Genomic DNA, 56,935 nt, shown 5'->3' on the forward strand with positions numbered 1-56,935 from the left:
TCGCGGCGCTGTTTTTCGGGGTGAAGGCGGCGGTGCTTGCCATCGTCATCGAGGCGGTGATCCGGATCGGACGGCGCGCCCTCAAGAACCGGGTCATGGTGTCGATCGCGGTCGCGGCGTTCATCGCCATCTATGCGTTGAATGTGCCGTTTCCACTCATCGTCTTGTTCGCCGGCCTGACGGGATGGCTGGGGGATCGCATTGCTCCCGGCCTGTTTTCCGGCTCGGCCCATGGCAAGGACGATGTTGCCGACTTCAAGGGAGCGGTCGACCTGATGTTCGAACGCGGCGAACTCGCCCATGTCAAACCGACCAAATGGCATGCGCCGCGCACCGTCGCCATCTGGCTGCCGCTCTGGCTCGGGCCTGTTCTTTTGATCTGGTGGTTCACCGGCTCTGCAAGCGTCTGGACCGAGATAGGCCAGTTCTTCAGTCTCATGGCTGTCGTCACCTTCGGTGGCGCCTATGCGGTGCTTGCCTATGTCGCGCAGGCAGCCGTCCAGTCCTTCGGCTGGCTGGCCCCTGGTGAAATGGTTGATGGCCTTGGGCTTGCCGAAACGACGCCGGGGCCGCTCATCCTGGTGCTGCAGTTCGTCGGCTTCATCGCCGCGTTCCGCCACTCCGGCTCGCTGGACCCGTTGCTTGCCGGATCGCTGGGGGCGTTGCTCACCCTGTGGGTGACGTTCACGCCCTGCTTTTTCTGGATATTCCTCGGGGCGCCCTACATCGAGGCGTTGCGCGGCAACAAGGCACTGTCGGCCGCACTGGGCGCGATCACCGCCGCAATTGTCGGGGTGATTATGAATCTGGCCCTATGGTTTGGCTTGCACGTCATCTTCCGTGAGGTGCATGCGACGGGTCTTGGCATGAATGTGCCGGTGCTTTCGTCGATCGACTGGCGTGCGGCCTTGCTTTCGGGTGCCGCCATGATCGCCATCCTGAAGCTGAAGATCGGCATGCTGCCGACACTCGCGCTATCCGCCCTTGCAGGGGTCTTGCTGGCGGCGGCTGGTTAGATAGCACCGCCTTTGTAATTCGCTTGCCCACCACCTAAGTGGGCTGGAACGGAAGGAAACATCATGGCCGGACGGCGCTCTTCCCTCGGCTTCCTCGGAATGTTCGGCCGCTCGGGCGACTTGAGGCAGCTCGACGATGCATTGCGCGGCGCGGATCTGCATCCAGCCCTTGTGCCGGAGGGCGTGAAGCTTACCCTGGTCAATCTCATGAAGGATCGCTGGCCCGACGAGCCGCCACGGGGTACCTATGCGTCGGTGGCACAATTATGCAGCTATTGCATCGCGGGTTCCGAAACCTTCGAGCAAGCCAATGGCCATCAGCGGACGCTGGAAGCCGAGCGCCGCATCGAGGCGGCGCTTGAAACCGGCGACAGCCTCGACGCGCAGATCGTGCTGATGACACTGCATGCCAAGCTCATCAACCCCGAAGTCGTCGACCGATACGGGCTCAGCGCGGAATGACGCGAAAGGCAGGATCTGCCTGATTCTCCCAAGGCAGCCGAGCCGTTCAGGCCCGGCTGATCTCCTCGAGATACCAGCCGATGTAGCGCAGTTCGTTGTATTCCATGGGCGCGATAGGTCCGGGCACGAAATAGTGCGAGCGCACGCCGCGCGCGGTGTGCTCGATGATCTTCTTGTCCTCTTCTGTGGTGATCTTCCACAGCCAGGTCAGCTTCTCCAGATCGTAGTCCTGTCCCTCGACCGCGTCGCCGCGCACCAGCCAGATCAGTTCCATCTCGCATGTACCAGCCGTTTTCGGGATGAATCGGTAGATCATGCCGTGATCGGGATAGCAGACGAGAAAGGTCGTGCCGCCGAGATGGATGGAAGTGACGCCACCGTCATAGTCGGTGAAGCGGCCCATCAGCGGGGCCACCGGAGAGCCGTCCTGGCTGCCGCTCGAAACGCCGTCATAGAGCGCGTAGCGGAAGGTGTCGATTGCTTCCTGACCGGCCGCCGAGTTCTGCCAGCGGTTGGCGCTGCCGATCTCGATGCCGAGCGCGCAGGTGCGCTGCTCCATCGCCGCATTGAGCTGCTCGATCATCTCGGCCGGTTTTTCCAGCGCATGCGTCTGCGAATATTCCGGATGCGCCGGTCCGCAATGGTAACATTCTACATAGTTCTCGACGGCCAGCTTCCAGTTCGCGTCGAGCGGATAGGACTGACGATACGCCACCTTGGCGTCGCCCCAACCATATTGGCCGCAGCTCGTGCGCAGCGACTGTTCGATCGGATCGAAATCGAGCGGCGTCTCGGCGAAGGAAATGAAGACAAGCCCGGAGGCGACGCGGACATGAAGCTTCTTCAGCCCGTGCGCCGTGCGGTCGAAATCCTTCGGCATCAGGCGGGCAGCGCGCAATGAGCCGTCATTGGAATAGCTCCAGGCGTGGTAGGGGCACACGAACATCTTCGCGTTGCCCTTTTCCTTGGTGCAGACCTCGGCGCCGCGGTGGCGGCAGACATTGAGCATGGCATGCACGGTGCCATCCATGCCGCGTGTCAGGATGACCGCCTCGTCGCCCAGTTTGAACAGCTCGAAATCGCCCGGGTTCGCGATGACGCTGGCATGGGCCAGGCAGTGCCAGTGGCGGCGAAAGACACGTTCCATGTCGCGCTCGAAGATTGCCTGGTCATGATAGAAGGCACGCACCAGGCCGTGACCTGGCCGATGAGATGCCACCAGCCGATCGATCGCGTCGCCGTCTGTGTGGGCTTGCTGGATAGGATGCACACTCATTTGTCGTTCTGCCCGATGGTTGTCCCCAGAGCAATTTCAGGAAAGGTGTGAAGCGGTTTTCCGTCCTGAATTGGCTCCGGGTGGTGGCTGTATGGCTGCACGAACTCGTCTCCGGTCAGCCGCCCATTTGCGTGCGCGGCAGGTGGATCAGGTTGCCGAAGCGGGCACGCAATCTGTCGTCGACTTGTTTTGGCACGTGGCGCGGAAACCGTTCGGCAAGAATGCGTTTCTTCTCGGTGATCGCACGCAGCAATATATCAGGCCGGCCTTTTTCGTTCCATTCCTTCGGCGAGGAACGATCGCCGAGGGCGGGATAGAAGTGCTCGGTCTGCATCAGCTTGAGCGTCTGTTCGTTGTCGAGATAGTGGCCCGGGCCCTTGAGGCAGACCTCGGCGATGCTGTCGATCGACAGGGCCTCGTCAGTCACGTCGATGCCACGCGCGCAGCCCAGGCAATGACCGAGCATGTCGTTGTCGATGACCAGGCTCTCCAGGCAGAAGCCGAGCAGCGAGGCATGCATGCCGGCCGCCTCGTAGACGAGGTTGAGGCCGGAGAGGCCGGCCATCACATTGGTGATACCCTTTTCGTAGCCGGACTGAATATCGGGCAATTTCGAATCCGTCATGCCGGCGGCGGAGCCGCCGGGCAGGTCGTAGAATTGCGCCATCTGGGCACAGGCCGCCGTTGCCACCGACTGCTCGGCCGACCCGCCCGCCATGGCGCCGGTGCGCAGGTCCGACATGAACGGCCAGGCGCCGAAGATCGCCGGATGGCCGGGCTTGAGCGCGTTGACATAGACCAGGCCGGCCAGCACTTCGGCCACTGCCTGCACGACGGCGCCGGCCATCGCCGCGGGTGCCGTGGTGCCGGACTGGCCGGTCGACAGCAGCAGGATCGGGATGCCGCCTTCGACGCAGGCCTCAAGCACGCCGCAGGCATCCTCGGCGAACTTCATTGGCGGCACGACGAATGAGTTGGAGTTGGAAACGAACGGCCGGGCACGGAAATTCTCCTCGCCGCCGGCGATGGCGTACAGCATTTCAAGCGCAGGCTTCACGTTCTCACGCACGGTGAAGGATGTTCCGACGTGCTTCGAGGTTCCCATCACACAGGCATAAAGCGTGTTGAAATCCATCTCGAGCGGATCGGCGATGTCGCGCGCCACCATCGGCCGCTGGAAGAAATGGATGTTGTCCAGCCCATCGACGATGCGGGCGGCATCATAAATATCCTGCAGCTTGGACTCGCGGTACTCGCGCTTTTCGATATCCACCAGGTGCACGGCGATGCCTGCCGTGCCGTAGTGCACGCGCTTGCCCTGGACCACCATATCGTGCCTGGGGGCCTGGCCATGAAGTGTGAAATGTCGTGCCGCCCGCTTGATGGTGTCGAGCACGAGCGCGCGCGGAAAGCGGACCCGGCCATCGTCGCCATGGACCGCCCCCACCTTGGTCAGTACCTTTATGCAGGAAGGAATGGCGTTGGCGAAACCCACTGTCTCCAGAAGCGTCAGCACGCCTTCGTGGATACGCTCGCGGTCATCCCCGCGCAGCGGCCCGTAGCCGCCGCCCTCGATGGTCTTGTGCTGTGGTCTGGTATCCTCCACCAGGGGAGATGATCGCATGGCATGTCCTGTTTCGCGAAGACCGGAGCGTTGTGGACGACGGTCCGCCGGCGTGTCCTGCTGTTCGACAGCCATTGGCATGGAAGCACTCCACCTTCGTCGGCAGGGAACTCGTGGCGGTTGGTCCACCATCGGCCTGCTTCTTCCCCTGGCGCCGACTATGCCGCCGGCAGAGGCCCATCCTATGAGCCAGCTGGCCCAGTTCCATGTGCCAGAACTAAAATACCGGAGCCGCTGCGAGCGGCTCCGGTTACGAGAGATCGACGATGGATCAGGCGGCCGCGGGTCTGCGTCCGGCGGCCGTGGCCAGTTCGCGGATGCCTGGCTCGATGTGCTGCAGTGCGATCGACGAGATGCCCAGCCGCATGAAACGCGAAGGCTTTTCAGTGCGATCGAAGAAACGGTCGCCTGGCTCGATGATGACGCTGCGCGAGGCCGCTGCCTCGGCCAGCCCGCGCGAATCGGTGCCGCGCGGCCCTTCGAGCCACAGCGACGTGCCGCCGGCCGAATCGGTCGAGCGCCATTCCGGCAGGAAGGCGGAAATCGCATGGACCAGCCGCTTGCGCCGTTCGTCGAAGGCCGACGACAGCCGCCGCACCAGCGCCTCGTGGTGGCCGAGCGACAGGAACAGCGCGACGGCGCGCTGGTTGTTCGCCGGCGGATGACGCAGCATGAAGCGGCGCAGCGCCCTGAGTTCCGCGATCAGTCCCGCGGACGCCACGATGTAGCCGAGCCGCAGGCCGGGAGCCAGCGTCTTGGACATCGAGCCGACATAGACCACGCGGCCGGAGCGATCGAGGCTCTTCAGCGCTTGCTGCGGTGCCTCGTCGAGAAGCTGGCTGTCATAGCCATCCTCGATGATGATCTGGTTGTAGCGGTTGGCTCGCGCCAGAAGATCCTGCCGCCGCTCAGCCGACAACGGCACCATGGTCGGGCAATGATGGCTGGGCGTGACGAAGACGAAGCCGGAATCATTGGGAATAGAAGCGGTTACGATGCCGGACTGGTCGACCGGCACCGGCTGTATCTCCGCGCCCGCAAGGCGGAAGATCGAGCGGGCGTCGGGGTAGCCGGGGTCCTCCATCGCCACCTTGGAGCCTTTGGACATCAGCAGCGTCGCCAGCATGTAGAGCGCGTTCTGGGCGCCCAACGTGACGATGATCTCGTCGGGATTGGCGAAGATGCCGCGCCGGGGCAGGAGCCGCGCCTGGATCTGCTCGATCAGCAGCGGATCGTCACGGTCGACCATGTCGGACGCCCAGTTGCGGATTTCCAACACCGCCAGCGCCATGCGGTTGCACTCGCGCCATTCGGCGGTAGGGAACAGCGCCGGATCGAACTGGCCGTAGACGAAGGGGTAGGACGACTTGATCCAGTTCTCGTGCTTGGCCGGCGGCGGCATGTCGCTGGCGAAGATCTTGCGGCGTGCCTTCCAGTCGATCTCGTTGGCCTGGTCGGGCGCCTTCTGGTGCGGCTTGGCCGGTGTCGCCAGCACATCGGGATTGACGAAATGTCCACGCCGCTCGCGCGCCACCAGGAAACCCTGGTCGACCAGCTGCTGGAACGCCAGCACCACGGTTCCGCGCGCCACGCCAAGTTTTTCGGCCAGGATCCGGCAGGAAGGAAGCGGCATCGAAGCGGCGATCTGGCGGTCCAGAATGGCGGCCACGATGGCTTGGCGGATCTGCGCTTGCAGGGTTTGGCCGGATTCAGCCGAAATCCGGAACAGGCCGGACCATATCGCCGTGTCGTTTCGCTGTGGCATGGGAGATTTCCTCGATGGCCAGCCTTTTTCGCTTGGCTGGACCAGCCGAACGTAACCGTGGCACAAGGGGTTGCGCCAATCAATTTTTCTGATCGTTGGGATTTATGCCAGTGATCCTTCACGCCATTTTGATGCTGCGCCGCGGCATAGTTGCGTGACTCTGTGTGTCATCGCTGCGCATTGAAACGGGTGGAGTTCGGCCCGATAGATTGTCGCGACGACACGCGCCGGAAACATCCGGTCCGTAATGATGGCTCGAGGTCTCGGAGTTTGGCAGTGGATCAATCGTCCTTTCAAAAACAGCTCGCCGCCTTGCGCGATCACCGCGCTGCAGCGCCCGCCAGCATGCGCCAGGCCTTCGCCGCCGATCCCAAGCGGTTCGTGGAATTCTCCGCCACCGATGGCGATCTGCTGCTCGACTGGTCGAAATGCGCGGTCGATGCGACCGCCATGGAACTGCTGGAAAAGCTCGCCCTGGCCGCCGATCTCGAAGCTCGTCGCGCCGCCATGTTCGCCGGCAAGAAGATCAACGTCACCGAGGACCGTGCCGTGCTGCACACGGCGCTGCGCAACCTGACCGGCAAGGGCGTCACCGTCGATGGCCAGGATGTCAAGGCTGACGTCATCGCCGTGCTCGACGCCATGGGCGCCTTTGCCGATGCCGTGCGCTCCGGCAAGGCGGCCGGCGCCACCGGCAAGAAGATCACCGACATCGTCAACATAGGCATCGGCGGTTCCGATCTCGGCCCGGCCATGGCGACGCTGGCGCTGGCGCCCTATCATGACGGGCCGCGCGCGCATTACGTTTCCAACATCGACGGCGCCCATATCCACGACACGCTGAAGGGGCTGTCCGCCGAGACCACGCTTTTCATCATCGCTTCCAAGACCTTCACCACCGTCGAGACGATGACCAATGCGCAGACGGCGCGCGACTGGGTGCAGAAGGCGCTCGGCAAGGAAGCGGTCGGCAAGCACTTCGCCGCCGTGTCCACTGCGCTCGATCTGGTCGCCAAGTTCGGCATCGCGCCCGATCGCGTCTTCGGCTTCTGGGATTGGGTCGGCGGCCGCTATTCGCTCTGGGGCGCCATCGGCCTGCCGGTGATGATCGCTGTCGGCCCGCGGAATTTTCGCGCCTTCCTCGATGGCGCGCATGAGATGGACGAGCATTTCCGTACCGCACCGGTGCAGGAGAACCTGCCGGCGCTGCTGGGGCTGGTCGGCTGGTGGCATCGCGTCATCTGCGGTTACCCGGCGCGCGCCGTCATCCCTTACGACCAGCGCCTGTCCAGATTGCCCGCCTATCTGCAGCAGCTCGACATGGAATCGAACGGCAAGAGCGTCACCCTCGAAGGCACGGCGGCAACGACGCCGACCGGACCGCTTGTCTGGGGCGAACCCGGCACCAACGGCCAGCATGCCTTCTTCCAGCTGCTGCACCAGGGCACCGATTTCATCCCGGTCGAGTTCCTCGCCGCGGCCGTCGGCCACGAGCCCGATCTCAAGCACCAGCACGATCTGCTGCTCGCCAACTGCCTGGCGCAGTCGGAAGCGCTGATGAAGGGCCGCACGCTGGACGAAGCCCGCGCCCAGATGCTGGCCAAGGGCATGAAGCCGGCCGAGGTCGACAAGATAGCCCCGCACCGCGTCTTCTCCGGCAATCGCCCCTCGGTGACCATCCTTTACCGCAAACTCGACCCGCGCACCTTCGGCCGGCTGATCGCGCTCTACGAGCACCGCGTCTTCGTCGAGGGCACGCTGTTCAACATCAACTCCTTCGACCAGTGGGGCGTCGAACTCGGCAAGGAACTGGCCACCGGCCTTCTGCCTGTCGTAGAGGGCAAGGAAAGTGCCGCCAAGCGGGACGCATCGACCGCAGGCCTTGTGGGATTCATCCACCATTTGCGTGGCTCGGAGTGAAAAGCTTGGCAGACATCAAGGGAATATTGTTCGACAAGGACGGCACGCTTGTCGACTTCAACGCCACCTGGCTCGGCGTTGCCGACTTCATGGCCATGGATGCGTCCGAAGGCGATCGCTGGAAAGCCGACAGGCTGCTGGCCGCCGCCGGCTTCGATTTCGCCAACAAGCGCTTTAAGCCTGACTCGATATTTGCCTCCGGCACCAATCTCGACGTCGTCGAATTGTGGTTTCCGCGCCTCTCCAACGAGGATCAGATGCTGGCGGTCGCCCGCTTCAACGAGATCACCTCGGTGCAAGGCTCGGCGATGGCCGTGGCGCTGCCGGGCATCGTCGACACGCTGACGGCACTGCACAGGAAGTCCTACCGGCTTGGCGTCGCCACCAACGATTCGACCAGCGGCGCGGAAAAGACGCTTGTCACGCTCGGCGTCGCCCAATTGTTCGACGCGGCCTATGGCTACGACGCGGTGGCCAATCCGAAGCCGGCGCCCGACACGATCCTGGCCTTCAGCGATCTCACCGGCCTCAGGCCGGCGGAAATCGCCATGGTCGGCGACAATCGCCACGACCTCGAAATGGCGCGTGCCGGCGGCTGCGGGCTGGCGGTCGGCGTGCTCTCCGGCACCGGAACCCGCGAATCGCTGGCCGGCATTGCCGACGCCATCCTGGATTCCGTTGCCGATCTGCCGGATTTTCTCTCGGCGCGGGTCAAGGAGACGATCTGATCCCGTCGGTAGACGCGGCCGCCTCGTCAGCCTTCGAAGCGAAAGACGCCGCTTGGCTGCAGCGCGCTGTCTTTCGCCTGGCCGAAATCCGGCACCTTATGTTCGGCGAGCAGGCGCAGCCGTGATCGTGGCAGATAGGCGCGGCTAGGATCGCCGACCAGGACCTCGATGCCGGCATTCAGGCAGCGTTCGAAAAAAGGCATGACGCGGTCGGCGACGCCTTGGCTGTAGAAGACATCGCCTGCAAGCACGAGGTCGACGGCCGGCGGCGGACCCCTGGTGATGTCGTCTCCGATCACGGTGATGGCGACACCGTTGGCCGCCGCGTTTAGAGCGAGCGCGGCAACGCCGTTGCGGTCGATCTCTGCGGCGATGACTTCGCGTGCCCCAGCCTTGGCGGCGGCAATGCCGACAAGACCCGAACCGGCGCCGAGGTCGAGCACGCGGCGGCCGGCTACCGTTTGCGGATGATCCAGTATGTGGCGCGCAATCACCGCGCCGCCGGCCCACACATAAGCCCAGTAAGGCGGCTGCGGCTCGGGTCCATCGTTGTCCGCCTCGATCGTGTCGTCATCGTCGCCAGCGCTTTGGTGCGGATCTATGAGCCGTCTCAGGCCACTGGCCGGATGCGGTGTATAAAGCTGGATCTCAGGCACCGACGGCACCGGGGCGAGGCGCATGTTCGTTCTGATGAATTCTGCCGGGTCAGGACGGCAAGGTGCATTTACGGCATCCGCGCCGCCGGCTGCAATCATTCGCGCAGTGCTCGCCGCAGGATCTTGCCGACCGGCGTCTTCGGCAACTCGGTCCTGAATTCTATGTATTTGGGCCGCTTGTAGCCGGTCAGGTTCTCGCGGCAGAAGGCGGTGAGCGTCTCCGCGGTCAGCGCCGGATCCTTCTTGACCACGAACAGTTTCGGCACCTCGCCCGAATGCTCGTCCGGCACGCCGACCGCCGCCACTTCGAGCACGCCCGGATGCATCGCCACGACTTCCTCGAGCTCGTTCGGATAGACATTGAAGCCCGAAACCAGGATCATGTCCTTCTTGCGGTCGACGATCTTGGTGTAGCCGCGCTCGTCCATGAAGCCCATGTCGCCGGATTTGAAGTAGCCATCCTTGGTCATCACCTTGGCGGTCTCATCGGGCCGGTTCCAGTAGCCCGCCATCACTTGCGGTCCTCGGATGCAGACCTCGCCGACCTCGCCGAGCGGCAAATTGTTGCCGTCGTCGTCGCGGATGGCGATCTCGGTCGAGGGCAGCGGCAAGCCGATGGTGCCGGTGAAGTCGCCGGCGGTGAACTTGTTGGCGGTGGCCACCGGCGAGGTTTCCGAGAGGCCGTAGCCTTCGGTGACCGAACAACCGGTCAGCGTCTTCCAGCGTTCGGCGACGCCCTTCTGCACCGCCATGCCGCCGCCCAGCGTCAGCACCAGCGGCTTGAAGTCGAGCTTGCGGAAATCCTCATTGTTGAGCAGCGCGTTGAAAAGCGTGTTGAGGCCGGGAAAGATGTGCACCGGATATTTCTGCAATTCCTTGACGAAGCCGGGAATGTCGCGCGGGTTGGGAATGAGCACATTGCGGGCGCCTTGCTGCATGCCCATCAGCGCGTTCACGGTCAGCGCGAAAATATGATAGAGCGGCAGCGCGCAGATGAAGTTGGGGTGCGCCGGTTTCGGCTTGATCGTGTAGGCATCCTCCATCCACTGCGCGTTCTGCGCAACGTTGGCGAGCACGTTTCTGTGCAGCAGTGTGGCGCCCTTCGACACGCCCGTGGTGCCGCCCGTATATTGCAGGAAGGCGACATCGTCGGCTTCCACCTTGGCCGGCTTGAAGCCCATGCCGGCGCCGGCCTTCATGGCGGCATTGAACTTGACATGGCCGGGCAAGGACCATGCCGGCACCATCTTCTTCACGCGGCGCACGACGAAATTGACGATCGTGCCCTTCAGGCCGCCAAGCATGTCGCCCATCGCGGCGACCACCACATGCTTGACCGTGGTCCTGGCGATCACCGCCTGCAAGGTGTTGGCGAAGTTCTCCAGGATGACGATGGCTTGCGCACCGGAATCCTTCAACTGGTGTTCGAGCTCGCGCGGCGTGTAGAGCGGATTGATGTTCACCACCACATAACCCGCTCGCAAGATCGCCATCATCGCCACCGGATATTGCAGCACGTTCGGCATCATCAGCGCGACGCGCGCGCCTTTCCGCAGGCCTTTCGATTGCAGGTAGGCGCCGAAGGCCGCCGACAGCCGCTCGACATCGGTGTAGCTGATGGACTTGTCCATGCAGGTGAAGGCCGGCTGCGCGGAAAACTGCTTGCAGGCGGCGACGAGGAAATCGCCGATCGAGCTGTAGGGCAGGGCGCCGATCTCGGCCTGCACGTTTTTCGGATAGCTCTTGAGCCACGGCTTTTCCGGCAAGCCGGCGGCCAGCGCCGTCAGCGTTTTCGGCAATCGGTTGGCGGTGGCGTCGGCCGGCCTTGCCGCCGGTGGGGTCTTCATCGCCGCGGCGGCTTTCGATGCCGGCCTGGCAGCGGGCTTTGCCGCCCCCGCTTTATTTCCCGACGCCGTCTTTCCGGCCGCAGCCTTGGCCGGGGCTTTCACCACTGGCCTTGTGCTTGCCCTTACGGGCGCCGCGGCCGCCTTCGGCGTGGCGGCTTTGGAAACGGGTGCTTTCGGCTTGGCAGTACCGGCTGCTTTCGACGGCGCCTTGGCTCCCGGTTTCACCGGCGCCGTCGTCCTTGATGCTTTTGCCAACCGTTCCTCCCTGGACAAGTCTTGTTCATCCGCGCCGCGCTCGCCCCTGAATTGACAAGGACGCCCTCCGCTGCGGCCGCTACACCCTATGTATTGCCTCCGTTGGTGACCGTGCAAGTCTTGCCCTTGCGGCAACATGGCGAAAGATTTGCCGTCGAAAGTCTTTGCCGCCGCCAGCGCTCCCAGGCGGTGTCCTGGCGCATCCCTCGGCCGCTCGGAAGCGCCGGGAACATTTATATCGTCAGCTTGGCGATCAATAAAAAAATTCGGTTGTTAATAATCTCGTGAATGGAAAAAACTGCTAATTTTTTCTGCAATTTGGCAAAATAGCGGATTTTTTTCCTGCTTCCCGCGGGGTAAGCAAACGGGGTGTTCCAAAGCCGGAAAAACGGTGCTTATATGCGCGCTTCGCGAGCCTGATAGAGGGGCTTGGAAGAACATCAGGGAGTGCTCAATGAATAAGAAGCTGACTTTTGCAGCCGCGTTGCTGGCTGCAAGCGTCCTGAGCGGCATGGCCAATGCGAAAACTCTGGTCTACTGCGCGGAAGCTTCGCCGGAAGGTTTCGATCCGGCGCCGTATACCGCAGGCCAGACGTTCGACGCGTCATCGCGCACCGTCTTCAACCGCCTTGTCGAATTCGATCACGGCAAGACGACGACCTCGCCGGGCCTGGCCGAGAGCTGGACGATCTCCGACGATGGCAAGGAATATGTCTTCAAGCTGCGCAAGGGCGTCAAGTTCGCCGCAACCGACTATTTCACCCCGACGCGCGACTTCAACGCCGACGACGTGGTGTTCTCGTTCGAACGCCAGGTCGACAAGAACGGCCCCTGGTTCCAGTACATTCCGGGCATTGCCTACCAGTATTACAATGACCAGTTCGGCGACAACATTACCAAGGTCGAGAAGGTCGATGACCTGACGGTGAAGTTCACCCTCAAGGAGCCGGCGATCACCTTCATTCCGACGCTGGGCATGGATTTCGCCTCGGTCGTCTCCAAGGAATATGCCGACAAGCTGCAGGCCGACAAGACGCCTGAGCTGTTCAACCAGAAGCCGATCGGCACCGGCCCGTTCATCTTCGTCGACTACCAGACCGACGCCGCCATCCGCTACAAGGCCAACCCGGACTATTGGGGCGGCAAGCAGAAGATCGACGATCTGGTCTTCGCCATCACCACCGATCCGGCGGTGCGCGCGCAGAAGCTCAAGGCCGGCGAATGCAACATCATGTCGTACCCGGCACCGGCCGACATCGCCGGCCTGCAGGCCGATGCGAACCTGAAGGTCGAGGAGCAGGAAGGCCTCAATGTCGGCGCGCTGATGTACAACACCCAGCAGAAGCCGTTCGACGACGTGCGCGTTCGCAAGGCGCTCAACATGGCCATCAACAAGAAGGCCATCATCGATGCCGTCTTCCAGGGCGCCGGCCAGGTGGCGATCAATCCGATCCCGCCGACCATGTGGTCCTACAACAAGGAAGTGAAGGACGATCCTTACGATCCGGATGCAGCCAAGAAGCTGCTTGAAGAAGCCGGCGTCAAGGACCTCAAGATGAACGTCTGGGCCATGCCGGTGTCGCGCCCCTACATGCCGAATGCGCGTCGCACCGCCGAGCTGATCCAGGCGGACTTCGCCAAGGTCGGCGTCACCGTCGAGATCGTCAGCTACGATTGGGGTGAATACCTTAAGCGCGCTTCCGCGGTCGATCACGACGGCGCCGTCATCGTCGGCTGGACCGGCGACAATGGCGATCCGGACAACTTCCTCGGCGTGCTCCTGAGCTGCGCTTCCGTCGGTTCGAACAACCGCGCGGAATGGTGCAACAAGGACTTCGATGCGCTCATCAACAAGGCTAAGACCGTTTCGGACCAGGCCGAGCGCACCAAGCTCTATGAACAGGCACAGGTCATCTTCAAGGAACAGGCACCCTGGGCGACGCTCGCTCACTCCAAGGTGTTCATGCCGATGCAGAAGACCGTCACCGGCTTTGCGATGGATCCGCTCGGTATCCACCGCTTCGACGGCGTCGATATCGCCGAATAAGGTTGCGAAACGGGGGCGCCACCATGTGGTGACGCCCCCACTCGCCCGCCATGCTGCGTTATATCCTCGGCAAGCTCGCCCTCATCATCCCGACCTTCATCGGGATAACCATCCTCGCCTTTGGCTTCGTGCGCATCCTGCCCGGTGATCCGGTGCTGGTGCTTGCGGGCGAACGCGGCCTGTCGCCCGAACGCCACACGGCGCTGATGCACCAGTTCGGTTTCGATCTGCCGATTTGGCAACAATACCTGACCTATCTGACGAATGTCCTGAGCGGCGATTTCGGCACCTCGTTTTCAACCAAGACGCCGGTGCTCAAGGATTTCCTGGTGCGCTTCCCGGCAACGGTCGAACTCGCCATCTTCGCCATGATCTTTGCCGTTGTCCTGGGTGTCGCCGCCGGCATCTTCGCCGCCATCCGCCGCGGCTCCTGGTTCGATCAGCTGACGATGGGCACGGCGCTGGCGGGCTATTCCATGCCGATCTTCTGGTGGGGCCTGCTGCTGATCATCGTCTTCTCCGGCACGCTGCACTGGACGCCGGTTTCCGGCCGCATCGACCTTCTCTATTTCTTCAAGCCGGTGACCGGCTTCATGACCATCGATTCGCTGATCTCGGGGCAGAAGGGCGCATTCCGCTCGGCGCTGTCGCACCTGATCTTGCCGACCATCGTGCTCGGCACTATCCCGCTCGCAGTCATCGCCAGGCAGACGCGCTCGGCGATGCTCGAAGTGCTGGGTGAGGACTATGTCCGCACCGCGCGCGCCAAGGGCCTGGCGCCGCGCCGCGTCATCGGCCTGCATGCCTTCCGCAACGCGCTGATCCCGGTCGTCACCACCATCGGTCTGCAGGTCGGCACGCTTTTGACCGGCGCCATCCTGACCGAGAGCATCTTCTCCTGGCCCGGCATCGGCAAATGGATGATCGACGCCATCTCCAAGCGCGACTATTTCACCGTGCAGGGCGGCTTGCTTTTGATCGCGCTGATCGTCATGTCGGTCAACCTCATCGTCGACGTGCTCTACGCCGTCATCAACCCACGCATCCGGGCCAACTGACATGAGCAATGAAGGCCCAGCCACCATCGAAGCCGCGACCGTCGTCAAGCCGCAGGATGCCAGGCTGCAGATGTTCGGCGAGTTCTGGCACTACTTCTCCGTCAACAAGGGCGCGGTGATCGGGCTCTTCGTCTTTGCGCTGCTGATCCTGATCGCCATCTTCGCGCCGCTGCTGGCGCCGCATTCGCCGGACGATCAGTTCCGCGACTTCTTCCTGACGCCGCCGGCCTGGCAGGAAGGCGGCAACGCGCAGTTCCTGCTCGGCACCGACGCTGTCGGCCGCGATATGCTGTCGCGGCTGATCTACGGCTCGCGCTTCTCGCTCGCCATCGGCTTCGTCGTCGTCACGTCAGCGCTGATCTCAGGCGTCATTCTCGGCCTGCTCGCCGGCTACTGCCGCGGCTGGGTTGACACGCTGATCATGCGCATCATGGACATCATCCTGGCCTTCCCGTCGCTGCTATTGGCCCTGGTGCTGGTCGCGGTGCTTGGCCCCGGCCTCGTCAACGCCATGATCGCCATCGCCTTCGTGCTGCAGCCGCATTTCGCCCGGCTCACCCGCGCCGCCGTGATGGCCGAGAAGACCCGCGAATATGTCGTCTCGGCCAAGGTCGCCGGCGCCAGCCATCTCAGGCTGATGCTGGTCACCATCCTGCCCAACTGCATCGCGCCATTGATCGTGCAGGCGACGCTGTCCTTCTCCAACGCCATTCTCGAGGCGGCGGCCCTTGGCTTCCTCGGCATGGGCGCGCAGCCGCCGACGCCGGAGTGGGGCACCATGCTGGCCGAGGCGCGCGAGTTCATCCTGCGTGCCTGGTGGGTGGTTACTTTCCCGGGTCTCGCCATCCTGATCACCGTCTTCGCCATCAACCTGATCGGCGACGGCCTGCGCGACGCGCTCGACCCCAAGCTGAAGAGGTCGTGAGCATGCCTCTGCTCGAGATCAAGAACCTCACCGTTTCCTTCGACACCGCGGCCGGACCGTTCATGGCCGTGCAAGGCATCGACCTCTCGATCGAGCCGCGCGAAGTGCTGGCGATCGTCGGCGAGTCCGGTTCCGGCAAGTCTGTGGCGATGCTCGCGGTAATGGGCCTGTTGCCCAACACCGCAACCGTCAAGGCAGACCGCATGGCCTTCGACGGCGTCGATCTCCTGAAGCTCAGCCCGTCCGAACGCCGCAAGATCGTCGGCAAGGACATCTCGATGATCTTCCAGGAGCCGATCGCCAGCCTCAATCCGTGCTTCACCGTCGGCTTCCAGATCGAGGAGGTGCTGCGCTTCCATATGGGTATGGATCGCGCTCAGCGGCGCGCGCGGGCCATCGAGTTGATGAAGCTGGTCGGCATCGCCGATCCGGAAGAACGGCTTAGCTCGTTTCCGCACCAGATGTCGGGCGGCCAATGCCAGCGCGTCATGATCGCCATCGCCATCGCCTGCAATCCGAAGCTGCTGATCGCCGACGAGCCGACGACGGCGCTCGACGTCACCATCCAGAAGCAGATCCTCGATCTGCTGGTTTCGCTGCAGGCCAAATACGGTATGGGCCTGATCATGATCACCCACAATATGGGCGTGGTGGCCGAGACCGCCGACCGTGTCATCGTCCAGTACAAGGGCCGCAAGATGGAAGAGGCCGACGTGCTGTCGCTGTTTGAATCGCCGAAGAGCAATTACACGCGGGCGCTTTTGTCGGCGCTGCCGGAGAACGCCGTCGGCGACCGGCTGCCTACCGTTTCCGACATGATGTTCGAGCCGGCGCCTTCGGCAGTTGGAGCCGCCTGATGAGCACCACGGTCCTCGAAGGCAAGAACATCGTCCGCGACTACCATATCGGTGGTGGCCTGTTCACCGGGCCGCGCACAGTGCACGCGGTCAAGGGCGTCTCGTTCAAGGTCGACAAGGGCAAGACGCTGGCCATCGTCGGCGAAAGCGGCTGCGGCAAGTCCACGCTCGCCCGCATCATCACGCTGATCGATCCGGCGACGTCAGGCGACCTGTTCATCGACGGCAACAAGGTCGACATCGCCAAGGGCGGATTGACCAAAGAGATGCGCCGCAAGGTGCAGATCGTCTTCCAGAACCCCTATGGATCGCTCAATCCGCGCCAGAAGATCGGCGACGTGCTGGGCGAGCCCCTGCTGATCAACACCGACAAGCCGGCGGCCGAGCGGCGCGACCTGGCGATGAAGATGCTGAAGAAGGTCGGCCTCGGTCACGAGCACTACAACCGCTACCCGCACATGTTCTCGGGCGGCCAGCGCCAGCGCATTGCCATTGCCCGTGCGCTGATGCTCAACCCAAGCCTGCTGGTGCTGGACGAGCCGGTCTCGGCGCTCGATCTTTCCGTGCAGGCACAGGTGCTCAACCTGCTCGCCGACCTGCAGGACGAGTTCCAGCTGACCTATGTCTTCATCAGCCACGATCTGTCCGTGGTGCGCTACATCGCCGACGATGTGATGGTGATGTATTTCGGCGAAGCGGTCGAATACGGCTCGCGCGACGAGGTCTTCGCCGACCCCAAGCACAGCTACACCAGGACGCTGTTCGCGGCGACCCCGCGCGCCGACGTCGCCTCGATCAAGGCGAGGCTAGCGAAGAAGAAAGCCGCCTGACGCCGCGGCGTCAGGCCGTAGCATTCAGCTCGCTCAGGACAGCTTGGCGATGATGCTGCGTAGCGCTTCGCCGAAGCGCCGGACTTCCTCGACTGTGTTGTAGTGGACCAGTGAGGCGCGGATGGCGCCGCTGTCCATCGATAGGTTGAGGCGCTTCATCAGCCGCGGCGCATACATGTGGCCGTCGCGGATGCCGATCTGCATCTCGGCCATCTCTTCGACGATCCGCTGCGGCGACAGTGTGCCGATGTTGAAGCAGAACGTCGGCACGCGTTCGGTGATGCGGGCCTCGTCTGCGACGCCATAGATGGTCGCGCCGCAACCTTTCAGCACCGCAAGCATCTCGCGCGCCAGCACCAATTCGTAGTCGCGGATGGCGCCCATGCCGGCAACGATGTTGTCGCGCCGCGAGCGGTTGTTGGAGGGTGCGAGATTGCGGCCGATCAGTTCCAGGTACTGCACGGCGGCATCCATGCCGGAGACGTTCTCGTAGATGAACGTGCCTGCCTCGACCTTGTAGGGCGGCTCGTTGGGGATGAAATCCTCGCGGAAGGTCGGCAGCCGTTTCAGCGTTTCGAAACGACCCCAGAGGAAGCCCATATGCGGCGAGAAATTCTTGTAGCCGGAGCAGACGAGATAGTCGCAGTCCCAGGCCTGCACGTCGATCAGCCCGTGCGGTCCGTAATGCACGCAGTCGAGGAACACTTCGGCGCCGGCCGCGTGCGCGATCTTGGCCACCGCGGCGACATCGACGATCGAGCCGATCGAGTGCGCGGTGACCGTGCAGGCGACGAGACGGGTGCGGTCGGAAACCAGCGGGCGCAGATCGTCGACATGCAGATTACCGTCCTCGCGCATCCGCCACCATTTGAATTTCGCACCGGCGGATTCCAGCGCCAGCCAGGTCGCGATGTTGGCGTCGTGGTCCATGTCGGTGATGACGATCTCGTCACGCTCCTGAAGCATCTGACCGATACCGAGGCTGACCAGGCGGATGAACGAGGTGGCGTTCATGCCGAAGCAGATTTCCGCCGGGCTATAGGCGTTGATGAGCAGCGCTACGCTTGTCCGAGCATCGGCGACCGACTGGTCGACGGTGACGCTGCGGCCATAGCGGCCGCCGCGCTGCACATTGTGCGAAACCAGATGGTTGGTCACCGCGTCGAGCACGCTTTGCGGGATCTGCGCGCCGGCGGCGTTGTCCAAAAAGATGAAGTCGCCAGCCCGCTGCAAGGCTGGAAACATGGCGCGGATGGCGTCGACGGGGAACGCGGTGGCGTTTGCATTGTCGGTTTGATGCTTGTTCACGGGTAGGCTCCTGCAAAGGACTTGAGCGGGGATCAGGTAGTGGAGGTCAGCGCTTCTTTTCGGTCTTGAAGCGCTCTTCAAGCAGGCTGACGAGGCGGACCATCGGCCAGAGGAAGATGAGGTAGACAAGCGCTGCGCCGATCAGCGGCGAGGGGTTGGCGTAGAGCGACTGCGCGTTGGTCGCTTCCTTCAAGAGTTCCGGCAGCGCCACGGTGGAGGCGAGCGAAGTGTCCTTGAACATCGAGACGCAGTTGCTGGTCATCGGCGGGATGACGACGCGGATCGCTTGCGGCAGCACCACCTTGCGCAAGGTCAGCAGGAACGGCAGGCCAAGCGCCTGCGACGCCTCGAACTGGCCGCGCGGGATGCTCTCGATGCCGGAGCGGAACACCTCCGCCGAGTAGGCCGACATGATGAAGGCGAAAGCAGTCACGGCGGAGGCCCAGGACGACAGGCGTATGCCGAGGAACGGCAGTGCATAGTAGATCAGGATCAGCACGACCAGCACCGGCAGGGCGCGGAAGATGTCGGTGTAGCCGACCGCCAGCCACCGCAGCGGCTTCGGCGCATAGAGCCGCACCAGGCTGATCCCCAGGCCGATGGGGATGCCGATGCCGATGCTCAAAATGCCGAGCAGCAGCGTGTTCAGGAAGCCGCGCAGCAGCGCCGGCAGGCTGGACATGATGACATCGGGATTGAAGAAGGTATCCAGCAGCGACATGGGAGCGTTCCCGAACCCGAGAGCAAGGATGCTCAGGTTAAAACCAATCGACCTCGCCAATGGCGAGACGGTCTGCGCGGAAGCCGGCGCTGGCGCATGAAATGAATCGTGCCGGCCTGGAAAGCCGGCACGATGTCAGCGCAGCTTTCAGCTCAGGCCTTCGGCAGCGGCATTTCCTTCATGGTCGAAGAGTCGGCGGGCGCGTCGCTGCCGAACCACTTCTTGTGGATGGCGGCCAGCGTGCCGTCCTTCTTCATAGCGCTCAGCGCGTCGTTCAGCTTGCCGAGCAGCGGGTGGTCCTTGCTCATCATCAGGCCGTATTGTTCGCCGGTCTTGATGCGCTCCTTGACGACCAGGTCCTTCATCTTGGTGAAGGAATACTCCATGCCTGGAATGTCGCTGACGGCGGCATCGACGCGGCCGGCGCTGAGGTCGAGCAGCAAATTCTGCTGCGTGTCGTAACCCTTCACGTCGCTGAAGCCGCCGGCTTCCTGATGTGCCTTGACCCAGGTTTCACCGGTCGAGCCGGACAGCACGCCGACGATCTTGCCCTTGAGGTCGGCCTCGGCCTTGATCGGGCTGTCGGCCTTGGTGGCAATGCCCATGTCGGAATCATAATAGGGCTGCGTGAACGACTGCGACTTCAGCCGCTCGGCCGTGATGGTGATCGACGAGATGGCGACGTCGATGCGCTTCGACGTGGTGGCGGCAAACAGCGCCTGGAAGCCGAGATCGGCGATGTCGGTGGTCATGCCGATGCGCTTGGCGGCTTCGTTGACGATGTCGACTTCAAAGCCTTCGAAGGTGCCGCTCTCGTTCTTGAATTCGAAGGGCGGGTTGGTCGGATAGGCGCCGACATTGAGCACATCGGCGGCATAGGCGGTGGCGGGGCCGGCGGCGATGCCGACGGCGGCGGCAAGAAGAAGCAATTTGCGGCGCGTGAAGCTCATTTGTGTTCCCTCTGTTGTTGATCGGGCGGGTTGCTCCCGCACGGTTTTTTGCCGCCCCGCTTCACGCAGGACGTCAATTCATGGCAGCGACCATGCGGTCATGGTTGGCGACGTTTTGTGTTGCAGATCGCGGATCTGCGCGCGCACTTCATCGAAGGCATGGCGCGCATTGGATGATGACTGGGGCAGTATGAACGACAAGAACTGAGACTCCCACCCGGAGCACCCACGATGGACTGGCCGGCACGATGAACTGGTCTGCACGATGGACTGGCCGGCAAGCCCGTCCGGCACGGCAATCGCCATCGACTCTGGAATGCTTATCCAAAGTGCGGCGCTTTTCAAGGCGAAAGTTTTAAGCTTAAAAAGCTGCGGTGTCCGTTGCGTGGCCGACACGGTGCGGCCCGCTGGAACCGATACCCGCGAGCGATGGCGACGCGAAGCTATTTCAGGCTTGAAATATCTCCGCGCGGGCCTAGCGTGTGCTCTCTCGCCGGGAGGTCGCGACATGAACAAACCACACCCCTTGCACGGCCCGAACAGATTGAAGCTGGGGGTCTTTTCGACCAATGCCGATGGCGGGCTGGCCATAACCGATGTGCCTGAACGCTGGACGGCAAGCTGGCAGGACAATCTGACCGCAGCCCAGATCGCCGACCGTGCCGGGCTGGAGTTCATGCTGCCGATCGCCCGCTGGCGCGGTTTTGGCGGCCGCAACAAGGTGCGGGAATGGTCGTTCGAGACCTTCACCTGGGCGGCGGCCCTTGCCATGGCCACCGAGCAGATCGGCCTGTTCATGACCGTGCATGTGCCGCTGGTGCATCCGCTCTATGCCGCCAAGGCGCTGGCGACGGTCGACCACATCAGCCAGGGTCGCGCCGGCCTGAATATCGTCTGCGGCTGGAATCCGAAGGAATTCGGCATGTTCGGCACGCCTCTGGTCGAGAAGGGCTACGACCAGGCAGCGGAATGGATCGAAATCCTCGAAAAGCTTTATGCCTCGCCCGACCCGCTCGACTATGAGGGCACCTACTACCGCCTCAAGGAAGCCGTCAGCCGTCCGGCCAGTCTGCAGGTGCCGCGCCCGGTGACCATGAACGCCGCTTTCGGCGGGCCCGGCCGCGATTTCGCCGCCGCGAGATGCGACTATCTGTTCACGACCTTTTCCGAAATGGGCGATGCCGGCAAACATGTCGCCGACATCAGCGAGCGGGCAGACAAGGTGGGCCGTGATGTCGGCGTCTACACCGTGGCGCATGTCGTCTGCCGCCCGACGATGGAAGAGGCGCGGGCATATTACACGCGCTATGCGGTCCATATGGCCGACCACGACGCCGTCGATGCCCACATGGCCGGCAAGAAGGAATTCTCGCAGTCGCACGACCCGCACGCCTATGACCGCTACCGGCAGCGTTTCGCCGGCGGCGCCGGCACCTACCCGCTGATCGGAACGCCGGAAACGATCGCCGCCGACATGGTCGCCATTGCCGGGCATGGCTACCAGGGCATCGCGCTGTCCTTCGTCAATTACACCAGGGAGTTGCCCTATTTCTGCGATCACGTGCTGCCGATTTTGCGGAAGGCGGGGCTTCGCGCATAGTAGTGGTGATCAGTTGCGGTGGATCATCGCGGATATTCGGAATTAGCCGAAGCCTCCCCAACGTCGTCATCCCTGGGCGAAGCAGGAGCGCAGCTCCCGTCGCGGAGACCCTGGGATCCATGCCGCGACTTCGGCCGTGGAGTGCAGCGGTGCAGAATTCTGGACCGTGGTGACGCTTTGGAGTCCCGGCATGGATCCTCGGGTCTGCGCCGCGTCGCTTCGCTCCTTGCTTCGCCCGTGGATGACGAAGTAATGGGCGTTTACTCCGGACGAACGAATTCCCTATTCCGGAATAACGGCAGTCGCCTGGATCTCCACCTTGGCCCGGTCTTCGACCAGCGCCACCACCTGCATGGCGGCCATCGCCGGAAAATGCCGGCCGATCACCTCGCGATAGGCCTCACCGATGCCCCTGAGATTGGCGAGGTATTCGGCCTTGTCGGTGAAATACCAGGTCATCGAGGTGATGTGCTGCGGCCCGGCACCGGCTTCCGCCAGCACCGCGACGATGTTCTGAAGCGTTTGCCGCACCTGGCCTACAAAATCGTCGGTCTCGAACTGGCATTGCCCGTTCCAGCCGACCTGTCCGCCGACGAAGACGAGCTGCCCGCGTGCCGCGACGCCATTGGCGTAGCCGACAGGTTTTGCCCAGCCTTCGGGCTGCAGAATCCTGTGCATTCAAAACCTCCCGGTATTCCAAAACCCAATTTTCAAAATCGAACGCTCGTCAAAATCTCTGCCGTCAGGCCGCGCCCATCACTTGCCGTGCAATCACCACTTTCTGCACGTCGGAGGCACCTTCATAGATGCGCAGCGCGCGGATCTCGCGATACAGGCTTTCGATGATGTGGCCCTTGCGGACACCGTCGCCGCCATGCAGTTGCACAGCCTTGTCGATCACCTCTTGCGCCTTGTCGGTGGCAAACAGCTTGGCCATCGCCGCCTCGCGTGTGACCCGCGCGGCACCCATGTCCTTGGTCCACGCAGCGCGGTAGACCAGAAGCGCCGCCGCATCGACGTCGAGCGCCATATCGGCGATATGCCCCTGCACCATCTGCAATTCGGCCATCGGCGCGCCGAACAGTTTGCGCTCGGCCACGCGTTTGATGCTTTCGTCCAGTGCGCGGCGGGCAAAGCCGAGCGCCGCCGCGCCGACGGTCGAACGGAACACGTCGAGCACCGACATGGCGATGCGGAAGCCATCGCCCGGTTTGCCGATCAGCGCAGAGGCGGGAAGGCGGACCTGGTCGAAAGACAGCCGCGCCAGCGGATGCGGCGCGATTACTTCCAGCCGTTCGGCGATGCCAAGGCCCCTGGCGTCGCCAGGCACGAGGAAGGCGGAAAGCCCCTTGGCGCCCGGCGCCTCGCCGGTGCGGGCAAAGACGACATAGAGGTCGGCGATGCCGCCATTGGAGATCCACGTCTTCTCGCCGGACAAGACGTAGCTGTCGCCGTCGCGGATCGCCGTCATCTCCGTGTTGGCCACATCCGATCCCGAGCGCGGCTCCGACAGGGCAAAGGCTGATATCGCGTTGCCGGCGCGCGTCTTCGAAAGCCATTGCTGCTGTTGCGGCGTGCCGAACAGGCTGAGCGCGCCGGTGCCGAGCCCCTGCATGGCGAAGGCGAAATCGGCCAACCCGTCATGACGGGCGAGTGTCTCGCGCGTGATGCACAAAGTGCGGACGTCGAGGGGGCCAGGATTGTCCGTGTCGAGCGCCGTCGGCTTCAGCCAGCCGTCCCTGCCGAGCTTGCTGACCAGCTCGCGGCAGGCGGCGTCGACATCATGGTGATCGACTGGCAGGTTTTTAGCGCACCATGCCTCGAGGCGCTCGGCAAGCTGGCGGTGGTGGTCTTCGAAGAACGGCCAGGAGAGGAAGGAACGGTCAGGCATGGGCGCCTCCTTCCGCGCAGCGATCCTTCACACCCCCCTCTGCCCTGCCGGGCATCTCCCCCGCAAGGGGGGAGATCGGACGTTGTTTTGGCTTTCGCCAATCTCCAAAATTGCAGTATGGGCGCTGCCAACGAAACCGCTGATCTCCCCCCTTGCGGGGGAGATGCCCGGCAGGGCAGAGGGGGGTGCCTGGGCGCAAACCGCTCATCCTCAATCCCCCTCGAACACCGGCTTTTCCTTGGCCACGAACGCCTTGTAGGCGCGCTCGAAGTCGCGGGTCTGCATGCAGATCGCTTGCGCCTGCGCTTCCGCCTCGATCGCCTGGTCGAGACCCATCGACCATTCCTGGTTGAGCTGCGTCTTGGTGATGCCGTGCGCAAAGGTCGGGCCGGAGACGATGCGCGCCGCCATATCGAGCGCGTCGGCCTCCAGCGAGGCGGCATCGACCAGCCGGTTGTAGAAACCCCAGCGTTCGCCTTCCGCCGCCGTCATGGTGCGGCCGGTGTAGAGCAGTTCGGCGGCGCGGCCCTGGCCGATGATGCGCGGCAGGATCGCGCAGGCGCCCATGTCGCAGCCGGCGAGGCCGACGCGGGTGAACAGGAAAGCGGTCTTGGCTTCCGGCGTGGCGATGCGGATATCGGAGCTCATCGCAATGATGGCGCCGGCGCCGACCGCGACGCCGTCGACCGCCGCAATGATCGGCTTGCCGCAATTCAGCATCGCCTTGACGAAATCGCCGGTCATGCGGGTGAAGGCGAGAAGCTGCTTCATGTCCATCTTGACCAGCGGGCCGATGATGTCGTGGACATCGCCGCCGGAGCAGAAATTGCCGCCATTGGACAGGAACACCACGGCGTCGACGTCATCGGCATAGACCAGGTCGCGGAATGTGTCGCGGAGTTCCGCATAGCTGTCGAAGGTCAGCGGGTTCTTGCGCTCGGGCCGGTCGAGCCGGACCTTTGCGATCCTGCCCTCGACCTCCCAGAGGAAATGCTTCGGCTTGCGTCCGGCCATTGCGGTCATTCGCGTCCCTCCCAGTTGCTGCGGAACGAGGTCAGCATGCCGGTCAGCCGGCGCGCGTCGTCCTCGCTGACCTTGCCCAGCAATTCACCGATCCAGCCTTCATGCGCCGCGGCGATGGTGGCGAAGGCCTGCGTGCCTTCCTCGGTCAGCCGCACCATCGACGTGCGGCGGTCGCCATTGCGCCTCGCGCGGGCGACAAGTCCTTCCGAAACCAGCCGGTCGACGATGCCCGTGACATTGCCGTTGGAGACCAGCAGGAAACGCGACAGGTCGCTCATCAGCATGCCTTCCGGCGCGCGATAGAGGGCGGCCATCACGTCGAAGCGCGGCAGCGTCGTGTTGAATTCCTTCTTCAGCCGCTCGCGCAGCTCGGCCTCGATCGTGCGCGAGGCGCGCAGCAGCCTGATCCACAGCCGCAAGCGGTCCTTGCCGGGTCCCGACGGCGCGGGCAGGGGGCCGGCTACCATGTTTCGCCTCCTGAGATGGAAATCGCCTGTCCGGTGATCGATTGGGCGGCGTCGCCGCACAGCCACAGCACGGCGGCGGCGACCTCCTGCGGCTGGATGAAGCGGCCTTGCGGGTTGGTCGAGGCAAGGCTTGACCGCGCTTGCTCGACCGAGCGGCCGGTCTTCTCGATGATGCGCTGGATGGACTCTTCCAGCATTTCGGTTTCCACAAAGCCTGGGCACACCGCGTTGACGGTGACGCCGGATTTCACTGTTTCGGCGGCAAGAGCCCGCATCAGGCCGATGACGCCATGCTTGGCGGCGACGTAAGACGCGACGTAGGCGTAGCCTTTCAGGCCGGCGGTCGAGGCGATGAAAACAATTCGTCCCGTTTTCCGCGCGGCCATGCCGGCCAGCGCCGGCTTCACCGTCAGGAAGGCGCCGGTCAAATTGACGTCGAGTGTTCGCTGCCAGTCGGTAAGGGTGGTTTTGTGCGCCGGCGCGCTGCCGGCCATGCCGGCATTGGCGACGACGATGTCGAACGGTCCGCGCGCGGCTTGCGCCCTCTCGTAGAGCGTCGCCATTGCCGCCTCGTCGGTGACATCGGCGACAATGCCGAAGATGCGGTCGTTCTCGCCGGCCACCTCAGTGAGCTCCGCTTCCCGGCGGCCGCAGATGGTCACGTCGATGCCGGCAGCAGCCAGCGCCAGCGCAACGGCCCGGCCGACACCGGACCCACCGCCTGTGACCAGCGCATGCTTGCCCGCGATCATGCGCCAATCCTCGAAACTTGGCGCCAAGTGCCCCCACCCCTAACCCTCCCCACAAGGGGGAGGGAGAAGGAGAAGGCTACGACAGCGCCCATCCATTGCAAACTTCTGCGGTTCCAGAGCCGATTGCGACTTGGTCCCCTTCCCCCTTGTGGGGAGGGGCTAGGGGTGGGGGTATAGCGCTGACGTGGCAAATGAAAAACAATCATACTTTCAGCCCCGCTGCCGCGTCGCGCTCGGCCAGACGGTAGAGCTGGTCGCGCCCGGGCAGATAGGGATCTGGCCATTTGACGCCACGGTCGCCGAGCGTGACGGCGGCATGTAGCGTCCAGTAGGGATCGGCGAGATGCGGCCGTGCCAGCGCCACCAGATCGGCGCGGCCGGCCATCAGGATCGAGTTGACATGGTCCGGCTCGTAGATGTTGCCGACCGCCATGGTGGCCATGCCGACCTCGTTGCGGATGCGGTCGGAAAACGGCGTCTGGAACATGCGGCCATAGACCGGCTTCGCCAGTGCCGAGGTCTGGCCGGCCGAGACGTCGCAAATGTCGACGCCGGCCTCATGCAGCAGCCGCGCGATCTCGACCGCATCGGCTGGCGTCACACCTTCGATGCCGACCCAGTCATTGGCCGAAATGCGCATCGAGATCGGCTTCTCCGCCGGCCAGGCGGAGCGCACCGCGCGGAAGATTTCGAGGGGATAGCGCATGCGATTATCCAGCGAACCGCCATAGGCATCGGTGCGCCGGTTGGTAACCGGCGTGATGAAGGACGACAGGAGATAGCCGTGCGCGGCGTGGATCTCGAGCATGTCGAAGCCGCAGCGATCGGCCATCTCGGCAGAGGTCACGAATTCGTCGCGCACGCGGTCCATGTCGGCGCGGTCCATCGCCTTCGGCACCTGATTCTGCGGCGACCACGCGACGGTCGAGGCCGCCATAACCGGCCAGTTGCCTGAGACCAACGGCACGTCGGTGCCCTCCCAGCCAAGCCGGGTCGAGCCCTTGGCGCCGGAATGGCCGATCTGGGCGCAGATCTTGGCTTCTGTCTCGGTGTGGACGAAGTCGACCAGCCGCTTCCACGCCACCTCATGTTCGGGCGCGTAGAAGCCGGGGCAGCCGGGTGTGATCCGCCCTTCCGGGCTGACGCAGGTCATCTCGATATAGATGAGGCCGGCGCCGCCCTTGGCCCGCTCGGCATAATGGGTGAAATGCCAGTCGGTCGGGCAGCCGTCGACGGCCTTGTACTGCGCCATTGGCGAGACGACGATACGGTTGTGCAGCCTCATGTCGCGCAGCTTGAACGGCGCGAACATCGGCGCGCGGCGCAGGCTGTTGCCGCCGGCGCCCGCCTGGCGCTGGAACCATTCCTCCGCACCGCCCAGCCATTCGGCATCGCGCAGCCGCAAATTCTCGTGGCTGATGCGCTGCGAGCGGGTCAAAAGCGAGTAGTTGAACTGCACCGGATCGAGGCCGAGATAGCGCTCGACCTCCTCGAACCATTCCAGCGAATTGCGCGCCGCCGATTGCAGCTTCAGCACCTCGGTGCGGCGGGCATCCTCATATCTACGGAAGGCGGCGTCGAGGTCCGGCTCGGTTTCGACATACTCGGCCAGAGCCACGGCACTTTCCAGTGCCAGCTTGGTGCCGGAGCCGATCGAGAAATGCGCCGATGCCGCCGCATCGCCCATCAGTGCCAGATTCTTGTAGGACCAGCGCTCGCACAGCACGCGCGGAAAATTGATCCAGGCGGAACCACGGATATGGTTGGCATTGGTCATCAGCGCGTGGCCGCCGAGATGTTTTTCGAAGATCCGCTCACAAACGGCGATCGATTCCTGCTGCGACATCGCGCCGAAGCCGAAAGCAGTCCAGGTCTGTTCGCTGCACTCGACGATGAAGGTCGCGGTGTCGCTGTCGAACTGGTAGGCGTGCGCCCACACCCAGCCATGCTCGGTCTTCTCGAAGATAAAGGTGAAGGCGTCGTCGAACTTCTGGTTGGTGCCGAGCCAGACGAACTTGCATTTGCGAGTGTCGATGTCGGGCTTGAAGATGTCGACGAAACTGTTGCGCGCCCTGGAGTTCAGGCCGTCGGCCGCGACGACCAGATCATGCGTCTCCATGTAGGGCTTGGGATCTGCAATGTCGGTCTCGAACATCAGCTTGACGCCGAGTTCGCGCGCCCGGCGCTGCAGCAGGACCAGCAGCCGCTTGCGGCCGATGCCGCAGAAACCGTGCCCTGATGAGACCGTGCGCACGCCGTTATGGATGACGGCGATGTCGTCCCAATACGCAAAGTGCTTCTTGATCCAGACGGCACTGACCGGATCGTTTTTCGACAGATTGTCGAGCGTCTCGGCCGACAGCACGACACCCCAGCCGAACGTGTCGTCGGCGCGGTTGCGCTCGAACACCGTCACATCATGCGCGGCGTCCCTGAGCTTCATAGAAATGGCAAAGTAGAGGCCGGCTGGTCCACCGCCGAGAACCGCAACCTTCATGTCTGCGATCTCCTCTTCGCTTGCTGGTTTCGAGTATCGCGCCGAAGGTAAATTATTTCAAGCTTAAAGTTTCATATCGAAATGATTCAACGTCGCATTTGTGTGGCGTGCTTGCAGAGCATCCGCAAGCACGCGTTTCCATCATTTTCCCGGGTTCTTCGGGCTCCACAAAACGGTCTCGGCACCCTTCTCGTAAGCCATGCCCGAGGGATAGCTGATCGCTTCCAGTTGCAGCCCCCACGGCGCCTGGAAGTAGAGGATGGTCTGGCCGGCGGCCGGCCCTTCATTGACCGGCAACGGCCCCATCCGCGTCTTGACGCCCCTACCGTCGAGATAGGCCTTGGCGGCGGCGACGTCGTCGACATAGAAGGCGATGTGGAAGCCGCCTATGTCGCTGTTCTTCGGCGTCAGGTTCTTCTGGTCGGGCGCGGTGTATTTGAACAGCTCGATGTTCGATCCATAGCCGCAACGCACCATGGTGACCTGCTCAATGACTGCCTTGGGATCGACGCCCAGGAGATCCTGCATGAAGGTGCCCTTGTCGTCGGCGAACGGGCCGAACGACATCGCCTTCTTGCAGCCGACCACCTCGGTGAAGAAGTCGACCGCCTGCTTCATGTCGGGAACGGTGATGCCGGTGTGGTCGTGGCCGCGCATGCCCGGGATCGAATCCGCCGAGGCCATGCCGGCGCTGCCGAGCATCGCGGCGGCGAGCGTTGCAATTGCGATTTTGGTCTTCATGTCAGTCCTCTCCATTTGACGGGACTTGGGTCTTTGTGGTCGCACGTCCGAGGCCCGCTCTTCGGCGTGCGTATGCATTCATGTCGGCGTCTTGGCGGCGGCAGGAATGTCCAGCCAGCTCGCATCGATCTCGGGCAGCGGAATGGCTGCGATCAGGTCGCGCGTGTAGGCCTGCTGCGGCTTGTCGAACAGGGCGTCGGTGGCGCTCGCTTCGACGATCATGCCTTCGCGCATGACGATCACTTGCCGGCACAGCCGCCGAATAACAGACAGATCGTGGCTGATGAAAGCGATGGTCAGCCCCATTTCCGCCGCCAGCTTTTCCAGCAGCGTCAGGATCTGCGCTTGCGTCGATACGTCGAGGCCGGAGACGATCTCGTCGGCCAGCACGAATTTCGGCGACAGCGCCAGAGCGCGCGCAATGCCGACGCGCTGGCGCTGGCCGCCCGACAGTTCGTGGCGGTAGCGGCTGGCAAAACTCTGCGGCAGGCCGACACGCTGCAGCGCCTCGGCGACGCGTGCCTTCAGATTGTCGCCAAGGCCGTTCTGTTTCAGCGGCGCGGCGATGATGCTGGCAATGGTGCGGCGCGGGTTGAGCGACGACATCGGATCCTGGAAGATCATCTGCAGATTGCGGCGCAGCGGCCGCAGTTCGGCTTCCGGCAGATGGGTGATGTCGCGGCCGTCGAAAGTGATGCTGCCTGCGCTGGGTTCCAGCAGGCGTACCAAAGCGCGGCCGAGCGTTGATTTTCCCGATCCGGATTCGCCGACGATGCCGGTCACCGAGCTCTTGGGCAGGTCGAAGTCCAGGCCCTTCAGGATTTCGACCAATGGCGCGCGGCCGATCAGTGGCTTGCGCGTCATGTCGGGCAGCGCGACCTTCAGCCCGCGCACGGAGAACAGTGGCTCAGCCATGCGGCCGCCTCCAGGCTTGGTCGGCGGCAGCGATCTCCGAAGCAAGCCCGGCCAGAACCGCCTCGTCCACCGGCTTCAGCGAGGCGAAAGGATCGGTGTAGCGTGGCGTCGCCGCCATCAGCGCTCGTGTATAGGGGTGCTGCGGCGCGGCGAAGAGCGCTGCGGTCTCGGCCTCCTCCACCACCTTGCCGGCATAGAGCACCGATACCTTCTGGCTGATCTTGGCGACGACGCCGAGGTCATGGGTGACGAACAGGATCGCCGTGCCGTGCTCGCGCTGCAACTGCACGATCAGCCGCAGGATCTGTTTTTGTACGGTCACATCGAGAGCCGTGGTCGGCTCGTCGGCGACGATCAGCCTTGGCTCCGCGGCGAAGGCGGCGGCGATCAGCACGCGCTGGCGCATGCCGCCTGACAGTTCGTGCGGATAGCTTTTCAGCACACGGTCGGGATCGCGGATTTGCACCTCGTCCAGCAATTGCCGAATGCGGGTATCGGCCCTCTCGCCACTCCAGCCGAGGATGCGCACCAGCCGGTCAGTCATCTGCGAGCCGACGCGGCGCGACGGGTTAAGCGCTGTCAGCGGGTCCTGCGGGATCAGCGCCGTGCGTGCCCCGATCAGCGTGCGCCGTGCCTTGGGCGGAAGCTTGCCGAGGTCTTCGCCTTCAAGCCGCATGTCGCCTTCGACAATGCGCACACTCGAAGGCAGGACGCCGAGCACCGCCTTGCCGATCATCGTCTTGCCGGCGCCGCTTTCGCCGACCAGCGCGCAGACTTCACCGGGCTGGACCGCAAGCGACACCGATCGCAGCACGCGCTGGCCGTTGGGCAGCACCGCGCTCAGATCCCTGATGTCGAGACAGCCGCTCATCGCAGCACCGGATCGAAACGCGTCTTCAGCGCCTCGCCGAACTGGCTGAACGACAGCACGGTCAGGATCAGCGTAATCAGCGGGAACACCAGCACCCACCAGGCCTGATGGATCGACAGCCGGCCCTCGGCGATGATGCCGCCCCAGGTCGGATCGTCGGTCGAGATCGACAGATTGACGAAGGACAGGATCGCCTCGACGATGACGGCGATGCCCATTTCCAGCGACAGCAATGCGACGATCGACGGCACCACATTGGGCAGCACTTCGCGCAGCATGATGCCGATGCGGCCATAGCCGGCGATGCGGGCGTTCTCGACATAGTCCATGCGCGACTGACCCATCGTCTCGGCACGGATCACCCGGCAAAAACGCGTCCAGTCGATGATGGCGATGGCCAGGATGACGGAACTCAAGCCCGTGCCAAGCACCGCCACGAGCAATATGGCGAACAGCACCGGCGGAAACGCCATCCAGACATCGACGACGCGCGAGATGATGCGGTCGGCCCAACCGCCGAAATAGCCTGCGATCAGGCCGAGCGTCGAACCGACCAGGCACGCAGCGATGGCTGCGGAAAAGGCGACGATGAAGGCGATGCGGCCGCCGAAGATCAGCCTCGACAACAGATCGCGGCCGAGGCTGTCGGTGCCGAGCCAATAGCCGGGTTCGGCGCCATTCATCCAGAATGGCGGCAGCCGTTCCAGCATCAAATCCTGCGCCAGTGGGTCCTGCGGCCCGACCAGCGGTGCGAAGATCGCGGCCAGCAGCGCCAGCAGCAGCCAGCCGCCGGCAAGCCACAAACGTGGCGACACACCTCGCCTTTGAGCACGACCCTCATCCATGGCGTAGCCTCGGATTGAGCAGCGCGTACATCATGTCGACGCTGAGGTTGATCAGCACGAACAGCAGCGCGAAGACCAGCACGATGCCTTGAATCAAAGGCAGGTCGCGGTTGATGACGGCGTCGATCGCCATGTTGCCGAGGCCTTCATAAGAAAACAGCCGTTCGACGATGACCGTGCCGCCAATGAGAAAGGTGAACTGCACACCGACCAGCGTCAGCGTTGGCAGCGCGGCGTTCTTCAGCGCCTCGCGCAGGATGACCTGCGTTTCCGAGAACCCCTTCACCCGAGCCAGCACGACATAGTCGAGGTCGAGCACTTCCTTCAGCGACTGTTTCAACAGCTGCGAGATGATTGCCGCCAGCGGCAGCGCCAGCGCCACCGCCGGCATCAGCATGTGCTTCAGGAGGTCCCAGGTCAGGTCGAGGCGCAGGCGCAACAGGCTCTCGAACAGATAGAACTGGGTGACGAAAGGCAGGTCGAGCTGCGGCGACACCCGGCCGGAAATGTCGAAGATCGGCACCAGCACGCCGAACAGCAGGATCAGCACCAGGCCCCACAGGAAGTCGGGAATGGAGAGCGCCGCGCCGCTGGCGATGTCGATGCCGGCCTCGACCGCCGTGCCGCGCTCGCGCGCGCCGATGATTGCCGTCGTGCCGCCGAGCGCCACCGCTATGATGAGCGCGACGATGGCAAGCTCCAGCGTCGCCGGCAGCCGGTTGAAGACGAGACCCAGCACATCCTGCCGCAGCGAGATCGAGGTGCCGAAATCGCCCCTGGCGACGCCCGACAGCCAAATGAAGAATTGTTGCACGATGGTCTTGTCGAGCCCATAGAGCGCCCGCAGCCGGGCGAGGTCGGCATCCGTCGCGCCGGGCGGCAGCATCATGGCGATAGGATCGCCGGGCGCGACGCGGATCACGACAAAGACGACGACGGCCACGCCGAACAGCGTGATCAGCATCGTCAGCAGACGGATCAGGAATCTTTGTAGGAGCATTCCGGCGTAGGCCTACTGCGTTCGGTGGCTGATGGAACGAACAGCCCCCTCATCCGGCCGCTTCACGGCCACCTTCTCCCCGAGGGGAGAAGAGGTCGCCGACGGCTGAGCCAAGTCTCTTCTCCCCAGCGGGGAGAAGGTGGCCCGAAGGGCCGGATGAGAGGGCCTGCGTCGTTAAAGAAGACACGCTACCTCACGACAGCGTGCCTTCCCATATCGGTCAGGCCGGGGTCATCAGGGCCGGCAGCAGCGCGCCGGACACATGCTGCACCACATTGACGCCCTTGGCATGCACGATCGGCTGCGCATACTGCATCAGCGGCAGCACATAGGCCTGCTCGGCGATGTATTTGTCGACCGCCTTCCAGCCGGCGATGCGCTTGGCCTCGTCCTTTTCGCCCCACAGCGGATTGATCATGTCGATCAAATCCTGGCTGTCCCACACCGAATGCGGGCTCGGGCCGTACATGGCAAAGCCGGTCGAGGTGGTCGGATCGCCGATGGCATTGCCCCAATTGTAGAAGGCCGCCGGCGCCAGCTTGTCGGCGGCGCGAAGTTCGTAGTGCTTGGCGATCTCGTAGACTTCGATCGTCGCCTCGATGCCAACCTTGCGCCACATGCCGACGATCGCCTGGACCATCTCATAGTCCTTGGGTTTGAAGCCCTTGGTCGTCTGGATGGTGAACTTGACCGGCTTTTCCGGCGAATAGCCGGAAGCGGCCAGCAATTCCTTGGCCTTTTCCGGATTGTGCTCGACCTTGATCGACGCGTCGTAGGATGCGTATTCCGGCGTTTCCAGCGTATCGATCGGCTGGCCGTAGCCGCGCAGCAGCCGATCGACCAGCAGCTTCTTGTCGACGGCCATCACGGCGGCCTGGCGGACGTTCTTGTCCAGCATCGCCTCGATGTCGTTGAAGAAGATCATGCCGATGTCGGAAACGTTCTTGCACGAGCCGGCCAGCCCGTCCTTGGCGATCAGCCGGTCATACTCCTCATAGGGGATTTCGAGCGTCACCTGCGAGGAGCCGGATTCGATCTCGGCGACGCGGCTTGCCGCGTCGGCGACGAACTTGATCGTCACATTCTCGAAGGCCGGCTTGCCGCCCCAATAGTTCGGATTGGCTTTCAGCCGCAGGAACGCGTTGCGCTCGAATTTTTCGACCATGTAGGGGCCGGTGCCGATCGGCGCCTTTTCGAAGCCTTCGGCGCCGACCTTTTCGTAGTAGGCCTTCGGCATGATGTAGCCGGTCAGGAACGACATCCATTTGAAATACACCGGGTCGAACTGCACCACGTCGCCGGTGATCTTGTTGCCGTCGATCTTGAAGTTGTTGACATTCTTCCAGACGAACTGGATCGGGTTGCCGGTCTTTTCGTCACCTGCCCGCTGCAGCGACCAGACCACATCCTCTGGCGTGAACGGCGAGCCGTCATGCCAGGTCACGCCTTCGCGCACCGTCATCGTGATCTTGGTGCGGTCGTCGTTCCAGCCCCACTCGGTGAGCAGGCCCGGCGCGAAGGACAAATCGGGCTTCTGCGGGATGAACTGGTCGAACACCGACTGGTAAAGCCCCTGGATGGTCGGGTTGACGGCCGAGGGGCCGGTGGTTGGATCCCAGGATGGCAGGTTGACGTTGTAGGCGATGGTCAGTTCGCCGGCAGCCGCCTTGGCGATCTGCGGCAGGCCGACGGCGGCCACCCCGAGTGCCGCGGCGCTGTATCCCAGCAATTCACGTCTGTTGATTGTCATGGTCGTTCCCCTTGTTGGTTTTGTTTCTGCGCGCGGCGTCTTAGGTCATTGGTTCAGGCTTCTTGGGCAGCAGCGCCTTGCCCCTCGTCGCCTCAAGGAAATCTCCGGCTCCTACCTCCCGCCAAGCTGTTGTGCGAGCATGAAGCCCGACGCCGCACCTGTGCCGGCGCCCGGCCATGTCGCGGCTCCGGTGAGGTGCAGATGCGCCACCGGCGTGTTCCAGCCGGCATAGCCGCGCGCAGGGCGGAACAAGAAATTCTGCGCCAGATGATGGCTGCCGCAGACCTGGTCGCCACCGACGAGGTTCGGGTTCTCGCGCTCGAGATCGATGGGCGAGAAGACGGCGCGGCCGAGGATCTTGTTGCGCAGGCCGGGCGCATAGGTCTCGATGATGTCGAGGACACGCTCGGCGTAGGCGTCCTTCACCTCGTCCCAATGCGCGGGTGCGATCTTGCCGGCGGCATCGCCTGTGATTTCGGCGGGCAGCATGCGCACCTGCACCCACAGCACATGCTTTCCCTGAGGCGCTCGCGAGGGGTCGATCGCCGTCGGCTGGCCGACCACCAGCGTCGGCTCGTCCGGCAGCATGCCCGCCATCGCCTGCTGATAGGTGCGCGACATGGCGTCGAGCGACGGCGACAGATGCACATAGGCGAACTGCCGCAACTCGGCTCCGGCGCGCCATTCGGGCAAATCGTCGAGCGCCAGATGGATCATCATCGTGCCCGGCGCGTGGCGGAACTTTTGCATCGCCGTGTCGAAGCCGGCGTTACCCGAACCATTGGGCAGCAGCTTGCCGGTCAGCGCCTTGGGCGCGACGCCGGCAATGACCGCTTTGGCGGCGGTAAGCGTCTCGCCCGAAGCGAGCCGGACGCCGGTCGCCTTGCCGGCGGAAACGGTGATCTCGGCCACTTCGGCGCCGGTGACAATCTTGCCGCCGGCGGAGGTCACCATGCCCGACAGGGCGCGGATGATGGTGTCGGCGCCGCCTTTGCCCAGCACCATGCCAAAGCTCTGGTTGGCCATTGATTCCAGATAGGGGAACACCGCACCCCCGGCGATGTCGGGCGCGAAGTCGAGATGCATGCCCCAGGTGGCGAGCGTTGCCCTGATATGCAGCGACTGGAAATTTTCCTCCAGCCAGGCGCGGGGCGAGGACAACAGCAGCCGGCCTGTATCGAGCGCCCCAGACATGCCCTTCTTGCGCCACAGGTTCCACGCGATGCCGGCAAGCGCGCGGGCGCTCATCGGCGAGCCCAGCAGCCGGAACAGATGTTCGGCCTCCGCCGGGAAGGCGGCGACCAGCCTGCGCCATGTCGTGGCGTCAGTGGCGGAGAAGGCGGCCATGCGCGCAGTGGTCTTTTCCATATCGTTGCTGACGCCGAACCAGCGTCCGTCCGGGAACGCGCTGGCAAAACAGTCGGCAACGGGCGCGAACTCCAGCCCCTGCGCTTTCAATTCATTTGCATATTTCCGGTGGAAGGCCGAGCCGGCGAACAGGCTCAGATTCATCGCGCCGAAATCGTGGCGGAAGCCGGGAAGGGTGAATTCGCGCGTCTGGACGGCGCCGCCGATCGCTGCGTTACGCTCGAAAATCCCGGTTTTCCAGCCTTTGAGCGCCAAATGCGCGGCGCATGCCAGACTGTTGTGGCCCGCCCCGACAAAGATGGCGTCGAACTCGCTCACGCTTCGTCCCCATTTCCTTTATGCTTAAAGATAATTGCAGATGCATATGTTTTCGTCTAGTAGGATATTAAGGGCCGAGACGAGCCTTGATCATCACACGAAAGAGGGAACTTCAGACCATGGACACGCAAAAACTCCTCGGCGAGGTCGCCGGCCAGCTTCTTTCAGGCGCCATCAAGGTGGTCGACCTGTCGGCGCCGCTCGGGCCGGACACGCCGTTGATCAAGCTGCCGCCGGAACTCGCCGTCGACACGCCGAAGGTCGAGATCCACAACATCTCCCGTTACGACAAGAACGGTCCGTGGTGGGCCTGGAACTGGCTGAAGCTCGGCGAGCATTCGGGCACACATTTCGATGCGCCGCAGCACTGGATCTCCGGCAAGGATTATCCGGACGGCGCCACCGACACCATTCCGGCGCAGAACTTCGTCGGCCCGGTCAATGTCATCGACTGTTCGAAGGAAGCCGCCGGCGACCCTGATTTCCTGCTCACCGTCGACCACATCAAGGCCTGGGAAGCCAAGCATGGCGCGATCAATGCCGGCGAATGGGTGGTGATGCGCACCGACTGGTACAAGCGCAACGGCTCGGAAGCCGAGTTCCTCAACGCCAACGAGACCGGCCCGCACACGCCCGGCCCGACGGCCGAAGCCATCCAGTTCCTGATCAGCAAGGACATCAAGGGCTGGGGCTCGGAGACGATCGGCACCGATGCCGGCAAAGCCGGTGGCATGGAGCCGCCATTCCCGGCGCACACGCTGATGCACAAAGCCAACCGCTATGGCCTCGCCAGCCTTTGCAACCTCGACCAGCTGCCGCCAAAGGGCGCCATCCTGATCGCGGCGCCGCTCAAGATCGAGCACGGCACCGGCAGCCCGATCCGCGCGCTGGCGCTGGTGTCGAAGGGCTAAGCGAAAGCGTTTGCCGTGACCCAGCCGGATCACATCATCGTCGGCAGCGGCATCAACGCGCTGGTCTGCGCGGCGATGCTCGGCGGCAAAGGGGCGCGTGTGCTCATCCTGGAGCGCAACGACCGCATTGGCGGTTGCATGCGCACCGAGGAGATCACCGCGCCCGGCTTCATCCATGATGTGATGGCGACGACCTTCGTGCTGTTCATCACCTCGCCGGCCTTTGCGGCGCTGGGCGCCGACCTTGCACGGCACGGGCTGGAGTTCTGCCACACGGGCACGCCGACCGGCGTGCTGCGGCCGGACGGCAGCCACGCCGTGCTGCGCACCGACCGCGCTGCCAACGTCGCGGCCCTCAATGCGATCGCGGCAGGCGACGGTGACCGGCACGCGGATGATGTCGGCGGCATCGAGCGCAATGCCGGCCTGCTGTTCGGCTTGCTCGGCGGCAGCCTGTGGTCCTATCCGACCGCCAAGCTGCTGGCCGGCGATGGCTGGCGGCGCGGCCCGCGCGGTCTTGCCGCCTTTCTCGGCGAGGCACTGGTGCCGGCGCGCGGCTGGCTGGAAAACACCTACCGGTCCGAAACCATCCGCGCGCTGTGGGCGCCCTGGGTGCTGCATGCTGGATTAGGCCCTGAAGATGCATTCTCCGGCCAGATCGCTAGGGTTATCGCCTTCGCGCTTGAGGCGGCGGGCGCGCCGATCGTCAAGGGCGGGGCAAAAAACCTGCTGGCGGCCTTCGAGGCTTTGATCCGGGAACGCGGCGGCGACATCCGCACCGGCGCCGATGTCGCTTCGATCGTTCAAAGCAATGGCCGCGCGACCGGCGTGCGACTGGCCTCGGGCGAAACGGTCCATGCCAACAAGAGCGTCATCTGCTCAGTCACGCCGACGCAGCTCTACGGCAGGCTGCTTGGAGCCGACGCTCCCCAAGCCGATGTCGAGGCGACGCAGAAATACCGATACGGCAAGGGCAATTTCCAGATCCATTATGCTCTGAGCAAGCCGCCCGCATGGCGGGGCGAAGGCCTGGACCAGGTGGCGCTGCTGCATCTGACGCCGGGACTGGATGGCGTCTCGAAAGCCTGCAACGAGGCGGCGCGCGGCATGCTGCCGGAGGTGCCGACCATCTGTGCCGGCCAGCCGCATGCGCTCGATCCGTCGCGCTGCCCCGAAGGCAAGGCGATCCTGTGGCTGCAACTGCCCGAGGCGCCTCGCCACATCAAGGGTGACGCAGCCGGCATGCTGCAGGCACCGGCAGACGGGCAGTGGACCGTTGCGCTACGCGAAGCCTATGCCGATCGCGCCGAGGCCATCCTCGCCGGCCACATTGAGGGCTTCAAGGCCAGCGTGATCGCGCGCCGTGCCTATTCGCCGGCCGATCTCGAGGCGATGAACATCAATCTCGTCGGCGGCGACCCCTATGGCGGTTCCTCGACCATCGACCAGTCGTTCCTGTGGCGGCCGTTCAAGAGCAGCCGCAACCATCAGACCGGCATCAAGGGCCTCTACCATATCGGCGCCTCGACCCATCCGGGTGCCGGCCTTGGCGGCGGCTCCGGCTTTCTCCTTGCGGGGAGGCTGTGATGGAAGAGAAGGTCACTGAGAAGCGCCAGCGCATTTCGACCCTGGGGCAGATCGGCCTGCAGCAATTCGCGCCCTATCTGATGAACCGCATCATGGGCCGCTATAACGCCACCTTGCGCGACGATTTCCGCAAGCAGGGCCTGACCATTCCGCAGGTGCGCACGCTGGCCGTGCTGTCGGTCACCGACGGCATCACCGTCAACGACCTCTCGGTCTATACGGTCATCGAGCAGTCGACCTTGAGCCGGACGCTCGACTCGCTGGAGGGCCAGGGCCTGGTACGACGCGAACAGGGCGTCACCGACAGCCGCATCCGCCACGTGTTCCTGACCGACGACGGCCGCGCCGAGTTCGCGCGCGCCTGGCCGGCCATGCATGACGCGTTCGAGGCGATGTTCGACGATATCGACGACGCCGAATATTCCGCACTTATCGCCACGCTTTTGAAGATGCTGAAGAACATTCGCAAGCACGACATCTAGACCTACGCGCCGCCAAACCCCGGGCGGTACCGGAAGGAGAAAAAAATGGCCGAACGCTCTTTTGCCAAGGAAGTCGAAAAGCTTCGGCTGGGTGCCGGCGAGGAATTTGCCGGCGAAGGCATCCTCGCCATCACTAAAGCGCTGCTGCAATGCGGCGTCGGCTATGTCGGCGGCTACCAGGGCGCGCCGATCAGCCATCTGATGGACGTGCTGGCCGACGCACAGGACATTCTGGGCGAACTCGGCGTGCACTTCGAAGCCAGCGCTTCCGAAGCCACCGCCACCGCCATGCTGGCCGCCTCGGTGCATTACCCGATCCGCGGTGCGGCGACCTTCAAGTCGACGGTCGGCACCAATGTCGCCTCCGATGCGCTGGCCAACCTCGCCTCCGGCGGCGTCACCGGCGGCGCGCTGATCATTGTCGGCGAGGACTATGGCGAAGGCTCCTCGATCATGCAGGAACGCAGTCATGCCTTCGCCATGAAAAGCCAGGTCTGGCTGCTCGACCCGCGCCCCAACCTGCCGTCGATTGTCAAGGCGGTGGAGGACGGTTTCGAACTGTCGGAGATTTCCAACACGCCGGTCATGCTGCAGGTTCGCATCCGCTGCTGCCACGTCCACGGCCATTTCATCGCCAAGGACAATAAGCGGCCGCCGATGACGGTCGCCGATGCGCTTGACGCGCCGCGCCGCGACACCGGCCGCATCGTTTTGCCGCCCGCTTCCTTCCTGCATGAGAAGGAGAAGGTGCAGAAGCGCTGGCCGGCGGCGGTCGATTTCATCCGCAAGAACAAGATCAACGAATTCTTCGGGTCGGATCATGGCTCGGTCGGCATCGTCATGCAGGGCGGCATGTACAATTCGGTCATCCGCGCGCTGCAGCGGCTAGGCCTTGCCGACACTTATGGCGACACCGACGTGCCGCTCTATGTGCTCAACGCCGTCTATCCCTTGATTGATGACGAGTTCCTGTCCTTCTGCGAGGGCAAGCAGTCGGTGCTGGTCGTCGAGGAAGGCCAGCCCAACTACATTGAACAGGCCTTCGCTTCGATGCTGCACAAGGCCGGTCGCGGCACCAGGCTGGTCGGCAAGGAGCATTTGCCGATGGCCGGCGAATACACCGGCCAGGTCATGCTCGACGGCATCGGCGCCTTCCTGCGCGCCGAGGCGCCGCATCTGCTGCCCGGCGAAGTGCGGGCGCCCAACAAGGTCGGCGATGGCGTCGACGCAGCCGACCTGATCAACGTCGTTCCAGGACGACCGCCCGGTTTCTGCATCGGCTGCCCGGAACGGCCGATCTTTGCCGCGACAAAACTGGTCGAGCAGGAACTCGGCAAACATCACATCGCCTCCGACATCGGTTGCCACCTCTTCTCGATCATGCCGCCCTTCGAACTCGGCGCCACCACCATGGGCTACGGGCTGGGGCCCGCCTCGGCCTCGGCGTTCAATTCGCCGGATGCCAAGCGCCGCTCGATCTCCTTCGTCGGCGATGGCGGCTTCTGGCACAACGGCCTGACCTCCTCGATCGGCAATGCGGTGTTCAACAAGAACGACGGCGTCATCGTCATCGTCGACAATTTCTATTCGGCTGCGACCGGCGGGCAGGACATCCTGTCATCGCGCGCGGGCAACAAGACCAAGTCGACGAAGCACCCGATCACCGAGGCGGTGAAAGGCATGGGCGTCAAATGGTTGCGCCATGTCGACCGTACCTATGATGTGACCAGGATGCAGGACACGCTGCGTGAGGCGCTGACGACGGAAGAGAAAGGGCCGAAGGTCATTGTCGCCTCGTCCGAATGCATGCTCAACCGGCAGCGCCGCGAAAAGCCGCTGGTCGACAAGGCGATCAAGGGCGGGACCCGTGTCGTGAAACCGAAGTTCGGTGTCGACGAGGATATCTGCACCGGCGACCATGCCTGCATGCGTCTGTCCGGCTGCCCGTCGCTGTCGGTGAAGTCGCTCGACGACCCGTTGCGCGACGATCCGGTGGCGCATATCGACCAGAGCTGCGTCGGCTGCGGCAATTGCGGCGAGGTCGCCGATGCGGCGGTGCTGTGCCCGTCCTTCTATCGCGCCGACGTCGTGCACAATCCGAGCCGCTGGGATCGCTTCCTGGAAGCCGCGCGCCGTGCCACCATCAGCCTGTTGCAGCGCCGCCGCGAAAGCCGGCGCCTGACCTTCGCCGATGCTTGACGCCGTCCCCCCACTTCGCGCCCGCGCCGGCGCTCAGGATAGCGAGCGTGTCATCAAGCTCGCCGTGCTGGCGGTCGGCGGCCAGGGCGGTGGCGTGCTCGCCGACTGGATCACCGATGTCGCCGAGCGCAACGGCTTTGTTGCGCAATCGACCTCGGTCGCCGGCGTCGCCCAGCGTACTGGCGCCACCATTTACTATGTGGAGATGGCCCGCGACACCGGCCGGCTGCCGGTCTTCGCGCTGTCGCCGTCGCAGGGCGACGTCGACATCCTGATCGCCGCCGAATTGATGGAAGCCGGCCGTGCCATCATTCGCGGCTTCGTCACGCCCGAGCGGACGACGCTGATCGCCTCCTCGCACCGCATCGCCGCCGTGTCGGAAAAGATCGAGCCGGGCGATGGCCGGGCCTCGTCCTCCAAGGTTCATGCGACGGCGGAAGCAGCATCGAAGCGCTTCATCGCTTTCGACATGGAAAAGATCGCCGCCGACAATGGTTCGATGATCTCGGCCAGCCTGCTTGGCGCGCTGGCGGGGTCCGATGCGCTGCCCTTCACCCGCGAGAGCTACGAACAGGCGATCGGTGCCGGCGGCCGGGGCGTCAAGGCCAGCCTCGCTGCCTTCGGCGCTGCGTTTGACCGCGCGCGCGGCACGGCAGCACCGGCGCCGAAGCCGGCCGAGCCCGCGATAGTCGAATCTGCCCTGGGCACAGGACAGGTGAGTGGCCCGCAAAACCTGCTGCAGGGCTGGCAGACCTTGGCTGCCCGCATCGACCTGTTGCCGGTGGCCGTACGCGACATGGCACTTCGGGGCTTGAGAAAGGTCGTCGACTATCAGGACATCGCTTACGGGCGCGAGTATCTCGACTGGCTGGACGAGGCCGTCGCGTTGGACGGGCCGGATCGCGGCTATGGCCTGTCGATCGCTGCCGCCAAGCATCTGGCCAACGCGCTATGCTACGACGACATGATCCGCGTCGCCGATCTCAAGACGCGCTCGACGCGCGACAAACGCGTGCGCCGTGAGGTCGGCGTCAAGGACGGCTCGATCCTGCAGGTGACCGAGTATTTCCATCCGCGCATCGAGGAATTCTGCGGCACGTTGCCGGCGGGTCTGGGCAGCTACATCGAAAGCCTGCCGAAGCTCGCCGCCTTTCTCGATCGTCGCATCAACCACGGCCGCCGCATCCGCACCGACAGTTTCGCCGGCTTTGCAGCGCTCTGGTTCATCGGCGGCCTGCGCCGGTGGCGCCGCAGCCTGCTGCGTCACAAGGTCGAGATCGCGCATCTCGATCGCTGGTACACGCTGGCGCTCGACCATGTGCCCCAGGATTATGCGCTGGCTGTCGAAATCCTCAACTGCCGCCGGTTGATCAAGGGCTACAGCGACACCCATGTTCGTGCCCAATCGAAATTCGACCGGGTGCTGTCGGCGCTCGATCTGGTCAAGGGCCGAGCGGACGCCGCCGACTGGATCCGCCGCCTGCGCGAGATGGCACTGAAGGACGAGAAGGGCGACATGCTCGACGGCGCGCTGAAGACCGTGGCGACGCTGGGGCCGGATACGATCTAGCGGGCGTCCACAGATTGGACCGGCACCAGCCCACGCAACGGCACCGCCTCCGGGAACAGATGCAACAGGCCTGAATCGACGCGCCGTCGCAAATGCGCATCCACTTCGGCCCGATCCTGACAACCATGGAACCTGCCGCCGCAATGGTCCCGCAGGCGCACGAGATCGGCCATGACAGGCGACATCGGCAGGCCGGCGGCGTCGAGCAGGCTTGCGCTGAGGAAGCCGACGTCGAGCGGCGCCAGGTCAGGCATCGGATGGCGCAAAGGATGGTTGAAGGTGGTGAGCGTGTAGAAGGTGCGGTAGGCAAGCGAGCCAGGGGTCGCCAAGGCGTCGTCCCCGGCGATCGCGTCGACGAACGGCTTGGTCGCCGACGACTGGTGATCGCCGAACTCGAGCACCACGGCGCCGCGTTCACCGGCATCCGCTTCCCTCTTGTCGAGGAAATGCTGGAAATCGCCGCGCGCTACCGCCATCCGGCGCAGATACTCATTGGCCTGGAAATCGCCCGAGAAAGGCTCGCCCTCGACCTTCAGCTCGGGCTCCATCCGCCCCTCATAGGGTGAATGCGGAAACATGGTCTGGATTTCGAGGAACAGCGGCCGGCCGTCTTCCTTGCGGTGCCGGGCGATGAACGCCTCGGCTGCGCGATAGTAGAAGTTGTCGCGCAGATGATAGAAGGGCGCGGCAATGTCCTTGATGTCGAGCACGGTCTCGAAACCGATCGATTGCAGGAACGGCCCTTCATTGACGAATGAAAAGTCCATCGGCGTCATCACGACAGTTCGATAGCCGCAGCGCGCCAGCACCTCTGGCAAGGCTCCGGCGACCTTGTCCTGCAGGGTGATGGTCAGATAGGGGCTTCGCCAGCCGAAATCGGTGGCCGACAGGCCGGTCATCAGCGACAGATTGGTGATCCAGGTGCCGCCGCCAAATGTCTCGACCTGCATCGGATGCGGCGTGCCGGCTTTGGGTGCGAATCTCTGCAGGAATCCCGCGCCATTGCCGACCTGCGGAAAATAGCCGGGATCGGATTGGCTTTCGCTGAGCACGAAAAAGACGTCGGGAAGATCAGCCCGGTCGCCGCAATCGACCGTGTCGGCAAAAGGCGGCTGTGGCGCGACGGCTTGCAGCCGCTTTTCGAAGCCCGATTCAACAACGAGGTTGTGCAAATCCAGCAGCGAAACGAAGAAGGCCGACATGTGCCGGCCCTGCATGTAGTAGAAATAACGGTCCTTCGAGGCCTCGGCCGGAAAGGTCAGCGGCACCAGAACGACGAGCGCCGCCATGACCAGGACGCGTGCCGATACCGGCCAGCCGATTTTTCGATCGATCCGGAACAGAAGCACCGCCGCCGTAATGCCGAGCACCAGGGCAACAACGACCGGCGCGATCAGATGGAGGTAGGAGCCGAGCAGGAAGCGGTACACTTCCGGATCCTTCGACACGAAGACCGTGTCGTAGAAGTGCAGCGAAAACCCCTTCATCCTGAATTTGATCGCTGACACCACTGTGATGAAAGCGATGCCCATCCAGGCGAGATAGACGGAAAAGACAAGGCGCCCCGAAGCCAGGAAGAGAAGTCCGGCAAGGGCAGCCACCAGCGCCAGCGAGAACGGCACCGACAGCCATTCGTGCTCGGCCCGTCCGGCGGCGAAGACACCGGCTAGGCTGACCACGACCAGCGTCAGCGGATGACAGAGCACCCGCCCAAGGATTTGAAGCTGAGCCACAGATTTTCCCATGAATATGCCTGAGCATAGTTTCGGGAAACTCTTCGATTATTCGTGGGCTGAGAACAAATGTATAGTGAATTTAACCTTAATTCCGGGGATCGCGCTGTCCGCAACGGCGGGACCAGGTTTCACAAGCGCCTGGCCCTACCGTGCTTCGATCAGTAGTGGTGCCAGCGATGCCAGCGATGGTGCGGATGCCAGACGTGGACCGGAGCGTGCCAGTAGTGGTAGCGCGGGCGCACGATGACGACGCCGCTCGGCACGCAACGTCCCCATCTGTTCGGATGCCAGCCGATGCCGCAGCCCCAGCGGACATGCTCGACCGATGCCTGGGCGGCCGGCTGGGCAACGGACACGATGGGCATTGCGCTGGACGCGGTGGCTGTCACGACCGTTCCGCTGAGGGCCAGCATAGCGGCTGCTGCGTAGTTTTTCAGGCGACTCATAATTGGACTCCGAGTGCTTTCGAGTTTGAAGATGGCCGCCCTGCATGGTGCGATCGGGCAGGCTCGTCCCTTCGCATCGTTAAACGGCGTCTCCGGCCTTTTCCGTCGGTCGTCATGGCGATTTTTTCGGCGCAACGGCGGCGCGGCGTTCCATATGGCGCAGCAATGCCTGTGCCAGCACGCTCCGGTTTTCGTGTGACGTGTTCGCCGCGAAGTCGACAATGGCCTGTTCAAGCCGGCTGCGCACCGTCACATCGGCATTGCGTGCCCGCTCCAGCGCGGCGGACAAGGCGGCCTTGTCCATGACAGGCTGCTGCAACAGGTCCGCTGCCTCCTGCCTCGCCTGCTGGCCATCTAGAATGATCTGCCGGGACTCCACGCGAACCTGGCGCAGCGCCAGGCGGAACGCCTTGCGGTCCTGGTTGGGAAGCTGTCGGCCAGCCGATTCCAGCGAGACACCCGCGCCCGCTTTGGCATTTCTCAGCCAGACCGCACCGCCGGCAAATGCGCCTGCAAGAAAGACGTTCAGCACCACGGAAGCAATGACCAGACCACGGATCCAGCGCGGGCTCATAGGTTTTCCTCACCGTTCTCGGCATCCGGGCCGGCATCGCCAAACGCCGTCACATTGGCATCCAGCACATAATGGTCCGGCTGGACCTCCGGCGTGACGATGGTCACCAGGGCCAGTCCTGCCACGGCACCGGCCAGACCAATGCCGGCAAGTCCAAGTCCCAGCCACCAGAACCACTGACGCCGGCGCTGGCCGAGGTGCCGGCCGGCAGCCTGCAGAATGCTGCTATGCAGTACCTTGTCCGGGGCGTCGACGCGGTAGCTGTCGAGCAGCGCGTCAAGTGTCCCGGCCTGCCTCAAGATGGCCTTGCCCGCGCCGCTCGCGGCAAAGGCCGTGCCGGCCATTCGCTCAGCCTCGGGCCATCGCCGCAAGTCGCCGCCATAGGCCTGGGCCAAGGCGGCAAAGCGCCTGGCATCCATTTCGTTTCTGGACCCTTCAGCCATGTGTCTCCTCCTTGCCCGTAGGCGCCGAGCGCCAGGCGGCACCAGCAAGGCGCAATGGCCGTAGTGCGTTGGTGCTTGCCCGGTGCTTACTCATCGGCGCCATCCCCCGTCAGGATCGCCTGCAGCGACCGCCGGCCGCGCGCAAGCAGGCTCTCCAGGGCATCGACGCTGATCTGCAAGGTCGCTGCCGCCTCGATATTGGACATCTCCTGATAATAGACCAGAACGATCGCTTCGCGCTGACGCGGCGCTATGGCTTGCAGTGCCCGTTCGACCCGAAGCGCGTCCTCTTGGCGAGGGGCGTCGGGAAGTGCCGCAGGGTCGACCACGTCCGGCAGGTCGCCGGTCACCCACTCGCGCCTGCGACGCAGCCGGTCGTAGCAAAGGTTGAGCGTCACCCGGTGGATCCAGCTGTCGAAGCGCGCATTGCCGCGCCGCCAGCTCGCGGCATGGCGCCAGATCCGCACGAAGGTTTCCTGCGCGACATCCTCGGCCTCCGCCGCATCGCCGAGCATGCGCACGGCAAGCGCCAGTATACGTGGCAGCTTGCGCGCGACGAGCGTTTGCACGGCTGCGGGCTCGCCGGCGCCAACACGGCGAACCAGCTCCTCGTCCGGATCCGCAGCCATCAGTCTGCGCACTCCCGATGTTCATCGCGCGTCATTGCCTCTTGGTCATTGTTCCTGCTTGGGAGCGGTTTTGTGGCCCGGCAGTTCGTCGGCCGTTAAAATGCCGTCGGCATTCTTGTCCAGCCGGGCGAAGCGCCTGGCGAAGAATGCATCGAGTTCGGCGCGATCGATGAAGCCGTCATGGTTGGAATCGATCCGCGCGAAGGATTTGGCGGCGTCGCCTTTGGCGTTGCGCTTCGTCTGAAAGGCCTCCCACTCCAGCAGGCTGATCTTGCCGTCGCCGTCGGTATCGGCCGCCATGATCGCCTTCTCGCGCCGCTTCTGGAATTTGGCCAGCGTGATGTCGGACCTGGTCCCCGAAGCGCCTGGCGCGGCAAGTGGCGCGGCCGTTGGCGGTGCAGGCGGCGTCGCTGCCTGGGCGAAAGCCGCAACGGTCTGCAAACTCAAGGCAACGACTGATATCGAACGACTGATCATGTTGTGCGTCTCCAGGTTGGCGCGACGCAGACGGCTTGTGCCGCAATCGCGCTTCAACCGTTAAACGCCGCGACCCGGAAAATCCGTCGGTCGCGCGTGCTGATCCGTTCATGCCCGGACAACAGAGGGTGCCCATCCCGACCTGATCGGGATGGAAGAAATTCTAGTCCGACTGGTCGGCCGCAATCAGTTGTTCGGGCTTGAACCCGGCATGTTGCGGGGTCCACACCTCGCCCTCGCGATTGAACCAGTGGCACAGATACATGCCCGAGGCTGCGCCATCGCTGATCGTCATCCTGGGGCCTCCGGATTTCAGCCTGACGACGTCTCCGGTCTTGAAATTGTTGGGCATTTTTTGACCTCCCATGCTGAGGCCATGAGTTTCACACCAAACCGGGGTCTCGACAATGGCAGATCTGCCAGGCCGGCGTCGCAATCCTTTGCACCAGCTGCGAAGGGGCAGACTACAAAACGGAGGAGGAATGGTGCCGCTTAGGTGACTCGAACACCTGACCCCCGCATTACGAATGCGGTGCTCTACCAACTGAGCTAAAGCGGCCCAGGAAGCCAAGGCCTCCAAGATGCGGCGGTGATAGACGCAACCGGGCGCGAATTCAAGATGCGACTTGGCAATTCCTGCGTCGGCGTCATGGCACCCTCGAAAGCCGGCCGCCGCTTTGTCCGCCAGTCAATCGCCAAGGGAATGCGGCGCACGGTGCGTGCGCTCCCTGTGCGCGAAATCGGCGAAACATGCTGATTTTGTTGCCGGAACAGCGCCGGAATGGACTTTGCACACCTCTGCGAGGCAGAATACGCCGCTCGCCCGTTGATTGATTGGTCGCCTGCGGCTAACGATCACGGCAAGGTTGGCAAAGACAGAGGGACCTGCTTGGACGCGATCGAAAAAGCGATCCGGAACGCCTTGGAGAAAGGCAATGCCGAGGACCGCGCGTTCCGCGAGAGGGTCTATCGCTCGGCTTTTGCCGCGCTCGATCGCGCGCTCCAGGCCAATCCCGGTGTGACCGTCGAGGTCGCCATCAAGCGCCGTAAGGCAATCCAGGCGAAAATCACCGAAATCGAATCCGAGTTCCTGCCGGCGGTGCCGGATGTCGGCCAGCAGGGCGATGCACCGGCGGTCGAACTCGGAGCGGACTCGGCGCCCGCGGTCGAAACCGGCCGACAGGCATCGTCCCCCGATGTCGTCGTCGACGGACCCGTGCAATCCGCTGCCGATGCGCCGCGCTCGCGCGTTCTGCCCGTCGTTCCCGACATCATGCCGGACGCCACGCTTCCCGGTGCTCCGGCCATCGACATGTCGGTTCCGGCCTCGGCCGGCGCGACCACGGAAGTGGCGCCTGACCGCGATGAACGGCGCATAAGGGGGCGTCGCCTGCCGCTGACCGCCATCTTCCTGACCGTGACACTGCTCGCCGCGGTTGGCATCGGCCTGTTCTTCGCCGTGCAGACCGGCGTGTTCAAGACATCCGCGCAACTCGACACCGCCCCGCCGCAGGCGCCGCCGACCGTCGAGGACGACGATTTCACACCGGCCGACGGCGGTCCGGCAAAACCCGGCGCCGCGGACCAGGCGCGCGACTGGATCAATGTGTTTTCGCCGGCCGATGCATCCCATGTCAGCGCGCCGTCTGACGCCAGGGCCGAGGTGATGAAGGACGATACCGGTTCGTTCCTGCGCATCCGTTCCGGCGCGTCCGGTTCGGCGATCAGTTTCGACGTCGGACAAGGCGTGCTGGAGAAGCTCGCCGGCAAACATGCCGTGTTCGACATCATTGCCCGCTCCGAAGAAGGCAAGGAGACGCAGATTTCGGTCGACTGCAATTTCGGCGAACTCGGCGACTGCGGCCGCAAGCGCTATGCGGTCGGCCAGCAGCAGAACGAATATCTGTTCGATGTGCAGTTTCCGGACAAGCATCCGGGCTCGGCCGGCACCATTGCCATCAATTCCGACTTCGACAAGCAGGGTAAGGCCGCGGACATCTACGAAATCCGCGTTTCGATCGAGCCGTAAGAGCGCTGAACGGCTAGCGGTCGAGCAGCGCCTGCAGCGTCTCGATGCGGTCGGCCTCGTTGGCCGGCTTGTCCCAGCGCAGCCGCGAAATGCGGGGAAAGCGCATGGCGACGCCGGATTTGTGCCGGGTCGAGCGGTTCAGCCCTTCGAAGGCGACTTCCAGCACCAGGCCGTTGTCGCGGTCGGCCCGCACCGAACGCACCGGCCCGAAACGCTCGATCGTGTTGTCGCGGACATATTTGTCGATCTGCTTCAGCTCCGCATCGGTGAAGCCGAAATAGGCCTTGCCGACCGGCACCAGTTCCTCCTCGCCTTCGGCACCTGTCCAGACACCGAACGTATAGTCGGAATAGAAGCTCGAGCGTTTGCCGTGGCCGCGCTGGGCATACATCAGCACGGCGTCCACCGTGTGCGGATCGCGTTTCCATTTGAACCATGGACCTTTCGGCCGGCCGGCGACATAGGCTGAGTCCCAGCGCTTCAGCATGACGCCTTCGATGATCGGATGCGGCGGCACCCGGCGCAGTTCCTCCAGCGTTTGCCAATCCGTGAAGTCGACGAATGGCGAAATATCGAAACGGCTCGGGTCGAGCGTTCCGACAAACGCTTCCAGCCGGCCGCGCCGCTCGCGAAACGACAGCGCGCGCAGATCCTCGCCGCCGACCTGGAGCAGATCGTAGCAGCGCATGAAGGCCGGGTATTGCTGCTGCATCTTCGGTGTCACCGTCTTGCGGTTCAGCCGCTGCTGCAGATCCGAGAACGTTCCCGTCGCCTGCCGGGGATCGCCGACAAGCAGTTCGCCGTCCAGCGTTGCGGAAAAATGCATGGCATCGGCGAGGTCCGGAAAGGCACCCGAAACGTCATCGCCGGTGCGCGAATAGAGCCGGCGGATGCCGCCCTCGGCCACCGCCTGGACACGGATGCCGTCCCATTTCCATTCTGCGGCATAATCCGCCGGATCGAGCTTTTCGAGATCGCCTTCACTGAGCGGGTTCGACAGCATTACCGGGCGAAACAATGCCAACGCCGTGTTCCTGGGCTTTTCGGCCTTGCCCTCCAGCCACGCGAACAGCGCTGTGTAAGGCGGTGACAGCCCGTGCCAGAGCTCCTCGATCTCGGCCACTTCGACCTTGCCGAAATCGGCCAGCGCCTGTTTGGCCAGCCGCGCCGATACGCCGATGCGCAGCCCGCCGGTGACCAATTTGATGATGGCAAAGCGCGCCGAGGTGCCGGCGCTGTCGAGCAGCCCGGCCAGTACCTTCGGCCCGTCGGAGCGGCTCGCCGCCTGCAGTCTGGCCACGACCTCGCCAAGCGTCGGCTCGCGGTTCGGAAGGTTTCCGGGCGTTTGCGGCCAGACCAGCGACACCGTTTCGGCGAGATCGCCGACATAGTCGTAGGAATAGCCGAACAGCACCGGATCCATGCGCTCGGTGACCAGCATGCGCAGCATCGCCGGCTTGACCGCGGCAATGTGGAGATCGCCGGTGATGGCAGCCAGCGCCAGCCCGCGATCGGGATCCTCCACGGCTCGGAAATAGTCGGTCAGCAAGGTCAGCTTGCCATTGCGCGACGGCGTCAGCACCAGGCGGTCGAGAAGCTCGGCGAAGCGGTTCATGGTGACACTACTGGATGGGCTTGGCACTTCGGCACACCCCCCTCTGTCCTGCCGGACATCTCCCCCGCAAGGGGGGAGATTGACAGCTTCGATGCCAGCACTCTCCTTGCGCGGTTGGTGATTAGCGAAAGCGGCGGTGACATCTGATCTCCCCCCTTGCGGGGGAGATGGCCGGCAGGCCAGAGGGGGGTGTGAAGGATCGCGGCGCCGGTGATTGGTGGATCAGCAACTAGCATCAATCGCCCTCGTCCTCGTACCCTACCAGGTGCAGTGGTCGCGCCGCGATGCCTTCGAGCTCGCACCAGCGCACCAGCGCTTCCTCGCGGCCATGCGTCACCCAGATTTCCTCGGCTCCGGTCTCCCTAATGGTGGCGGTCAGCTCATCCCAGTCGGCATGGTCCGAGATGATCAGCGGCAGTTCGACGCCGCCTTGCTTGGCGCGCTGGCGAATGCGCATCCAGCCTGACGCGAAGCACGAGATCGGATCGGGAAAGCGCCGCGCCCAGCGGTCGGCGAAGGCCGATGGCGGGCCGACGACGATGGCGCCGGTAAAATCATCCTTGCCCCCGCTTTCGACGGTTGCCGGCTCCAGTTGCCCAAGGTCTATGCCTTGGCTCTGGTAATACTCACTGAGTTTGGCCAGCGCGCCATGGATGTAGAGCGGCCTGTCGTAGCCGGCGTCGCGCAACAGCCGCATCACCCTTTGCGCCTTGCCCAGCGCATAGGCGCCGACCAGATGCGAGCGCTCGGGGAACTGCGCTGCCGATTTCAGCAGGCGGGCGATCTCTTCGGTATCGGGGGGATGGCGAAACACCGGCAGGCCGAAGGTCGCTTCGGTGATGAACACATCGCACTGGATCGGCTCGAATGGCGCGCAGGTCGCGTCTCTCTGCCGCTTGTAGTCGCCGGAAGCGACGATGCGCGTGCCCTGATGCTCGACCGCTATCTGCGCCGAGCCCAGCACATGGCCGGCTGGATGGAAGCTGACGCTGATGCCATTGAGTGCAATCGTCTCGCCGAGCTGTGCCGCTTGCGTCGCGCCAGCGAAATTCTCGCCGTAGCGCAGGCCCATAATGTCGAGCGTCTGCCGCGTCGCCAGCACCGAGCGGTGGCCGGAACGTGCGTGATCGGAATGGCCATGCGTGATCAGTGCCCGGTTGACCGGCCGGACCGGGTCGATGAAGAAATCGCCCGGCGGGCAATAGAGGCCCTCGGGCCGGGGATGAAGCAGGTCGCTGGGGCGCATGATCCCCAAGATAGGATATAATTCCGCGGCGGGAAGCCTGTTGTAACTCACTGCTGACTCCCGCATAGAGCACCGCCGGCTCGATCCGCCGGCAGGACCCATCGCCATGAAACCGCTTCAAGCCTCGTCCGGCGACTTAAACGCCGATCGTCGTGCCGATTATGCCGAGATGCTGCACGCGGATGGCGATCACGCAGCAGCGGCGGAATTGCTGCTCGGCGCGCTGGAAATGACACCGCAATGGGCCATGGGCTGGTTTCGCCTCGGTGAGATGCAGCAGGCGGCGGGCGCGGCGGATCTGGCTGCACAGGCCTGGACGATGTCGCTGCAGCTCGATCCATCGGATCGTCAAGGCGCTGCACTGAACCTGCAATTGATCGGCAAGGCGCCGGCGCTCGACGCGCTCCCCAGCGCCTTCGTCGAGACACTGTTCGACCATTATGCCGAGAGCTTCGACGAGTCCCTGGTCGGCAGGCTGGGGTACCGGCTGCCTGAGATGCTCGACCAAGCCATTCGAGCGGCAAGGCCGGGCCGCTTCGCGCTGGCGCTCGATCTTGGCTGCGGCACCGGCCTGACGGGACAGAGGCTGCGGCCGATCGCCGACCGGCTGGAGGGATATGACATTTCGGCCAGGATGCTGAGAAAGGCGCGGACCAAGGGCGTCTACGATTTCCTCGATAAGGCCGATCTGCGGGATTTTCCCTATGCCGGTCCGAAAGCCGATCTGGTGACGGTGGCCGATGTTTTCATCTATGTCGGCGCGTTGGGCGGCGTGGTGAAGACGATTGCCGGGCTGCTGGCCACGGATGGCCTGTTCGCATTTTCCGTGGAGACGCTGGCTGGCGACGGCGATTTCATGCTGCTGCCGTCGCGCCGCTATGCGCATGCGCAACACTATGTGCGCGAGGTCCTGGCCGCCAACGGGCTTTCGGTCCTGTCACTGGAACCAACCGTGATCCGGCAGGATCGCGGGGAACACGTCAACGGGCTGATCGTTGTGGCCGGGGCTCCGAACTCAGCCTAGCAAAGACCTGGCGACAGCCAGTTCGGCGGTGTCCGCCGTTTTGCCGGGCAGCGCGATAGGAATTTTTTCTTGACATCCTGCCCTCAGCTATGATACATTTTCGCCCATGGTGCTGATTTGTGCCAGTCACCCGCCGCACAGGCGGTTTTTCGTTTGATGCTCCGTCAGCCACGCGCCGGCCAAGGCTCCGAAGGAACCCTTTGCCCCGAACTCGCAGCCCTGCCGTTGTGGCAGGCAAGCTGCCGGCGAAGGGGTCTATCGCCACCTCGCAAACATTCTTGCTGTGAAAAAGTCCGATTTGCATGCGCGACTGATATTTGCGATCTGCTCGCATCAGGGTGGGATATCAGGAGGAGCATAGTCGATGCGCTGGAACATGATGATCTTGGCCTCTTGCCTGCTGACCGCCGGCTGCGTCGGCGGCACTTCGATGTCGGAACAGCAGGATGCGAACGTCCAGTCCTCCCTGCAATATGACAACGTGCCCTGCGACCAGTTGCTGGCGCAGCGCAACGGCTTGGCGCAGCAATACAACCTTCCGACGAAGGCCAAGCCGACCTTCTCCAATCCGGCGATGGGCTTCGGCCCGTTCACGCCTGACATGCGCTCCAAGGCCAAACGCGATACCGACAAGGCGAGCGGCGAGATCGATGCCATGAACCGGTCGATCGATCGCCGCGAATGCGGCCAGCCGGACAAGCAGAAGAAACTCGCCCTGCCTGGCTAAAGATCCGAGGCCGCCACGGGTTGAGAATCGCAGGCAACAAACCACCTCGTAGGGCACGATCGGATGCATCTCTCGGAGCTAGGGGACCGCATATGTATCTTGGGGCCGTCCAACAGCGGCAAGTCGACCCTTGCCGCTGCGATTGCCCGCAAACGTGATCTGGCGACTATTCATCTAGATCAACTCTTCCATCTCCCGAACACGGATTGGGAAGCGCGCCCAAGGGACGAATTCATTGCTTTGCATGACGCCGCTATCGCCGGCGAGCGTTGGGTGATGGATGGAAATTATTCGGTTTGCATGCCCCAACGCTTTCTGCGAGCGACGGGATTGATCTTGTTGGATATATCGACGCCGACAAGCCTGCTGCGCTATATCAGGCGAACACTGTTTGAGATTGAGCGGCGCGGTGCCTAGGAGGGCGGGCACGACAGCATCAAATGGGATATGATCCACCATATCACCGTGGCCACACCGAAAAATCGCAACCGGTACCGGGCAATGTTCGAACAACTCGATCTGCCAAAGGTCCAGTTGTCGTCACTGCGGGCAATCAAGAAATGCTTCCGGGAGTGGGACCTGGCCCGATGAGGCTGTCCTGGTTAATACCCTGCCTCGCGGTCCACCAGATTGTCGAGCTTTTCGCCGCGCTCGAAGGCGTCCATCTGGCGCAGCATAATCGGCGCCAAATGGACAGGGTCGGAGGTCGCCGCCGCGTGCGGCGTCACGAACACTTTTGGATGCCCCCACAGCGGACTGGTCTTCGGCAGCGGTTCGACCTCGAACACGTCGAGGCTTGCCTCCTTCAATGTGCCGTCATCCAGTGCCCGCAAAATGTCGGCATCCTTCTGCAGGCGGCCGCGTCCGGCATTGATCAGCACAGAGCCGCCGAGGCCGTTGCGTTTGCGCAATTCCTTCAGCACGCCATAGTTGATGATGCCCTTTGTCTCCGGCGTCAGCGGCAAAAGCACGACCAGGATGTCGGTTGCCTTGAGGAAGGGGATCAGCCCGGCTTCGCCGGAATAGGTCGCGACGCCTTCCATGGCCTTGTCGGTGCGCGACCAGCCATTGACGGCAAAGCCGAGCGACAAAAGCACCGAGGCCGCGGCGCGGCCGAGACTGCCGAGGCCCATGATGCCAACCGAAATGTCACCGGCAGGCCTCTGCTGCGGCTCGTGCCAGATCTTCTTCGGCTGCTGCGACCGGTAGAGCAGGCCCTGGCGGTGATGGTCGAGAACCCGCCAGACGACATATTCGGTCATGTACTGGGTGAGGTTGTCGGCGACGACCTTGACGATCGGCACATCGGGCAGGCCGGGATCGGCGAAGATATGATCGACGCCGGCGCCGATCGAGAAGATGGCGCGCAGATTGGGCAGCGACGACAACAGGTTCGGCTTCTGCTTCCACACCACGGCATAGGTGATCGACGGGTCGCTGGCGCCGTCGGGCTCCAGCACCACCTCGCGCTCGGCCGACAGGAGCTCGCGCCAGCGCTGCGGATGAAAGCCGGTGACGGCAAGCAGGATACGGCCTTTTTCCATTGCGGTCTTTTAGTCCCTCTCTACGCAAATCACTCGCTGACGATGCCGACCGGTGCCGTCTCGATTTTGAAGGCGGCCGAGATCAGCGCCCGAGTATAGTCGGTTTGCGGATTTTCAAAAATCTGCTGGGAAGGACCGGCTTCGACGATCCGGCCATTGCGCATGACGATGACGTCGTTGGCCAGCGCCCGGATGACTTTCAAATCATGGCTGATGAAGAGATAGGCGAGATCGTGCTTGGCCTGCAGGCTGCGCAGCAGATCGACGACCTGCGCCTGCACGCTCATGTCAAGTGCCGATGTCGGCTCGTCCAGCATGACGAAGCGCGGGTTGAGCACCATGGCGCGTGCGATGGCGACGCGCTGGCGCTGGCCGCCGGAAAACTCGTGCGGATAGCGGTTGCGTGTCGCAGGGTCTAGCCCGACCTCCTTCAGCACGGCGGCCACCTTGTCGTCGCGCTCGTCGGGCGACAGCTTCGGCTCGTGGATCTTGAGGCCTTCTTCGATGATCTCTGCGATCGACATGCGCGGGCTGAGCGAGCCGAACGGATCCTGGAAGACGATCTGCAATTCGCGCCTGAGCGGCCGCATGGCGTTGAAAGTCAGCTGGTTGATGTCGCGACCGTTGAACTGGATCGTTCCGGTCGACGAAATCATTCTTGCCAGCGCCAGGCCGAGCGTCGTCTTGCCGGAGCCGGATTCGCCAACCACGCCAAGCGTCTGGCCGGCGCGCACGGTGACATCGATGCCGTCGACCGCCTTCACATTGTCGACGGTGCGGCGGAAGAAGCCCTGCTTGATCGGGAACCAGACCTTTATGTCCTTGCCGGTCATGACAGGCTTGGCGGCGGCATTGGCGGCCGGCGGCTTGCCCTTCGGCTCGGCCGCCAGCAGATGCCGCGTATAGGCATGCTGCGGATTGGCGAAGATCTCCTTGGTCGGCCCGGTCTCGACGATCTTGCCCTTGGTCATCACGCAGACGCGGTCGGCAATCTTGCGCACGATGCCGAGATCATGGGTGATGAACAGCATCGACATGCCCTTGCGGCTCTTCAAGCCGGCCAGCAGTTCGAGGATCTGCGCCTGCACGGTGACGTCGAGTGCCGTCGTCGGCTCGTCGGCGATCAGAAGTTCGGGCTCGTTGGCCAGCGCCATGGCGATCATCACGCGCTGACGCTGGCCGCCGGACAACTGGTGTGGATAGGCATCGAGGCGCTTGTGCGGATCGCGGATGCCGACCTCGTTGAGCAAGGCCAGTGTGCGTTCCTTGGCCGGGCGGTCGGCCATGCCCTGATGCAGCTTCAGGATCTCGACGATCTGCTGCTCGATCGTGTGCAGCGGATTGAGCGAGGTCATCGGCTCCTGAAAGATCATGGTGATCTTGTTGCCGCGCACCTGCCGCAACTGCTTCTCG

The 56,935-nt window shown here is 63.7% G+C and carries 51 protein-coding genes, 1 tRNA gene and 1 pseudogene (2 of these 53 only partly in view); 19 read left to right on the forward strand and 34 right to left on the reverse strand.

Features of this window, described 5'->3' with window-relative positions; genetic code table 11:
- Positions 1 to 1,016: the 3' portion of a chromate efflux transporter gene (chrA, locus tag NKI66_RS12870; protein WP_352751786.1), read on the forward strand. It extends 373 nt beyond the left edge of the window; only the last 1,016 of its 1,389 coding nucleotides appear in the window; its start codon lies beyond the left edge, outside the window; its stop codon occupies positions 1,014 to 1,016.
- 63 nt (positions 1,017 to 1,079) lie between these two features.
- Positions 1,080 to 1,478, forward strand: a complete 399-nt coding sequence (locus NKI66_RS12875) for a hypothetical protein (RefSeq protein ID WP_352751788.1) — start codon at positions 1,080 to 1,082, stop codon at positions 1,476 to 1,478.
- A 46-nt stretch (positions 1,479 to 1,524) separates the two neighbouring features.
- Here NKI66_RS12875 and NKI66_RS12880 read toward each other — a convergent pair whose 3' ends face one another.
- The 3 genes from NKI66_RS12880 to pdxR form a co-directional block, all read right to left on the reverse strand.
- Positions 1,525 to 2,754 (reverse strand): aromatic ring-hydroxylating oxygenase subunit alpha, encoded by a 1,230-nt coding sequence (locus tag NKI66_RS12880; protein WP_352751790.1) that lies wholly within the window; start codon positions 2,752 to 2,754, stop codon positions 1,525 to 1,527.
- Between the two features lie 115 nt (positions 2,755 to 2,869).
- Positions 2,870 to 4,459, reverse strand: coding sequence for a trimethylamine methyltransferase family protein (locus tag NKI66_RS12885; protein ID WP_352751792.1), 1,590 nt, complete (start codon positions 4,457 to 4,459; stop codon positions 2,870 to 2,872).
- A gap of 190 nt (positions 4,460 to 4,649) precedes the next feature.
- Positions 4,650 to 6,143 carry a MocR-like pyridoxine biosynthesis transcription factor PdxR gene (pdxR, locus tag NKI66_RS12890; protein ID WP_023811490.1) on the reverse strand — a complete coding sequence of 498 codons (1,494 nt, stop codon included), beginning with the start codon at positions 6,141 to 6,143 and terminating at the stop codon, positions 4,650 to 4,652.
- 270 nt (positions 6,144 to 6,413) lie between these two features.
- Between pdxR and pgi the strand changes: the two genes are divergently transcribed.
- Positions 6,414 to 8,063, forward strand: coding sequence for a glucose-6-phosphate isomerase (gene pgi, locus NKI66_RS12895; protein ID WP_502895826.1), 1,650 nt, complete (start codon positions 6,414 to 6,416; stop codon positions 8,061 to 8,063).
- 5 nt (positions 8,064 to 8,068) lie between these two features.
- On the forward strand, positions 8,069 to 8,791 hold the full coding sequence (locus NKI66_RS12900; protein WP_128304850.1) for an HAD family hydrolase: 723 nt from the start codon (positions 8,069 to 8,071) through the stop codon (positions 8,789 to 8,791).
- 26 nt (positions 8,792 to 8,817) lie between these two features.
- Here NKI66_RS12900 and NKI66_RS12905 read toward each other — a convergent pair whose 3' ends face one another.
- On the reverse strand, positions 8,818 to 9,546 hold the full coding sequence (locus NKI66_RS12905; RefSeq protein WP_352751794.1) for a class I SAM-dependent methyltransferase: 729 nt from the start codon (positions 9,544 to 9,546) through the stop codon (positions 8,818 to 8,820).
- Positions 9,543 to 11,549, reverse strand: a complete 2,007-nt coding sequence (locus tag NKI66_RS12910; protein WP_352719622.1) for a long-chain fatty acid--CoA ligase — start codon at positions 11,547 to 11,549, stop codon at positions 9,543 to 9,545. The genes NKI66_RS12905 and NKI66_RS12910 overlap by 4 nt, the downstream gene beginning before the upstream one ends.
- Before the next feature lie 454 nt (positions 11,550 to 12,003).
- Here NKI66_RS12910 and NKI66_RS12915 point away from each other — a divergent pair, with 454 nt between their 5' ends.
- From NKI66_RS12915 to NKI66_RS12935, 5 genes are all read left to right on the forward strand, one after another.
- Entirely contained in the window at positions 12,004 to 13,596 is a 1,593-nt protein-coding gene (locus tag NKI66_RS12915) for an ABC transporter substrate-binding protein (RefSeq protein ID WP_023811486.1), read from the forward strand.
- A gap of 50 nt (positions 13,597 to 13,646) precedes the next feature.
- Complete coding sequence (locus NKI66_RS12920; protein WP_023811485.1) at positions 13,647 to 14,654, forward strand: ABC transporter permease subunit; 1,008 nt, start codon at positions 13,647 to 13,649, stop codon at positions 14,652 to 14,654.
- Between the two features lie 70 nt (positions 14,655 to 14,724).
- Entirely contained in the window at positions 14,725 to 15,579 is an 855-nt protein-coding gene (locus tag NKI66_RS12925; protein WP_224618710.1) for an ABC transporter permease subunit, read from the forward strand.
- A 2-nt stretch (positions 15,580 to 15,581) separates the two neighbouring features.
- Positions 15,582 to 16,436 (forward strand): ABC transporter ATP-binding protein, encoded by an 855-nt coding sequence (locus NKI66_RS12930; RefSeq protein ID WP_023811484.1) that lies wholly within the window; start codon positions 15,582 to 15,584, stop codon positions 16,434 to 16,436.
- On the forward strand, positions 16,436 to 17,266 hold the full coding sequence (locus NKI66_RS12935) for a dipeptide ABC transporter ATP-binding protein (protein WP_023811483.1): 831 nt from the start codon (positions 16,436 to 16,438) through the stop codon (positions 17,264 to 17,266). Before NKI66_RS12930 ends, NKI66_RS12935 begins: the two co-directional genes overlap by 1 nt.
- 33 nt (positions 17,267 to 17,299) lie before the next feature.
- Here NKI66_RS12935 and NKI66_RS12940 read toward each other — a convergent pair whose 3' ends face one another.
- The 4 genes from NKI66_RS12940 to NKI66_RS12955 all read right to left on the reverse strand — a co-directional run bounded on the left by NKI66_RS12940 (position 17,300) and on the right by NKI66_RS12955 (position 20,641).
- The gene (locus tag NKI66_RS12940) at positions 17,300 to 18,574 is read right to left on the reverse strand and encodes a cysteine desulfurase-like protein (protein ID WP_023811482.1); all 1,275 of its coding nucleotides are present in this window, start codon (positions 18,572 to 18,574) and stop codon (positions 17,300 to 17,302) included.
- A 46-nt stretch (positions 18,575 to 18,620) separates the two neighbouring features.
- Positions 18,621 to 19,295 carry an amino acid ABC transporter permease gene (locus NKI66_RS12945; protein WP_023811481.1) on the reverse strand — a complete coding sequence of 225 codons (675 nt, stop codon included), beginning with the start codon at positions 19,293 to 19,295 and terminating at the stop codon, positions 18,621 to 18,623.
- A 152-nt stretch (positions 19,296 to 19,447) separates the two neighbouring features.
- Positions 19,448 to 20,245 (reverse strand): ABC transporter substrate-binding protein, encoded by a 798-nt coding sequence (locus NKI66_RS12950; RefSeq protein WP_023811480.1) that lies wholly within the window; start codon positions 20,243 to 20,245, stop codon positions 19,448 to 19,450.
- 78 nt (positions 20,246 to 20,323) lie between these two features.
- On the reverse strand, positions 20,324 to 20,641 hold the full coding sequence (locus tag NKI66_RS12955; RefSeq protein ID WP_164893002.1) for a hypothetical protein: 318 nt from the start codon (positions 20,639 to 20,641) through the stop codon (positions 20,324 to 20,326).
- 112 nt (positions 20,642 to 20,753) lie between these two features.
- On the opposite strand from NKI66_RS12955, the gene NKI66_RS12960 reads away from it, so the two are divergent.
- Positions 20,754 to 21,845 (forward strand): LLM class flavin-dependent oxidoreductase, encoded by a 1,092-nt coding sequence (locus NKI66_RS12960; protein WP_023811479.1) that lies wholly within the window; start codon positions 20,754 to 20,756, stop codon positions 21,843 to 21,845.
- Between the two features lie 282 nt (positions 21,846 to 22,127).
- Here NKI66_RS12960 and NKI66_RS12965 read toward each other — a convergent pair whose 3' ends face one another.
- The 13 genes from NKI66_RS12965 to NKI66_RS13025 form a co-directional block, all read right to left on the reverse strand.
- Positions 22,128 to 22,523, reverse strand: coding sequence for a RidA family protein (locus tag NKI66_RS12965; protein ID WP_023811478.1), 396 nt, complete (start codon positions 22,521 to 22,523; stop codon positions 22,128 to 22,130).
- Between the two features lie 64 nt (positions 22,524 to 22,587).
- Positions 22,588 to 23,736 carry an acyl-CoA dehydrogenase family protein gene (locus tag NKI66_RS12970; protein WP_023811477.1) on the reverse strand — a complete coding sequence of 383 codons (1,149 nt, stop codon included), beginning with the start codon at positions 23,734 to 23,736 and terminating at the stop codon, positions 22,588 to 22,590.
- A 210-nt stretch (positions 23,737 to 23,946) separates the two neighbouring features.
- Positions 23,947 to 24,759 carry an enoyl-CoA hydratase family protein gene (locus tag NKI66_RS12975; protein WP_023811476.1) on the reverse strand — a complete coding sequence of 271 codons (813 nt, stop codon included), beginning with the start codon at positions 24,757 to 24,759 and terminating at the stop codon, positions 23,947 to 23,949.
- Positions 24,756 to 25,226 (reverse strand): MarR family winged helix-turn-helix transcriptional regulator, encoded by a 471-nt coding sequence (locus tag NKI66_RS12980; RefSeq protein WP_023811475.1) that lies wholly within the window; start codon positions 25,224 to 25,226, stop codon positions 24,756 to 24,758. The genes NKI66_RS12975 and NKI66_RS12980 overlap by 4 nt, the downstream gene beginning before the upstream one ends.
- On the reverse strand, positions 25,220 to 25,978 hold the full coding sequence (locus tag NKI66_RS12985) for an SDR family NAD(P)-dependent oxidoreductase (protein WP_023811474.1): 759 nt from the start codon (positions 25,976 to 25,978) through the stop codon (positions 25,220 to 25,222). Before NKI66_RS12985 ends, NKI66_RS12980 begins: the two co-directional genes overlap by 7 nt.
- A 202-nt stretch (positions 25,979 to 26,180) precedes the next feature.
- Entirely contained in the window at positions 26,181 to 28,475 is a 2,295-nt protein-coding gene (locus tag NKI66_RS12990) for a bifunctional salicylyl-CoA 5-hydroxylase/oxidoreductase (protein WP_352751796.1), read from the reverse strand.
- A 141-nt stretch (positions 28,476 to 28,616) separates the two neighbouring features.
- Complete coding sequence (locus tag NKI66_RS12995; protein ID WP_023811472.1) at positions 28,617 to 29,216, reverse strand: VOC family protein; 600 nt, start codon at positions 29,214 to 29,216, stop codon at positions 28,617 to 28,619.
- A gap of 78 nt (positions 29,217 to 29,294) precedes the next feature.
- On the reverse strand, positions 29,295 to 30,131 hold the full coding sequence (locus NKI66_RS13000; protein ID WP_023811471.1) for an ATP-binding cassette domain-containing protein: 837 nt from the start codon (positions 30,129 to 30,131) through the stop codon (positions 29,295 to 29,297).
- Positions 30,124 to 31,002, reverse strand: a complete 879-nt coding sequence (locus NKI66_RS13005; protein ID WP_023811470.1) for an ABC transporter ATP-binding protein — start codon at positions 31,000 to 31,002, stop codon at positions 30,124 to 30,126. Before NKI66_RS13005 ends, NKI66_RS13000 begins: the two co-directional genes overlap by 8 nt.
- Positions 30,999 to 31,847, reverse strand: coding sequence for an ABC transporter permease (locus NKI66_RS13010; RefSeq protein ID WP_352439690.1), 849 nt, complete (start codon positions 31,845 to 31,847; stop codon positions 30,999 to 31,001). The genes NKI66_RS13005 and NKI66_RS13010 overlap by 4 nt, the downstream gene beginning before the upstream one ends.
- Positions 31,840 to 32,847, reverse strand: coding sequence for an ABC transporter permease (locus NKI66_RS13015; RefSeq protein ID WP_023811468.1), 1,008 nt, complete (start codon positions 32,845 to 32,847; stop codon positions 31,840 to 31,842). Before NKI66_RS13015 ends, NKI66_RS13010 begins: the two co-directional genes overlap by 8 nt.
- 220 nt (positions 32,848 to 33,067) lie before the next feature.
- Positions 33,068 to 34,597, reverse strand: a complete 1,530-nt coding sequence (locus NKI66_RS13020) for an ABC transporter substrate-binding protein (RefSeq protein ID WP_023811467.1) — start codon at positions 34,595 to 34,597, stop codon at positions 33,068 to 33,070.
- 111 nt (positions 34,598 to 34,708) lie between these two features.
- On the reverse strand, positions 34,709 to 36,283 hold the full coding sequence (locus tag NKI66_RS13025; RefSeq protein WP_352751800.1) for a phytoene desaturase family protein: 1,575 nt from the start codon (positions 36,281 to 36,283) through the stop codon (positions 34,709 to 34,711).
- A gap of 119 nt (positions 36,284 to 36,402) precedes the next feature.
- On the opposite strand from NKI66_RS13025, the gene NKI66_RS13030 reads away from it, so the two are divergent.
- The 5 genes from NKI66_RS13030 to NKI66_RS13050 are packed head-to-tail and all read left to right on the forward strand — an operon-like array spanning position 36,403 to position 43,032.
- Positions 36,403 to 37,194 carry a cyclase family protein gene (locus NKI66_RS13030; protein ID WP_023811466.1) on the forward strand — a complete coding sequence of 264 codons (792 nt, stop codon included), beginning with the start codon at positions 36,403 to 36,405 and terminating at the stop codon, positions 37,192 to 37,194.
- 15 nt (positions 37,195 to 37,209) lie between these two features.
- On the forward strand, positions 37,210 to 38,781 hold the full coding sequence (locus tag NKI66_RS13035; RefSeq protein WP_352751802.1) for a phytoene desaturase family protein: 1,572 nt from the start codon (positions 37,210 to 37,212) through the stop codon (positions 38,779 to 38,781).
- Positions 38,781 to 39,263 carry a MarR family winged helix-turn-helix transcriptional regulator gene (locus tag NKI66_RS13040; RefSeq protein ID WP_023811464.1) on the forward strand — a complete coding sequence of 161 codons (483 nt, stop codon included), beginning with the start codon at positions 38,781 to 38,783 and terminating at the stop codon, positions 39,261 to 39,263. Before NKI66_RS13035 ends, NKI66_RS13040 begins: the two co-directional genes overlap by 1 nt.
- Before the next feature lie 45 nt (positions 39,264 to 39,308).
- Positions 39,309 to 41,462 carry a thiamine pyrophosphate-dependent enzyme gene (locus NKI66_RS13045; protein ID WP_023811463.1) on the forward strand — a complete coding sequence of 718 codons (2,154 nt, stop codon included), beginning with the start codon at positions 39,309 to 39,311 and terminating at the stop codon, positions 41,460 to 41,462.
- On the forward strand, positions 41,455 to 43,032 hold the full coding sequence (locus tag NKI66_RS13050) for an indolepyruvate oxidoreductase subunit beta family protein (protein ID WP_023811462.1): 1,578 nt from the start codon (positions 41,455 to 41,457) through the stop codon (positions 43,030 to 43,032). The genes NKI66_RS13045 and NKI66_RS13050 overlap by 8 nt, the downstream gene beginning before the upstream one ends.
- On the opposite strand, the gene NKI66_RS13055 is transcribed toward NKI66_RS13050, so the two are convergent.
- The 8 genes from NKI66_RS13055 to NKI66_RS13090 all read right to left on the reverse strand — a co-directional run bounded on the left by NKI66_RS13055 (position 43,029) and on the right by NKI66_RS13090 (position 47,896).
- On the reverse strand, positions 43,029 to 44,765 hold the full coding sequence (locus NKI66_RS13055) for a sulfatase-like hydrolase/transferase (protein WP_245273220.1): 1,737 nt from the start codon (positions 44,763 to 44,765) through the stop codon (positions 43,029 to 43,031). The genes NKI66_RS13050 and NKI66_RS13055 overlap by 4 nt on opposite strands.
- Before the next feature lie 161 nt (positions 44,766 to 44,926).
- Positions 44,927 to 45,214: a GCG_CRPN prefix-to-repeats domain-containing protein gene (locus NKI66_RS13060; RefSeq protein ID WP_023811460.1), complete on the reverse strand. Its 288-nt coding sequence runs from the start codon at positions 45,212 to 45,214 to the stop codon at positions 44,927 to 44,929.
- A 112-nt stretch (positions 45,215 to 45,326) separates the two neighbouring features.
- Complete coding sequence (locus tag NKI66_RS13065; RefSeq protein WP_023811459.1) at positions 45,327 to 45,788, reverse strand: periplasmic heavy metal sensor; 462 nt, start codon at positions 45,786 to 45,788, stop codon at positions 45,327 to 45,329.
- Positions 45,785 to 46,231, reverse strand: a complete 447-nt coding sequence (locus NKI66_RS13070; RefSeq protein ID WP_023811458.1) for a hypothetical protein — start codon at positions 46,229 to 46,231, stop codon at positions 45,785 to 45,787. The genes NKI66_RS13065 and NKI66_RS13070 overlap by 4 nt, the downstream gene beginning before the upstream one ends.
- 86 nt (positions 46,232 to 46,317) lie before the next feature.
- Positions 46,318 to 46,860, reverse strand: a complete 543-nt coding sequence (locus tag NKI66_RS13075; protein WP_023811457.1) for an RNA polymerase sigma factor — start codon at positions 46,858 to 46,860, stop codon at positions 46,318 to 46,320.
- Positions 46,861 to 46,905: 45 nt separating this feature from the next.
- Positions 46,906 to 47,337 (reverse strand): EF-hand domain-containing protein, encoded by a 432-nt coding sequence (locus tag NKI66_RS13080; RefSeq protein WP_023811456.1) that lies wholly within the window; start codon positions 47,335 to 47,337, stop codon positions 46,906 to 46,908.
- A 163-nt stretch (positions 47,338 to 47,500) separates the two neighbouring features.
- The gene (locus tag NKI66_RS13085) at positions 47,501 to 47,689 is read right to left on the reverse strand and encodes a YodC family protein (RefSeq protein WP_023811455.1); all 189 of its coding nucleotides are present in this window, start codon (positions 47,687 to 47,689) and stop codon (positions 47,501 to 47,503) included.
- A 131-nt stretch (positions 47,690 to 47,820) separates the two neighbouring features.
- Positions 47,821 to 47,896, reverse strand: a tRNA-Thr gene (locus NKI66_RS13090).
- Positions 47,897 to 48,226: 330 nt separating this feature from the next.
- Here NKI66_RS13090 and NKI66_RS13095 point away from each other — a divergent pair.
- Positions 48,227 to 49,366, forward strand: a complete 1,140-nt coding sequence (locus tag NKI66_RS13095; protein ID WP_023811453.1) for a hypothetical protein — start codon at positions 48,227 to 48,229, stop codon at positions 49,364 to 49,366.
- Positions 49,367 to 49,379: 13 nt separating this feature from the next.
- Here NKI66_RS13095 and NKI66_RS13100 read toward each other — a convergent pair whose 3' ends face one another.
- On the reverse strand, positions 49,380 to 50,981 hold the full coding sequence (locus tag NKI66_RS13100) for a cisplatin damage response ATP-dependent DNA ligase (protein WP_023811452.1): 1,602 nt from the start codon (positions 50,979 to 50,981) through the stop codon (positions 49,380 to 49,382).
- 235 nt (positions 50,982 to 51,216) lie between these two features.
- On the reverse strand, positions 51,217 to 52,227 hold the full coding sequence (locus NKI66_RS13105) for a ligase-associated DNA damage response exonuclease (protein ID WP_023811451.1): 1,011 nt from the start codon (positions 52,225 to 52,227) through the stop codon (positions 51,217 to 51,219).
- Between the two features lie 106 nt (positions 52,228 to 52,333).
- Between NKI66_RS13105 and NKI66_RS13110 the strand changes: the two genes are divergently transcribed.
- From NKI66_RS13110 to NKI66_RS13120, 3 genes and pseudogenes are all read left to right on the forward strand, one after another.
- Positions 52,334 to 53,251 carry a class I SAM-dependent DNA methyltransferase gene (locus NKI66_RS13110; protein ID WP_023811450.1) on the forward strand — a complete coding sequence of 306 codons (918 nt, stop codon included), beginning with the start codon at positions 52,334 to 52,336 and terminating at the stop codon, positions 53,249 to 53,251.
- Between the two features lie 364 nt (positions 53,252 to 53,615).
- Positions 53,616 to 53,978 carry a hypothetical protein gene (locus tag NKI66_RS13115; RefSeq protein ID WP_023811449.1) on the forward strand — a complete coding sequence of 121 codons (363 nt, stop codon included), beginning with the start codon at positions 53,616 to 53,618 and terminating at the stop codon, positions 53,976 to 53,978.
- A gap of 63 nt (positions 53,979 to 54,041) precedes the next feature.
- A pseudogene (locus NKI66_RS13120) lies at positions 54,042 to 54,569 on the forward strand (P-loop NTPase family protein).
- Positions 54,570 to 54,580: 11 nt separating this feature from the next.
- Here the strand turns inward: NKI66_RS13120 and NKI66_RS13125 are convergent.
- Positions 54,581 to 55,522 (reverse strand): 2-hydroxyacid dehydrogenase, encoded by a 942-nt coding sequence (locus tag NKI66_RS13125; protein ID WP_023811448.1) that lies wholly within the window; start codon positions 55,520 to 55,522, stop codon positions 54,581 to 54,583.
- 29 nt (positions 55,523 to 55,551) lie between these two features.
- Positions 55,552 to 56,935, reverse strand: partial view of an ABC transporter ATP-binding protein gene (locus NKI66_RS13130; protein WP_023811447.1) — the 3' portion only. Its footprint extends 248 nt past the window's final position; the window shows 1,384 of its 1,632 coding nt (coding positions 249–1,632); its start codon lies beyond the right edge, outside the window — the gene reads right to left on this strand; the stop codon is at positions 55,552 to 55,554.

The sequence above is a fragment of the Mesorhizobium sp. M0518 genome (genome assembly GCF_040321125.1).
GTDB lineage: Bacteria > Pseudomonadota > Alphaproteobacteria > Rhizobiales > Rhizobiaceae > Mesorhizobium.

Coding starts and splice junctions, on each gene's coding strand:
- NKI66_RS12875 (WP_352751788.1), top strand. CDS start 1,080: ATGGCCGGACGGCGCTCTTCCCTCGGCTTCCTCGGAATGTTCGGCCGC.
- NKI66_RS12880 (WP_352751790.1), bottom strand. CDS start 2,754: ATGAGTGTGCATCCTATCCAGCAAGCCCACACAGACGGCGACGCGATC.
- NKI66_RS12885 (WP_352751792.1), bottom strand. CDS start 4,459: ATGCCAATGGCTGTCGAACAGCAGGACACGCCGGCGGACCGTCGTCCA.
- pdxR (WP_023811490.1), bottom strand. CDS start 6,143: ATGCCACAGCGAAACGACACGGCGATATGGTCCGGCCTGTTCCGGATT.
- NKI66_RS12905 (WP_352751794.1), bottom strand. CDS start 9,546: ATGATTGCAGCCGGCGGCGCGGATGCCGTAAATGCACCTTGCCGTCCT.
- NKI66_RS12915 (WP_023811486.1), top strand. CDS start 12,004: ATGAATAAGAAGCTGACTTTTGCAGCCGCGTTGCTGGCTGCAAGCGTC.
- NKI66_RS12920 (WP_023811485.1), top strand. CDS start 13,647: ATGCTGCGTTATATCCTCGGCAAGCTCGCCCTCATCATCCCGACCTTC.
- NKI66_RS12925 (WP_224618710.1), top strand. CDS start 14,725: ATGTTCGGCGAGTTCTGGCACTACTTCTCCGTCAACAAGGGCGCGGTG.
- NKI66_RS12930 (WP_023811484.1), top strand. CDS start 15,582: ATGCCTCTGCTCGAGATCAAGAACCTCACCGTTTCCTTCGACACCGCG.
- NKI66_RS12935 (WP_023811483.1), top strand. CDS start 16,436: ATGAGCACCACGGTCCTCGAAGGCAAGAACATCGTCCGCGACTACCAT.
- NKI66_RS12945 (WP_023811481.1), bottom strand. CDS start 19,295: ATGTCGCTGCTGGATACCTTCTTCAATCCCGATGTCATCATGTCCAGC.
- NKI66_RS12950 (WP_023811480.1), bottom strand. CDS start 20,245: ATGAGCTTCACGCGCCGCAAATTGCTTCTTCTTGCCGCCGCCGTCGGC.
- NKI66_RS12960 (WP_023811479.1), top strand. CDS start 20,754: ATGAACAAACCACACCCCTTGCACGGCCCGAACAGATTGAAGCTGGGG.
- NKI66_RS12965 (WP_023811478.1), bottom strand. CDS start 22,523: ATGCACAGGATTCTGCAGCCCGAAGGCTGGGCAAAACCTGTCGGCTAC.
- NKI66_RS12970 (WP_023811477.1), bottom strand. CDS start 23,736: ATGCCTGACCGTTCCTTCCTCTCCTGGCCGTTCTTCGAAGACCACCAC.
- NKI66_RS12975 (WP_023811476.1), bottom strand. CDS start 24,759: ATGACCGCAATGGCCGGACGCAAGCCGAAGCATTTCCTCTGGGAGGTC.
- NKI66_RS12980 (WP_023811475.1), bottom strand. CDS start 25,226: ATGGTAGCCGGCCCCCTGCCCGCGCCGTCGGGACCCGGCAAGGACCGC.
- NKI66_RS12985 (WP_023811474.1), bottom strand. CDS start 25,978: ATGATCGCGGGCAAGCATGCGCTGGTCACAGGCGGTGGGTCCGGTGTC.
- NKI66_RS12990 (WP_352751796.1), bottom strand. CDS start 28,475: ATGAAGGTTGCGGTTCTCGGCGGTGGACCAGCCGGCCTCTACTTTGCC.
- NKI66_RS12995 (WP_023811472.1), bottom strand. CDS start 29,216: ATGAAGACCAAAATCGCAATTGCAACGCTCGCCGCCGCGATGCTCGGC.
- NKI66_RS13000 (WP_023811471.1), bottom strand. CDS start 30,131: ATGGCTGAGCCACTGTTCTCCGTGCGCGGGCTGAAGGTCGCGCTGCCC.
- NKI66_RS13005 (WP_023811470.1), bottom strand. CDS start 31,002: ATGAGCGGCTGTCTCGACATCAGGGATCTGAGCGCGGTGCTGCCCAAC.
- NKI66_RS13010 (WP_352439690.1), bottom strand. CDS start 31,847: ATGGATGAGGGTCGTGCTCAAAGGCGAGGTGTGTCGCCACGTTTGTGG.
- NKI66_RS13015 (WP_023811468.1), bottom strand. CDS start 32,847: ATGCTCCTACAAAGATTCCTGATCCGTCTGCTGACGATGCTGATCACG.
- NKI66_RS13020 (WP_023811467.1), bottom strand. CDS start 34,597: ATGACAATCAACAGACGTGAATTGCTGGGATACAGCGCCGCGGCACTC.
- NKI66_RS13030 (WP_023811466.1), top strand. CDS start 36,403: ATGGACACGCAAAAACTCCTCGGCGAGGTCGCCGGCCAGCTTCTTTCA.
- NKI66_RS13040 (WP_023811464.1), top strand. CDS start 38,781: ATGGAAGAGAAGGTCACTGAGAAGCGCCAGCGCATTTCGACCCTGGGG.
- NKI66_RS13045 (WP_023811463.1), top strand. CDS start 39,309: ATGGCCGAACGCTCTTTTGCCAAGGAAGTCGAAAAGCTTCGGCTGGGT.
- NKI66_RS13050 (WP_023811462.1), top strand. CDS start 41,455: ATGCTTGACGCCGTCCCCCCACTTCGCGCCCGCGCCGGCGCTCAGGAT.
- NKI66_RS13060 (WP_023811460.1), bottom strand. CDS start 45,214: ATGAGTCGCCTGAAAAACTACGCAGCAGCCGCTATGCTGGCCCTCAGC.
- NKI66_RS13065 (WP_023811459.1), bottom strand. CDS start 45,788: ATGAGCCCGCGCTGGATCCGTGGTCTGGTCATTGCTTCCGTGGTGCTG.
- NKI66_RS13070 (WP_023811458.1), bottom strand. CDS start 46,231: ATGGCTGAAGGGTCCAGAAACGAAATGGATGCCAGGCGCTTTGCCGCC.
- NKI66_RS13075 (WP_023811457.1), bottom strand. CDS start 46,860: ATGGCTGCGGATCCGGACGAGGAGCTGGTTCGCCGTGTTGGCGCCGGC.
- NKI66_RS13080 (WP_023811456.1), bottom strand. CDS start 47,337: ATGATCAGTCGTTCGATATCAGTCGTTGCCTTGAGTTTGCAGACCGTT.
- NKI66_RS13085 (WP_023811455.1), bottom strand. CDS start 47,689: ATGCCCAACAATTTCAAGACCGGAGACGTCGTCAGGCTGAAATCCGGA.
- NKI66_RS13100 (WP_023811452.1), bottom strand. CDS start 50,981: ATGAACCGCTTCGCCGAGCTTCTCGACCGCCTGGTGCTGACGCCGTCG.
- NKI66_RS13105 (WP_023811451.1), bottom strand. CDS start 52,227: ATGCGCCCCAGCGACCTGCTTCATCCCCGGCCCGAGGGCCTCTATTGC.
- NKI66_RS13110 (WP_023811450.1), top strand. CDS start 52,334: ATGAAACCGCTTCAAGCCTCGTCCGGCGACTTAAACGCCGATCGTCGT.
- NKI66_RS13115 (WP_023811449.1), top strand. CDS start 53,616: ATGCGCTGGAACATGATGATCTTGGCCTCTTGCCTGCTGACCGCCGGC.
- NKI66_RS13125 (WP_023811448.1), bottom strand. CDS start 55,522: ATGGAAAAAGGCCGTATCCTGCTTGCCGTCACCGGCTTTCATCCGCAG.